Annotated in this window: 52 protein-coding genes (1 of these 52 running past the window's edge); 7 read left to right on the plus strand and 45 right to left on the minus strand. The window is 37.8% G+C overall.

Translation table 11 applies throughout. From position 1 onward, the window contains the following. The first annotated feature begins 456 nt into the window (after positions 1-456). Entirely contained in the window at positions 457-2,073 is a 1,617-nt protein-coding gene (locus BUB77_RS25080) for a CTP synthase (protein ID WP_073279925.1), read from the plus strand. Between the two features lie 83 nt (positions 2,074-2,156). Here the strand turns inward: BUB77_RS25080 and BUB77_RS25085 are convergent, their stop codons facing one another. The 37 genes from BUB77_RS25085 to BUB77_RS25275 all read right to left on the minus strand — a co-directional run bounded on the left by BUB77_RS25085 (position 2,157) and on the right by BUB77_RS25275 (position 41,494). Then, the gene (locus tag BUB77_RS25085) at positions 2,157-3,296 is read right to left on the minus strand and encodes a SpoIID/LytB domain-containing protein (RefSeq protein ID WP_073279926.1); all 1,140 of its coding nucleotides are present in this window, start codon (positions 3,294-3,296) and stop codon (positions 2,157-2,159) included. Between the two features lie 241 nt (positions 3,297-3,537). Then, positions 3,538-4,974: a hypothetical protein gene (locus tag BUB77_RS25090; RefSeq protein ID WP_073279927.1), complete on the minus strand. Its 1,437-nt coding sequence runs from the start codon at positions 4,972-4,974 to the stop codon at positions 3,538-3,540. A 1-nt stretch (position 4,975) separates the two neighbouring features. Continuing rightward, positions 4,976-5,473, minus strand: coding sequence for an RNA polymerase sigma factor (locus BUB77_RS25095; RefSeq protein ID WP_073279928.1), 498 nt, complete (start codon positions 5,471-5,473; stop codon positions 4,976-4,978). Between the two features lie 82 nt (positions 5,474-5,555). Further along, positions 5,556-6,272 (minus strand): LytR/AlgR family response regulator transcription factor, encoded by a 717-nt coding sequence (locus tag BUB77_RS25100; RefSeq protein ID WP_073279929.1) that lies wholly within the window; start codon positions 6,270-6,272, stop codon positions 5,556-5,558. Positions 6,273-7,329: 1,057 nt separating this feature from the next. Beyond that, positions 7,330-8,721 (minus strand): group II intron reverse transcriptase/maturase, encoded by a 1,392-nt coding sequence (gene ltrA, locus BUB77_RS25105; RefSeq protein ID WP_073279930.1) that lies wholly within the window; start codon positions 8,719-8,721, stop codon positions 7,330-7,332. 535 nt (positions 8,722-9,256) lie between these two features. Then, positions 9,257-9,700 carry a signal peptidase II gene (gene lspA, locus BUB77_RS25120; RefSeq protein WP_073279932.1) on the minus strand — a complete coding sequence of 148 codons (444 nt, stop codon included), beginning with the start codon at positions 9,698-9,700 and terminating at the stop codon, positions 9,257-9,259. A gap of 143 nt (positions 9,701-9,843) precedes the next feature. After that, a complete protein-coding gene (locus BUB77_RS25125) occupies positions 9,844-10,866 on the minus strand; it encodes a glycosyltransferase family 2 protein (protein ID WP_073279933.1) in 1,023 nt (340 codons plus the stop codon). Between the two features lie 685 nt (positions 10,867-11,551). Beyond that, positions 11,552-11,935 (minus strand): DUF8042 domain-containing protein, encoded by a 384-nt coding sequence (locus BUB77_RS25130; RefSeq protein WP_073279975.1) that lies wholly within the window; start codon positions 11,933-11,935, stop codon positions 11,552-11,554. 132 nt (positions 11,936-12,067) lie between these two features. Next, complete coding sequence (locus tag BUB77_RS25135) at positions 12,068-13,063, minus strand: glycosyltransferase family protein (protein ID WP_170866747.1); 996 nt, start codon at positions 13,061-13,063, stop codon at positions 12,068-12,070. 253 nt (positions 13,064-13,316) lie between these two features. Then, positions 13,317-14,426: a glycosyltransferase gene (locus BUB77_RS25140; protein WP_073279935.1), complete on the minus strand. Its 1,110-nt coding sequence runs from the start codon at positions 14,424-14,426 to the stop codon at positions 13,317-13,319. Between the two features lie 240 nt (positions 14,427-14,666). Continuing rightward, positions 14,667-15,431 carry an acylneuraminate cytidylyltransferase family protein gene (locus BUB77_RS25145; RefSeq protein ID WP_073279936.1) on the minus strand — a complete coding sequence of 255 codons (765 nt, stop codon included), beginning with the start codon at positions 15,429-15,431 and terminating at the stop codon, positions 14,667-14,669. Position 15,432: 1 nt separating this feature from the next. Next, complete coding sequence (locus BUB77_RS25150) at positions 15,433-16,431, minus strand: Gfo/Idh/MocA family protein (RefSeq protein WP_242962583.1); 999 nt, start codon at positions 16,429-16,431, stop codon at positions 15,433-15,435. Between the two features lie 32 nt (positions 16,432-16,463). After that, positions 16,464-17,060 carry an SDR family NAD(P)-dependent oxidoreductase gene (locus BUB77_RS25155; protein ID WP_084124717.1) on the minus strand — a complete coding sequence of 199 codons (597 nt, stop codon included), beginning with the start codon at positions 17,058-17,060 and terminating at the stop codon, positions 16,464-16,466. A gap of 141 nt (positions 17,061-17,201) precedes the next feature. Next, the gene (locus tag BUB77_RS25160; protein WP_073279938.1) at positions 17,202-18,179 is read right to left on the minus strand and encodes a Gfo/Idh/MocA family protein; all 978 of its coding nucleotides are present in this window, start codon (positions 18,177-18,179) and stop codon (positions 17,202-17,204) included. A 1-nt stretch (position 18,180) separates the two neighbouring features. Continuing rightward, positions 18,181-19,344, minus strand: coding sequence for a UDP-N-acetylglucosamine 2-epimerase (gene neuC, locus BUB77_RS25165; protein ID WP_073279939.1), 1,164 nt, complete (start codon positions 19,342-19,344; stop codon positions 18,181-18,183). After that, a complete protein-coding gene (neuB, locus tag BUB77_RS25170; protein WP_073279940.1) occupies positions 19,341-20,336 on the minus strand; it encodes an N-acetylneuraminate synthase in 996 nt (331 codons plus the stop codon). The genes neuC and neuB overlap by 4 nt, the downstream gene beginning before the upstream one ends. Beyond that, positions 20,333-20,977 (minus strand): acetyltransferase, encoded by a 645-nt coding sequence (locus tag BUB77_RS25175; protein ID WP_073279941.1) that lies wholly within the window; start codon positions 20,975-20,977, stop codon positions 20,333-20,335. The genes neuB and BUB77_RS25175 overlap by 4 nt, the downstream gene beginning before the upstream one ends. Next, a complete protein-coding gene (locus BUB77_RS25180; protein ID WP_330392691.1) occupies positions 20,970-22,022 on the minus strand; it encodes a sugar phosphate nucleotidyltransferase in 1,053 nt (350 codons plus the stop codon). Before BUB77_RS25180 ends, BUB77_RS25175 begins: the two co-directional genes overlap by 8 nt. 25 nt (positions 22,023-22,047) lie before the next feature. Continuing rightward, on the minus strand, positions 22,048-23,205 hold the full coding sequence (locus BUB77_RS25185) for a LegC family aminotransferase (RefSeq protein ID WP_073279942.1): 1,158 nt from the start codon (positions 23,203-23,205) through the stop codon (positions 22,048-22,050). A 17-nt stretch (positions 23,206-23,222) separates the two neighbouring features. Then, complete coding sequence (locus BUB77_RS25190; protein ID WP_073279943.1) at positions 23,223-23,882, minus strand: LbetaH domain-containing protein; 660 nt, start codon at positions 23,880-23,882, stop codon at positions 23,223-23,225. Between the two features lie 112 nt (positions 23,883-23,994). Continuing rightward, positions 23,995-24,975, minus strand: a complete 981-nt coding sequence (locus tag BUB77_RS25195) for an NAD-dependent 4,6-dehydratase LegB (RefSeq protein ID WP_073279944.1) — start codon at positions 24,973-24,975, stop codon at positions 23,995-23,997. A gap of 88 nt (positions 24,976-25,063) precedes the next feature. After that, positions 25,064-26,866: a motility associated factor glycosyltransferase family protein gene (locus tag BUB77_RS25200; RefSeq protein ID WP_073279945.1), complete on the minus strand. Its 1,803-nt coding sequence runs from the start codon at positions 26,864-26,866 to the stop codon at positions 25,064-25,066. A gap of 18 nt (positions 26,867-26,884) precedes the next feature. Next, positions 26,885-27,193, minus strand: a complete 309-nt coding sequence (locus BUB77_RS25205; RefSeq protein ID WP_073279946.1) for a hypothetical protein — start codon at positions 27,191-27,193, stop codon at positions 26,885-26,887. Positions 27,194-27,334: 141 nt separating this feature from the next. After that, positions 27,335-28,162 (minus strand): flagellin N-terminal helical domain-containing protein, encoded by an 828-nt coding sequence (locus tag BUB77_RS25210; protein ID WP_073279947.1) that lies wholly within the window; start codon positions 28,160-28,162, stop codon positions 27,335-27,337. Positions 28,163-28,349: 187 nt separating this feature from the next. Continuing rightward, entirely contained in the window at positions 28,350-28,829 is a 480-nt protein-coding gene (locus BUB77_RS25215) for a flagellar export chaperone FlgN (RefSeq protein ID WP_073279948.1), read from the minus strand. A 23-nt stretch (positions 28,830-28,852) separates the two neighbouring features. Next, a complete protein-coding gene (fliS, locus tag BUB77_RS25220) occupies positions 28,853-29,221 on the minus strand; it encodes a flagellar export chaperone FliS (RefSeq protein ID WP_073279949.1) in 369 nt (122 codons plus the stop codon). 62 nt (positions 29,222-29,283) lie between these two features. Continuing rightward, positions 29,284-31,545 (minus strand): flagellar filament capping protein FliD, encoded by a 2,262-nt coding sequence (fliD, locus tag BUB77_RS25225; protein ID WP_073279950.1) that lies wholly within the window; start codon positions 31,543-31,545, stop codon positions 29,284-29,286. Between the two features lie 60 nt (positions 31,546-31,605). After that, positions 31,606-32,007, minus strand: a complete 402-nt coding sequence (locus tag BUB77_RS25230) for a flagellar protein FlaG (RefSeq protein ID WP_073279951.1) — start codon at positions 32,005-32,007, stop codon at positions 31,606-31,608. A gap of 93 nt (positions 32,008-32,100) precedes the next feature. Next, on the minus strand, positions 32,101-32,322 hold the full coding sequence (gene csrA / locus BUB77_RS25235; RefSeq protein ID WP_073279952.1) for a carbon storage regulator CsrA: 222 nt from the start codon (positions 32,320-32,322) through the stop codon (positions 32,101-32,103). Next, positions 32,322-32,789, minus strand: a complete 468-nt coding sequence (gene fliW, locus BUB77_RS25240) for a flagellar assembly protein FliW (protein ID WP_073279953.1) — start codon at positions 32,787-32,789, stop codon at positions 32,322-32,324. The genes csrA and fliW overlap by 1 nt, the downstream gene beginning before the upstream one ends. A 144-nt stretch (positions 32,790-32,933) precedes the next feature. Next, complete coding sequence (flgL, locus tag BUB77_RS25245) at positions 32,934-34,430, minus strand: flagellar hook-associated protein FlgL (RefSeq protein WP_073279954.1); 1,497 nt, start codon at positions 34,428-34,430, stop codon at positions 32,934-32,936. A 75-nt stretch (positions 34,431-34,505) separates the two neighbouring features. Then, entirely contained in the window at positions 34,506-36,257 is a 1,752-nt protein-coding gene (gene flgK, locus BUB77_RS25250) for a flagellar hook-associated protein FlgK (RefSeq protein WP_073279955.1), read from the minus strand. Positions 36,258-36,273: 16 nt separating this feature from the next. Further along, positions 36,274-38,022 (minus strand): flagellar hook-associated protein FlgK, encoded by a 1,749-nt coding sequence (gene flgK / locus BUB77_RS25255; protein WP_073279956.1) that lies wholly within the window; start codon positions 38,020-38,022, stop codon positions 36,274-36,276. Positions 38,023-38,105: 83 nt separating this feature from the next. Further along, positions 38,106-38,621: a flagellar protein FlgN gene (locus BUB77_RS25260; RefSeq protein ID WP_084124722.1), complete on the minus strand. Its 516-nt coding sequence runs from the start codon at positions 38,619-38,621 to the stop codon at positions 38,106-38,108. A gap of 30 nt (positions 38,622-38,651) precedes the next feature. Continuing rightward, the gene (flgM, locus tag BUB77_RS25265) at positions 38,652-38,930 is read right to left on the minus strand and encodes a flagellar biosynthesis anti-sigma factor FlgM (protein WP_073279957.1); all 279 of its coding nucleotides are present in this window, start codon (positions 38,928-38,930) and stop codon (positions 38,652-38,654) included. Between the two features lie 445 nt (positions 38,931-39,375). After that, the gene (locus BUB77_RS25270) at positions 39,376-40,641 is read right to left on the minus strand and encodes a diaminopimelate decarboxylase (protein ID WP_073279979.1); all 1,266 of its coding nucleotides are present in this window, start codon (positions 40,639-40,641) and stop codon (positions 39,376-39,378) included. Positions 40,642-40,804: 163 nt separating this feature from the next. Beyond that, complete coding sequence (locus BUB77_RS25275) at positions 40,805-41,494, minus strand: PHP-associated domain-containing protein (RefSeq protein WP_084124724.1); 690 nt, start codon at positions 41,492-41,494, stop codon at positions 40,805-40,807. Between the two features lie 679 nt (positions 41,495-42,173). Between BUB77_RS25275 and BUB77_RS25280 the strand changes: the two genes are divergently transcribed. After that, a complete protein-coding gene (locus BUB77_RS25280) occupies positions 42,174-42,878 on the plus strand; it encodes a TrmB family transcriptional regulator (protein WP_073279958.1) in 705 nt (234 codons plus the stop codon). Positions 42,879-42,958: 80 nt separating this feature from the next. Here BUB77_RS25280 and BUB77_RS30155 read toward each other — a convergent pair whose 3' ends face one another. Next, entirely contained in the window at positions 42,959-43,105 is a 147-nt protein-coding gene (locus BUB77_RS30155; RefSeq protein ID WP_170866748.1) for a hypothetical protein, read from the minus strand. A gap of 273 nt (positions 43,106-43,378) precedes the next feature. Here BUB77_RS30155 and BUB77_RS31075 point away from each other — a divergent pair, with 273 nt between their 5' ends. From BUB77_RS31075 to BUB77_RS25300, 4 genes are all read left to right on the plus strand, one after another. Further along, the gene (locus tag BUB77_RS31075; RefSeq protein ID WP_408606439.1) at positions 43,379-43,861 is read left to right on the plus strand and encodes a VanZ family protein; all 483 of its coding nucleotides are present in this window, start codon (positions 43,379-43,381) and stop codon (positions 43,859-43,861) included. A gap of 460 nt (positions 43,862-44,321) precedes the next feature. Beyond that, positions 44,322-46,253 carry a DNA gyrase/topoisomerase IV subunit B gene (locus BUB77_RS25290; protein ID WP_073279960.1) on the plus strand — a complete coding sequence of 644 codons (1,932 nt, stop codon included), beginning with the start codon at positions 44,322-44,324 and terminating at the stop codon, positions 46,251-46,253. A 40-nt stretch (positions 46,254-46,293) separates the two neighbouring features. Next, complete coding sequence (locus BUB77_RS25295; RefSeq protein WP_170866749.1) at positions 46,294-46,563, plus strand: hypothetical protein; 270 nt, start codon at positions 46,294-46,296, stop codon at positions 46,561-46,563. A gap of 152 nt (positions 46,564-46,715) precedes the next feature. Next, positions 46,716-48,962, plus strand: coding sequence for a DNA gyrase/topoisomerase IV subunit A (locus BUB77_RS25300; protein WP_073279962.1), 2,247 nt, complete (start codon positions 46,716-46,718; stop codon positions 48,960-48,962). A gap of 126 nt (positions 48,963-49,088) precedes the next feature. Here BUB77_RS25300 and BUB77_RS25305 read toward each other — a convergent pair whose 3' ends face one another. From BUB77_RS25305 to deoC, 6 genes are all read right to left on the minus strand, one after another. Then, positions 49,089-50,042 (minus strand): ABC transporter permease, encoded by a 954-nt coding sequence (locus BUB77_RS25305; RefSeq protein WP_073279963.1) that lies wholly within the window; start codon positions 50,040-50,042, stop codon positions 49,089-49,091. Further along, on the minus strand, positions 50,042-51,145 hold the full coding sequence (locus BUB77_RS25310; RefSeq protein ID WP_073279964.1) for an ABC transporter permease: 1,104 nt from the start codon (positions 51,143-51,145) through the stop codon (positions 50,042-50,044). Before BUB77_RS25310 ends, BUB77_RS25305 begins: the two co-directional genes overlap by 1 nt. A 73-nt stretch (positions 51,146-51,218) precedes the next feature. Continuing rightward, on the minus strand, positions 51,219-52,745 hold the full coding sequence (locus tag BUB77_RS25315; RefSeq protein ID WP_073279965.1) for an ABC transporter ATP-binding protein: 1,527 nt from the start codon (positions 52,743-52,745) through the stop codon (positions 51,219-51,221). Between the two features lie 88 nt (positions 52,746-52,833). Continuing rightward, a complete protein-coding gene (locus BUB77_RS25320; RefSeq protein WP_073279981.1) occupies positions 52,834-54,024 on the minus strand; it encodes a BMP family lipoprotein in 1,191 nt (396 codons plus the stop codon). A gap of 256 nt (positions 54,025-54,280) precedes the next feature. Further along, the gene (deoD, locus tag BUB77_RS25325) at positions 54,281-54,985 is read right to left on the minus strand and encodes a purine-nucleoside phosphorylase (protein WP_073279966.1); all 705 of its coding nucleotides are present in this window, start codon (positions 54,983-54,985) and stop codon (positions 54,281-54,283) included. Positions 54,986-55,174: 189 nt separating this feature from the next. Further along, positions 55,175-55,840, minus strand: a complete 666-nt coding sequence (deoC, locus tag BUB77_RS25330) for a deoxyribose-phosphate aldolase (RefSeq protein ID WP_073279967.1) — start codon at positions 55,838-55,840, stop codon at positions 55,175-55,177. Between the two features lie 613 nt (positions 55,841-56,453). Here deoC and BUB77_RS25335 point away from each other — a divergent pair. Continuing rightward, positions 56,454-57,275, plus strand: a complete 822-nt coding sequence (locus BUB77_RS25335; protein ID WP_073279968.1) for a DeoR/GlpR family DNA-binding transcription regulator — start codon at positions 56,454-56,456, stop codon at positions 57,273-57,275. Positions 57,276-57,471: 196 nt separating this feature from the next. On the opposite strand, the gene BUB77_RS25340 is transcribed toward BUB77_RS25335, so the two are convergent. After that, positions 57,472-57,671, minus strand: the end of a protein-coding gene (locus BUB77_RS25340; RefSeq protein WP_073279969.1) for a hypothetical protein. 202 nt of this gene lie beyond the right edge of the window; only the last 200 of its 402 coding nucleotides appear in the window; its start codon lies off the right edge, out of view; its stop codon occupies positions 57,472-57,474.

Here is a 57,671-nt window from a genome sequence, read left to right on the forward strand (position 1 = left end):
TATGCAATGGGAGCAAGTGTGAAAGAAAAACGCTTTCACACTCCATTATTTATGGCAGTACCGCTGACCTGTCTGCGGTATGCAATGGGAGCAAGAATGAAAGATAAATCTTTTAATCTCCCTGATTTTGTATGCGTGCTAAAGCACACAGTAAGAAGCCAAATATGAAAAATGTCTTGAAAGCTACAATTCATTATAATGTGAGTTCCCGCATAAATCAATACGTATGTCATGAAATTTTTCTTCTATAAATTAAAAAACTATGAAGTTTTTTTACTTTTTTGAAATTTGTACTGGATTTCTTCAGGCAATGATAGTATAATAGCTGGTGATTGTTTAAAATTAGCACAATGCCTTAAAACGATGGATAACAGGTAACATCGACTCTTTAAGGCGTTTTTCATTATAGGCAGGGTGTATAATACATTATTCAAATATCAAAGGAGGAATCATGTAATGGGTGTCAAGTATGTTTTTGTTACCGGTGGTGTTGTTTCAGGTCTAGGCAAGGGTATAACCGCTGCTTCTTTAGGTAGGTTATTAAAGGAACGGGGCTATAAGGTTACCATGCAGAAGTTCGATCCTTATATAAATATCGACCCGGGCACCATGAACCCCATTCAGCATGGTGAAGTATTTGTAACAGATGATGGTGCCGAAACGGATTTGGACTTAGGGCATTATGAGCGTTTCATAGATGAAAGCCTTACCAAGAAATCCAATGTGACTACCGGTAAAATTTACTGGTCCGTGCTTTCCAAGGAACGCAGGGGAGATTTCGGCGGAGGAACCGTTCAGGTCATCCCTCATATCACAAACGAAATTAAAAACCGCTTCTATCACAATGATGGATGCAAGGACACTCAAATTGCCATTATTGAAGTCGGCGGTACTGTAGGTGACATCGAAAGCCAGCCTTTTTTAGAGGCAATCCGCCAATTCCAGCATGATGTCGGCCGTGAGAATTCCCTTCTAATCCATGTAACCTTAATCCCTTATTTAAGAGCTTCCGGTGAAATGAAAACCAAGCCCACTCAGGCCAGTGTAAAAGAACTTCAAGGTATGGGTATCCGCCCGGATATTATTGTATGCCGTACCGAGCTTCCCTTAGAACCCGGAATCAAGGAAAAAATAGCTTTATTCTGTAATGTTCCCAGTAATCATGTTATCCAGAATCTTGATGTTGAAACACTATACGAAGCTCCACTTGCCATGGAAAAGGAGCATCTTGCCAATATCGCCTGTGAATGTCTCGGTCTTGAATGTCCCACACCTGATTTAACTGCCTGGGAAAGCATGGTGGATGCCCTTAAACATCCCGAAAAGGAAGTTACCATCGCTTTAGTCGGAAAATATACCCAGCTTCACGATGCTTACATCAGCGTTGTAGAATCCTTAAAACACGGTGCCGTTCCTCACAGGGCTTCCGTCAACATAAAGTGGATTCCTTCCGAAACTTTAACGGATGAAAATGCAGCCGGAATTTTAGAAGGAGTAAGCGGCATTTTAGTTCCCGGCGGCTTCGGTGACAGGGGAATTGAAGGAAAAATCTCTGCAATACGTTATGCCCGTGAAAATAACATACCTTTCTTAGGACTTTGCCTTGGCATGCAGCTTGCCATTGTTGAAATATCCCGTAATGTCATCGGCTTTGCAGACGCTCATAGTGTAGAACTGGATCCGGCTACTACCCATCCGGTAATTCATCTGATGCCGGAGCAGGATGGTATCGAGGACATCGGCGGAACCTTAAGACTTGGCTCTTACCCCTGCGTTTTGGATGAATCCAGTAAGGCCTTTGGTCTTTATGGTGATAAGATCATTCACGAACGCCACAGACACCGCTATGAAGTAAATAATTATTACCGCGAAGACTTTATACGCGGCGGTATTAAATTATCCGGCTTATCACCTGACGGACGCATTGTGGAAATGATGGAATTGACGACCCATCCCTGGTTTATAGCCACCCAGGCCCATCCGGAATTTAAGTCCAGGCCTAACAGACCCCATCCCCTATTTAACGGATTTGTGGGGGCAGCAATTAAATACCAGGAAGAACAAATACACTAAAAATAAGATAAATAAGAGCAATAAAGGCAGCTGGTTTGGTTTACACCGCCAGCTGCCTTTTTTGCTATAAGAATTATATCTATTTATTTATGCTCTGTAATCTGAATCTTTCCGGTAGCTACTTCACTGTTATAATAACTGGTGCCGGATACCTTGTCATAATAGTTATGCAGAATATCCTTCCAGGTACTTCCATTCTTCGCCAGGTCTCTGCTGCCTTCCTGTGAAAGAATCCCTCCATTTTTGGAGGCATACTTACTTACATTGACATTTGCCACATGAAAACCAGGGAACAATTTGGTACCGCTGTCATACATAAAATAATTATAGATATCATCTACGGCAGTGTCACACTCCGTAAGCCTCGTTTTATCCGGATTATATACCTGGTCTGCCTGGGTATCATATACATCACAGCCCTCGCCAGGATGCTTCTGCTTATGGGTTCTTTGTATTCCGTAATTTTTTATAGCCATGGCACTTGCCTTAAGAGCATCACTTTTCCAGGTGGAATAACCGACCTCACAGCTGGTAACAACCTTGCAATAGGTCTTAAAATTAACTTTATCCACCTTGCCGCTGGACTTACGGAGTACAGAGATCGTTGAAGGATTGGATGTAACATCGCTTACGGGAGCATCATAAGAATAGGGAGTAATGACAATGTCCTCTTTATTCATTTCCTTATCCTGTATATATTCCGCAGCATCCTTCTGATTAGACTCTAATTGCTTTACTTCCTCATATGTAGGAACTGAAAATTCAAGTATCCTGGTCTGCCCGTTATCGATGCCTGTAACAAAGTAAAAGTAGTTAATACCATCCATGAAATATTCATCGGAAGAAGTTACCTTTAAATTGGCTTTGACAAAATAAAGGCTAAGGCCTGACGTTCCTTCATATGCGTTTAAGTTTACCGATGCACTGGAGGAGTCATTGCTGATGGCAACAGCATCATCAACCACGGCAGTATCAATATTAAATATTCCGACCTGATTTTCCTTATTTTCCCCATTGGAATAGAATGCTGCCGTATCCTCTGCATAGGCACTGCTGAGAATTCCCGGTATGAGCTCCTGTTCCTTATTATTGACCAGTTCAAAGTACTCCCTGATAACCTCCAGCCCTGTACTGTCCGCAATATTTTCAGTATCTGCGGATACGGCTGGTACGTGTATCAATAGCGAGCAAATAACAAGTCCTGTTACAAAAATCTTTTTCATAGTATTTTTACCCCTTTCCTCTCAATGTTAATACAGTATCAGTTTCCTTGTAACACAGATATATCCTGAATAAGGCTCCCCTCCCTTCTGCTGTTGCCATTCAATTAAAACTCCAGCGGATATATCCTGTTACCATACTATATCACCATTTTTTACCATAATGAAAGTGGTGTCATATTTACGTAGACTTTTGTCAAATTTACTTAGTTATTCTGTTCCTGTACTGATTTATTCTGTCTTTTTACTCTTTCAGCAGATATAAGCTGACAAAATATTTATTTTGTTTTACGTTGGCACCATCAATAGAAAATATCGTATTATCCCTCCAGCCTATACCATATTCCTCAATATCCGAATCTTCTCTTCTATCAAATAGGTAAAAGACGTTCTTATTTACATCAAGTATACCAATCTGCTTCATAAATCCATCTTCAAAATTGCTTACGATAATCTTATCCCCTGCATCATTAATAAGTGGTCCTGAGAGAAATTTATCCGTAATGCCTTCTATTTCACTTAACTGGCCATTAAGTTCATCTGAAAGGTATATCTTCCCGTCCTTCTTCACCAAATCATAGCGTCCGCCGGTAAAGCTTACGCTGTAATCAGCTTTAGAGCCCTCTGTCCATTTTGCAATTCCCTCATAAATAACCTTCTTCTCCCCTGTATCAAGGTCATAACTGATATAATTAAAACTGTCCGGATCACCTGTGAAAACAAATAGTTTATTTTCAAGTATTTTCGCACCCCAAACATCGGTAAGTCCTGTGACAGCCTTAATTTCTTTTATTGATTTTTCTTTAATATCAACAAGGTACAGCTCTTTTTCGCCTTCCCTGGCTCCTGCTGTTACGATTGCATAATTATCATCTACTAATATCCAGTTCATTAATACTGGTAAGTCCGAAATTTCTACGCCGTTTAAACGGATACCTTCAAGAAAATCTTCCGTTTCTCCGGTTTCCGGATTATATCTTACCGGATATGCCCAGCTTCCTACCTGAGGATTCACTGACACCTGAAGATAGACCCTGCCATTCTTTCCCTTGATTAATTCAAATGCAGCCTCTCTTCCATCACTTAGCACCGTATTATGGGCTTCGTTTTGGTACAGAATAACGGAAGAATCCTCTACATAATAGCTGTAATCAAGCCTGCCCTTTATTCCCTTGACCTCTACCGTACGGTCCAGCTTCTTTAAGTCCACTGGAATAAATTCTTCACCTGCGGCCTTATAGAATTTCCTTACACCGTTTATATCCTTATAATAAAATAATCCATCCCAATTGGTAATATAACTATCCGATTCGATATAATGCACTGTAAGTATATCATCCATATTCTTAACTGCCGTCAGCCTGATATCCCGGGGCTGGTCATTAATGACTTTCTCCCCAGTCATTTCCTGCTCTTTCCCTTTATCCATCACCGGAGCTTCATCCACCGTATTTATCTTCAGCAGATTAAAAACATAGTCCCTGAACTCTGCATTTACCGTACAAACTCCACCGAACAAAAACAATCCGATAACAGCAAATGTCAAAGCAGCCTTGACTGCCATTCTCCCTTTTCGGTAATAATTTTTCTTTTCCGGCATATCATAAGTCAGCTTAAACTCCGGTTCCGGCATTTTATCCGCCAACGTCTTTAATTGCTTTTCAATATCTTTATTTTTCATATCATCCAACCTCCTTCATACCATTTGCAAGCTTTCCTAATGCTCTCTCGTACCTTTTCTTTACAGTATTGGTATTAAGCTTTAATATCTGCGCTATTTCCCTGTGCTTAAGGCCAGTTATAATCCGCATGCATACAATTTCCCTGTCTGTTTCATCAAGGACCTGAATGATTGACAGGAACTCCAGCTTATCTTCCGGAAATACCGGCTGTTCTTCCAGCTCCTGTTCCTCTCTCACCACTTCATATTTGCGCTTTCTAAGCATATCAATTGCTATGTTTCTGGCAATTGCAGTAATCCAGGCCTTTTCACTTATTCCGAACCGGTACTTCCCGGCATTGTTCTGAATTCTTATAAAAGTTTCCTGCGCCGCGTCCTCTGCCAGATACGTATCTCTTAAAATTGTCAGGGCGATATGAAATACATAGGTCTTATGCTCATTATAAAGGTCTTCCAGGGCCCCCATATCCCCCTTGGCAATTTGATTGATTAAGCCCATCTTAATACTCCTTTCCTCATTCTATTTAAATAACGTTTGGTTCATAGAAAAGGTGACACTTGACGTTCCAAAATTTTCATTTTTAGTCTCCAAGCAGCCGGCTATAAATAATCTCAACGTCTTTTTGCCGTTCCTCACTGATCCGCAGTTCCTGCCCATTTAACATCACTAACTTTGTCTTGGAATAAGCCTTAACCTGATGATAATTGACCAGATATGACTTATGAATCCGCAAAAAAGGTATCTTTCCACACTCTAACTGGGTCGCTACCTGATCCAGCTTTGCATTGAATACTTCCACCTTTTTATCCAAAAGATGCATATGTATCTGTCTGCCCCTGCTCTCAAAATATAGGATTTCGCTGCTTAATACCTTATATTCAGCATTCTTGTAACGATAATGATAATAAATCTTCTCATTACATATTCTCTCATAAGCAGCCAGAAAGCTTATTATAAAATCCTCTTCCTTCATGGGCCTTTTTACAAAATCAAAAACATTGAACCGGAATAACTCTGCCAAATCCTTTTCATGTTCGGACACGCAAATAATCAGGGCATGTTCATCCATCCGCCTGATACGCTTTACTGTCCTGATTCCCCCTTTTTCTGTCATAGAAATATCAAGATATAACAGGTCATACCTTTCTCCCATCAACAGACCTTTCTCCAGAGCCTCCCCGCTATAGAACATATCTATCCCGATATTAATATTATATTTACTGCACTCACTTTCAATTATATTTTCAATCCGGGCATTACTGGCACTGTCACTACCGCAAATAGCAATACTTACCATTCAAGCTCCCCCCTTGCACTACTCTTTGTAACCTTGCCTCTCCTCTTATACTCTCATTTTTTCATATTCTCATGTTTTCATATTTTCATATCCTCATATTCTCATGATTTCATATCCTTATACTCACATGTTTTCATGCTCTCATATTCTCATGCTCCATGTTTTCATACTCTCATGCTCTTATATTCTCAAGTTCTTATACTTATATATTTTTATAGCATTATAACTTTATAATTTTATAAATATTTGGGTATAGATACCATATTATGATTATAGCAAATTATTACTTTAATTTACAAATGTTATATCATTATTCGCTATAAATTCTCATTATGATTTAATTTCTGTTTATTTTATATATTTATATATTTTGAAATGGGATTTTTATAGAAAAACTCTGAATTGGACCTGAATACAGCATTAGGGAGAGATTCAAAAAATCTCTCCCTAACTATTGGCAGACCTATATAAGATTAGCTACAAATACGATGATGAAACGATATTCTGAGGTTTCCTTCCAAACCATTGGCCCAGACTTTTATAAGAATAGCTACAGTTACATTAATGAAATGAAATTCTAAGGATTCCTTCCAAACCATTGGCCCAGACTTTTATAAGAATAGCTACAGTTACATTAATGAAATAGAATTCTAAGTATTCCTTCCAAACCATTGGTTAAGATCTTTATAAGAATAGCTACAAATACAATAATGAAACAGAATTCTAAATATTCCTTCAAACCATTGGCCCAGACCTTTATAAGAATAGCTACAGTTACATTAATGAAACAGAATTCTAAGTATTCCTTCAAACCATTGGCTTAGACCTTTATAAGAATAGTTATAACTTTGGCAGTAAGGAGGTATTCAAAAAAACCTTGATATTGAAATCAATGAATTTTCAAAATCAGTTATCTGCTCATAGAATTAGGAGAATTTGGGATACCCTCGACCATTAACACAGACCAAGATAAGAATAGCTCTACAATCGAGTAGGAGGGAGTGATTAGCTCCCGTCCTCTCACCGCACCGTGCATATCGTTCGGTACACGGCGCGTTCAATAGTTGACGTGCACAGACTGATAGGCTGTGGCTAAATCATAGAAGCCACTGTTTATCAGTCTTTCTTTTGTCATTGCCATGTTTATTGCAACCGTATGTGTCGTAAACCAATACCCTCTGCGACTGTTGCCTGCCTGCCACGCTAAATCCTCCGGTACTCCCATCCTTAACAGATTTCTTACCTTCGTCTTAGGCTTCTTCCATTGTTTCCATATGCACATGCGGATTCTGTGATATAGCCACTTGTTGAGGTCATCTATTCGATTCTTCATATCTGCAATCCCATAATAATTCAGCCATCCACGCATATACACCTTTATCTTCTCTAAGGAAAGACGTATGCTTTGAACAGACCTTCGGGAACTAAGCTCTTTCAGCTTTGACTTCATCTTCTTCCATGACTTTACATGAACACGGACATAAATGCCCTTTCCGTTCTTTCCCAATGTAAAGCCAAGGTATTTAAAATTTCGAATTGCAAATACACTGACCACACGGCTTTTCTCCTGGTTTACTTTTAGTTTAAGTTTTCCCTCTAGATATTTCGTGCTTGATTCCAGAAGTCGTTTTGCGGCTCTGTCACTCTTTGCAAGCAATACAATGTCGTCTGCATAGCGAACAAATGCCACTCCTCTTTCTTGGAATTCCTGGTCAAATTCATTCAGATAGATATTCGCTAATAGTGGTGAGATATTCCCGCCCTGCGGCGAACCCTCCTCTGTCTCCATGACTACACCATTTTCCATGACACCACTTTTAAGGTACCTTTTAACCCACTGAATCACTCGCTCATCCTTTACATTTCTACGCAAGATATTTAGAAGCATCTCGTGGTTTAGAGTATCGAAATACTTGGTCAAATCCAATGCTACTGCATGAGTGTATCCTTGTTCTGCATACTCTTTTACCTTTATAATGGCATCCTTTGCACTTCTTCCCGGACGATAACCACAACTACTGTCTGAGAACAACGGCTCATAGATTGGCATGAGCTGTTGCGTAATGGCCTGTTGGAATATACGGTCTTTGACTGTTGGAATACCTAGCTTTCGTATTCCACCATCTGGTTTAGGGATTTCTTTTCTCCTTACCGGGTCAGGTGTATATTTCCCCGAATAGATTCTCTCGATAATGGCTTTCTGATTCTCCCGAAGATAGGCACCTACTTCATCGACGGTAATCCCGTCAATTCCCGGTGCTCCCTTGTTTGCCTTTACTCTCTTGAAAGCTCTGTTAAGGTTATCCTTATACAGTATCTTCTCCAAAAGTTCCGACTGTGCACTGTCCCTTTCCTTCCATATCCGGTTGAAGGAGCGATGCGCTCTCACATATCCTTCCTGTTCCGCACTATTCTTTTGTAAGCAGCTTTCTGCGTTTTCTGCATCCATTTGTCCTTCCTCCTTTCCCAGTTGTACTAAAGACTCCTATTGATTTGGTCCTTCACCTCTCGGCTACTATGACCTCTGCTGACTTCTGCATGTTCAGCACCGCCTCGTTTCCTTGTACGGTGGTTACTCCTTTCAGAGCATTTCATACAGACCTCCCCGGGTACCACACGTTTCTTTCTCTCCATCCATCTGCCACATTTACCATACATGATTCCGTGTAGTTATCGGGCTTCGACTTGGTGTGCAGCCTTACCCTCATGCATAGCCTGATGTGATTTCTGTTCGTCAGACCAGAGATTTGCCCACTGGTTAGTATGTTCCCAGTATCCGGCTTCCTTCAGATTCCACCTCACGATGGACACCCTTGCCTTCGGCTATATCCTTCCCACTACCGGGCGGATTCCGGACTTGCACCGGTTAGAAACGTGCGCCGCCGGGCGCACACAGCAACGGGGTGGAATTCATAGAATCCCACCCCGACTTTATACACAGAGCCAACAAATATCCTGCAAATCATTCAATTGAATATCATGCATCATTTCTTAAAAAGTGACCGTATTGCTGCTAATGCTGATCCAAGAAAAATGCAGATATCTGAAATGTTAAAAACTATCTTCTTCAGAAACTTGAAGCTAAAATAATCAACTACATATCCTCTGGTAAAACGGTCATAAACATTGCTCAGAGCTCCCCCAAGTATAAAGGATAATGCCACTTTAAGAAGTTTGTCCCCTTTCTTTGGCAAAACAAGGACAAAAATCAGCAGTAAAACTCCCAATAAGGTCAGTGATATTGTTTTAACCGTCTTTACATCATTTTCAAGGAAATTCAGCATGGCACCCTTATTATGATAACGTTCTATCACAATATTGCCGTTCAGGATTTCCTCTTTTTTATGCATTTCTTTATTCTTCTCAATGTAATTTTTTATCTTCCATTCTGTCAGAAATATTACTGCGATTAAAATCAAATAAAACATAAGACTCCTCCTGTACCTGCAAACAAGTTAATTTCCTACTTCTCTTATCTTATTATAGTAAATTTTTACATGTACATCAAGAGATATGATTGGATTTAAGAAATATTCAGAAATAACCTGCTTTTTCGTAATAAATACACTGCCTACATTAAGCTTTCCCGAAGCGCAGCTGCCTGCTCTCTGTAGTTATTTGCCTCTTCTGTATTTCCGGCCTTTTCATAGCACAGGGCAATTTTTTCCAAGGGCAGCTCCTTATTGTAATGGATATTCAGCTCTGCATCTGTTTCAAATGCAGCATTCATATACCAAATAACTGCTTCCTTTATATTATCCTTATTATAAAAATACTCTCCAACCTCATAGCACACTTCAGCACTTGCTTTGCCGGTTGCTATATTTTTCAGGGCATATCTTAGTATTAGTTCAGAATCGTTTTTTATACGTCCGCAGCGAACCAGTATACATTGAATAAGTTTTATAACCTCCTCGGAAACCTCCTGCTCCAGAAGACCGGTAAAGAAAGACTCCGCTGTCAAAAAATCCTTATCTTCTCCTGCAATAAAAAGCTCTCTGGCATACATACTTATTAGTTTTTCCGAAAAAGCAGTTCCTTTCTGTATCAGCCGCTGAAAGATGTCAAAATCTCTAACAGCATGATTATTTTCCGGCATATGAAGGATTTCAATCTCACTATCGTATACAACAGGGTCCAGCATAACTGTTTCATGAATTGGATCTGTCCAGGTGAACTGACGAAGTCTTTTAAAGAGTTTAGGCCTGTATTCCTTATCAAAATTATAAGTAGTATTAAACTCCAGCTGATTCGCATACATCATCTGAATAATATCAATTTCCGGTATCAAATGTTGTTTCAGTGTAAGAAATTTTTCTCTGTTAACTTCATCAATAACTTCATCCGCATCCGCAACAAATATATAATCCATGGCTGCCTTTGAAAAAGAAAAATTTCTGGCGGCAGCGAAATCATCGATCCATTTGAAATCATAAATTTTGCAGTTATATTTCTTAGCGATTTCCTTTGTACCATCAGTGGAACCGGTGTCTACGAGTATAATTTCATCCACCAGACCTTTCAGGCTGTCAAGGCATCTAGCCAAGACTCTTTCTTCGTTTTTTACAATCATGCAAGCACTTACAGTTATCATAGCTGCCTCCATTATAGATGTCATTAAATACTTAGATTCGTCAAATATTCTAATAAAATTCCATTTATCTGTACATTTTATACAATGACATAGCCTATTTATAAATTTCTCTTTTTGTATATAATTGCAATCGACATTTTAATTTATTTTATACTATATTTCTGCAATGTGACATAAACACTTGGAAATACTGACAATTTTGATAAGGTTAAATCTGCCTTGTTGAAAATGCCTATAAAGCTTAAAATAAATTAGCAAAAACTTCTAGTGCTTTTGCCCTATTTTGCTTACCGAATGTAAATTAATGGTTATCATAATGCACAAGTATTTTGTAAATTATCGTCGGTTTACCAATATTGTACAGTTATAATTATCGTGTTATAATACATACATAGCAAGTAAAACTTGCTCCTATCTATCAACTGGAGCTATTAATATTACTTCTCTCTAAAAAAAATAGCACAGTTATCTATTTATCAGACCGTTCTGGTCAAATCTTTATTAGTAGGGGTTTTTAGGGTGGGGATGCCCTAAAAACCCCTTTTCCACTAGACGGTTTATGACAGACTCTCTTTATAATTAACTTTTATAAGTTAGCGTATAGCATCCATTCTTCTCTAGCAACAGAATCTTTAAGATGATACCTTCCTTCTTTTAATAATGTATAAAAATATTATAAATCTTTCTAATTTAATATTTGATTTGTTAAAACAGCAGCTCTAATACTTGAATCTACAATAAAAGGAAGCACCTCCTTAGTAAGTGCCTCTGCTATCATTTCATCATTTTTTCCTTTGATAGCTTCTCCTAAATCATGAATAACTAAATTTATTTTTTCCTTATCAATGATCACTTCTCCCACATTAACCAAATCCATTGTACGATTCAGCACTTCTATTATCCAGTTGATTCCATTTAAAATAGATTTCAGGTATTCGTCAGTATCCTCTTGTCCGTTTCCCCTCAGCTCACCACTGACCGTTTCTATTGCCGGAATGAGTTTTTGTGAATAATGATAAAGTTCCTCCAATGCCTCCAATTGCTTTATCTTTAATGATTCTTCCTGCATATTATTTACCATGTACTATATTTTCAAATATTTAATACATGATTTCCTCCTTTAGATTATAATATATCTTTTATATCGGATAAATTACCTACTGGAAATAGGGCAACTTCATATAATAATGTATACTTTATTCTAATTCAACAACTTGGCTAATTCTTCAGCTCTATGTTTCCATGTATGTGCGAATTTCGTTTTTATATACCCATTTTGTGCAATTTCGGCACTACCTTTCCTATCACATAGAATCTTTTCTATTTTATCTGGTAGTTCATTTATTCTGGATAAGGAATACTTTATATAATCCTGCCCTTCTACATATTTATTTTTTATAAACTCACTTTCATCGGTAACACAGACTGACTTGCTTAACATTGAATTAAAGATTCTGTCATGCCCACCATTTTTAAACCATGGCATAATATTTAGTGAGATTTTTGTATTCTTCATATTGCAAATGCACTCATAAGAATTTATGGATCCATGGCGAATAAGATTTTCAGGATGAATACATGGCAGCATATCCCAACCCTTTCCAAAGACATGGACAATATATCCGTTGTCTACCAAACTCTTAATAACCTGTCCCCGAAAATGAAATCGTACATATAAATCAATAAAAATCATAGCTGCCATCCCTTCTTTTAAGTCTTCCTCACTGGCATCAGGTATCTCAAGGCGTATGTATTTTTCCATAGCTTTATCCATAGGCATATCCGTATTGGTCATTAACTCATTGACTATGCGCCAATAAAAAGCTGCATATTCATCATCAATCCGATTAATATATTTTTCAAACGTAGTTGGCGGAGTGTAATTTCCGGTAAATATAATATCAAATTTCCTTTTATAAAAGGGTATATAGTCACTGTCTATTTCTGTTCCTGCCAAAGGCAGAAACTCAACCGACTTTACCTTTTTATAAAACCTCTTGACGTAATTCACATGATCATTGTCAATACAAAACATTTTATAATAATCCGGCAAATTCTCAAAATCCTTGTCATAATAAAAAGGGTGGTCCACCAGAATATTAAAGCAGAGAACTTCTCTCTGATTCCATAGAAGTTCTCCATCTTCCATTATAAAGTCCTCATCTTTACCAATACCAATAAAATTAAAAGTTATCATAGCAGTCTTTCCTTGCTCACAAAACCAGATTAGGTCAATTATTCCTTGTTGTAAAAAATCATAATCAAAAATATATACCTCATAACCCAGCTTCCTAAAGGTCTTTGCCATCTGTTCGGAAAAGTAACCAAGGGTTTCGATATTGTTTTTGAATAAGATAAGTTTATTTATTGTTTTATTTACAATCATTTTTTTCTTTATACCCTAATTCACTTTCCGATTTCATTCGAATCTTTACAAACCTTTTTTCACCTTAAATTTCACTTAAGCGTAGTATAGCAAGATCATAGTCCTTACATTTCATATAATTCCTTTTTGCTTCTTCCTTCTCCCCCAAACATTCATATATTACGCCAATATTATAATACGCCAGATAATCATTTACGCCTTCTATCTTACACTCAGGCTTTTCTGCCGCTTTCAAGAACTCTTGAATTGCTTCCTGAAATCTTCCGTTATTCATTAAGATTAACGCTATCAAAAAGATAAAATCGGCTGAATAGGCAAATATATCATAAATATTCAGCATCTGAAGAGCTTCTTCATATTGTCCTGAATTAATCATTGAATACCCATAGCTCTCTACCAAATCACGGACATACTCCAATCTTACATCCAAATCGGCATATAACGCCTGCCCAAGAAATTTATAGGAATTTTCATAATCTTCTTCCATATAATAGCTCTTTCCTAACTGATAAAGAAGATATGGATCATCCGGCTGCTGCTGTAAGGAAGCAGTTAGGAGAGTGATATTCCTTTCCGTCTTTTTCTTTCTGACGTTAAGAGCACCTTCATAACCGGAATGACGGATTGTCAGTGGAATATGATACGAGCTATCATAAATGGCAGTTCCTTGATTCAATTGAAGAACTTTCTTATCCTCTGTATCTGCCTCTTCCTTTTCTGAACCGCCTGGCATTACTTGTTCATGTATAATTCCTTCATAATGATAATATCTTTTAGAAAATAACCTGTTTATCCTTTCTCGAAATTTATGTGAAATTCCCTGGGTTGTAAATTCACTGATACGCAAAAGGCGTCCGATTTTATTCATATTTTTCGCGATGAGCTCCTTTATGCTATCCATATCGACGCTTTCTACAATCTCATCACTGTCAAGAATTAGTATATATTCATTCTCTGCCTTATGAATCGAATAGTTGCGTGCTGCTGCAAAATCGTTTTTCCAGACATAGTCATATACCTTATCCGTATACCTAAAAGAAATTTCCTTTGTCCTATCCTCAGACCCTGTATCTATTATAATTATTTCATCAACAAATGGAGCTATGCTAGAAAGACAAAGCTCTAGAGTGCTTTCTTCATTTTTAACAATCATGCATAGACTTATTTGATTCATTGCTTTCTCCTAATAAAATCTTACTTTTGTACAATTATCCTATAGATAGCAATCTTATTTTCCTACACTTTCATGAAGCTGTTCTGTTAATCTTCATATTTCTTATTAAAATCAAATTGTAGCAACTGCCATATTAATATATACTGAATAGATTCAAAATCATGTATTGCTGCAATAATTAGCTCTAAAATCTGTTGGTATTACATATGTAATTCGTTATTGCTAAATTATTTTATGCTACTATTTTAAAATGTTCATTATATTTTCTCTTACTTCTCCATATTCAACTTGCTTTCTATATAAAAATTCAGCAATTACCTGCATTAATTCTAAATCACTCTCATGATCCAAATCCAGGACAGCTGTATCCTGCATTACGATAGCTTCACATTTTCCATCAAATATTCCTTTTCTCTGCACAAGGAAATCGGGTGAATATGCATATAGTGATGCATTCATATCAAATACCTCAGGTGCTTCCTGTCTTGCGTTATAATCCGATGTGATAACACGCCCATAACCATGATCTGTTTTTTTTACCATATTAAAATATGGATTCCTTCTTGAAGCTGTCACAGAAAAAACAATATCAGTAGCACCATCATCTAATTTCATATTAATAAGATTACTGACATCTGATACAGTTCTTAATGGCGAAGTTATATCTAAATCTACAACTAGATCATAATCAATTAACTTCTTATTTTTCATTACCTCATAACAGTTCTTTATAACTTCAATTTTCGGTGTATTATCTAAACCAAGGTTTTCTTTTCTTTCAATAATATCAACTGAAAAATTTAATTTGTTTGTAAACAAATCCATAAGCTCTTTACTATCTGTATTGAGAACAACATCACAATACAGATCAGGGTTCTGCTTTTTATATAGTTCTATGACAGACACCGTATAAAAAGGTAACGGATATTCTAAAAAATCTATGATATTCTTATTTTTAATTCCTTTAGAACCCGCTCTCCCACATATTGTAAAAAGTATCTTCATTTTATTTATCTCCCATAACAATATTTAAAATTTTCAGACCATGATTTATATCATTGTCATTCATTTCTTTTCCATCAATAATATCAAAAAAGTGTTCTATTTCTTTAATCTGAAAACCATTTCTTTCTTCATTGAACTGAATTCTTTGTCCGCTTTTCAAAAAATGCACTTCACTATTAACCAAATCACCTACTATAGTATCATCTTCAGTAAATATCTGAATTTCTCGTGAATTTTTTCGTCCGAAATAATCCAAATGTACTTCTACTGCCATAGTGACATAATCTGCAATATAAATTGATAAATCATCACTATCAATTTCAAGGTTTGAAAACTTTCCTTTTATATTCATAACATTCCTAGGTTGTCCAAATAAATAGTAAATATAATCCCACTCATGAATCAGGTCTATTGAAACACCACCGCCTTGATCAATATGTGCACTGTAGGTATCACGATAATCTTGATCTTGCCTCCACTCAGGCAAGTAACTAGAGCAGATTACTCTAACACTAAATACATCTCCTAATTTTATATTTTGCTTTAAATATTGAATTACTTTAGTATATCGTAACGGACAAGCAACATAATAAATACTATTCTCTTTTAGATGTAATGTATCTAATGATACATTTATAGATTCAAACACTGGCTTCTCAATAAACATATGCTTAGTCTTGGAAACAAACTGTTTTATTGTCTCATAATGCATAAAGGTAGGATTTGTTATAAAAATAATATCATAGTTAGAAGGCGCATCTTCATAATTATAATATATGTTATCAATGAATTGCATTATATCTTTATTAATTGGATTACCTTTTCCACTTCTAATGATATCAATACAAAATGACCTGTTTTTTTTTTGCAAAAGCATTAATACATTTTTTAAATGCCTATTACCAATAGAACCCATTCCAATCATACCTATTTTATAAGTCATATTCATATTATTCCAATCCTTTATTTTGAAAGTTTTCTCAATACAATCTCTTTCCATTAACTGTTATTTCCATCTAAATTTTGCATAACTTATCTATTCCCACCAGTTATTGCTATATTTTGTCCAGTAATATAGCTTGCTTCATCTGATAATAAAAATTTTATCAAAGGTACTATATCCTGAACTTGTGCATTTCTTTTCAGTGGACTTAATGCAGCGTTTTTCTCAATCATAATATCCGGTATATTCTGCAAGAATTGTGTTTCGATCATAGAGGGAGATATGGCATTAATATTGATTTTTTTATGCACATATTCTGCAGCTAAAGCTTTCATAAATCCCAATAAAGCATATTTGTTTGTTACATAATCACTCCAGTATTTGGGTGGTTCATTTATTGTACATGAACTTAACATAAGGACAATCTTACCATATTTGTCCTTTTCCATATATGGTAGTAATTCTTTTAATATAATATAAATCGATCGAACTTGTATATTATAAGCTGTATTATAAGAATCCCAATTTGTATTTTTAAATTTAATATTCTCAACTCTTACAGAGGACAAATGAACGACATGTGATATCTCACCATATTTTTCTGTTATTCTCTTGATCATTTTTAAAGTGGATTCTTCATTTGTAAAATCAGCTTGCTCAAAAACCAATTTGTTACCGATATCAATTTTTAAATTATCTAACGGCTATTATTTTTATTATATTTTAGCATCAATTTAAAATATACTCCCTTATTAGACGGTGCTTTCTCACCTGTTGATGATTCTTTGAGAAGTTGAAAGCAGCCCATCCTGTCAACTGACATCATACTAAGCTTCAATTCTATCTATAATATTAAGTATTTCCTTATCCTTGTCAAAGTTATAAATAGGATGAGTTCTATTCTGAAGGGTATCAAAAAATGATATTATCTCGTTCAAATAAGCATTTTCTATTACAAATTTATTATAATTTTCCAATCTATCTATTTCATCATATAATTCAATGTTCGCATTCTCATTCGTAATAAAATTGTATTGAAATAAACCAGTAGGAGTCCCATCCCAGCTTAGATACTCGTGTTCGCCAAATACCTCCAAATTTCTTACTGCTTTACGGGATACAATATCAACCGCCAGCGTTCCTTTATGCCCTGAACTATGTTGTAGAATAACCATATAATTATCATTATAATTAATATCCAAACTGCTTATCTTACTCTTCGCTACATCAATAGTTACAATCTCACCAAATACTTCCAGTAACCATGGCAACTCTATTGCAAATATTTCACGGCAACCATTAGAGCGTATATTATCCACAAAAAAGTTTTTGTAATTCTCCCATGGATGCCAATCAGGCAAATACTGGCCGATATGATATGTATAATTCAAAAGGCAACCGGATTTTTCAACTATGGATTTTATTTTCTTTACCTCCTCACGATATAAAAACGTAGATGATAAAAACAATAATAAATTCTTCTCTTTGGCAAGGGCAATATTTTTATCATATCCATCGGATACTAAATTCAACTCCGAAAAAACATGAATACCGTTTTCTAAGCAGCTGGTTATAATTTTGTGATGTGAAAGCGGTGCAGTACATATAAATGCACAATCTATTTCTGTTACTCCAATTACTTCCTCTAAGCAGGAATAGGTCAAAATATTATATTCATCCTGACTAGCTTCCCTGCGGTCACTATTAGAGTCTATGCCTATCATAATTATTGTACTATCATATTTTCTGATAAGGCGGATTCTTCTCTTTCCCATGGAACCAAGTCCAATAATTACTACCTTCATATCAAATCACCTTGCAATCATAAAATTTTTTCTTTAGGTTAGCTGGTTTTGAAAAAAATGTCTTTAGCTCCCTTATAATCTTATCCGAAGTATTGCCATCCCCGTATGGATTTATTGTATTTACTACGATATGTTGAAATTCTTCGCTTAAGGCCATATCCATAGTTTCAGCGATTTCATTTTCCAGGGGACTGCAATTTATAATACTAGAAGCTTGTAGTCTGCCTTTTTGCCGGTCACCTATATTAATTGTTGGTATTCGAAAGCTTGGTGCTTCAAGTAAACCACTTGAGGAATTACCGATTACCATTGAACAATACTTTAAAGCACTTAAATATCTTGTCACTCCCATAGAAGAAAAGGCAATGGCATTCTCGTTTTGCACTATAAACTCATCAATCATCTGATTAATAATTCGTCCATTAGTATCGGCATTTGCCTTCGTAAAAATATACTTTAATTCACTATGCTTCCTGCAAGCCTGAAGTAATGCCTGAAACTGATCATGAGCACTGTTATTCTCCAATGTTACCGGATGAAAAGTAATCATAGCATAATTTCTTTCTAAGGAAAAATTAATTGCCTCTTGTAATTCAGCCTTTGTAAGTAATGTCTCATTGAGTATGTTCTCTATCCCAATTGCTCCTACGCAAAAAACCCGATCAGGCTGTTCCCCTAATTGAATTACTCTGTTACGATATTCCTCCGTACTTGTAAAATGCAGATAACTTAATTTCGTAATTGCATGCCGGATTGAATCATCTATTGCTCCTTCTGTTATCTCTCCACCATAAAGATGTGTGATAGGAATTCTCTCATTCATTGCCGCAATGCAGATTGCTAATGTTTCATAACGATCACCTAATACAATAACATTATTCGGCTTCATCCTCTCAAAATAGGAAGCAAAACCAATCATTGCCAAAGCCATTGATTTGGAAATTGCAGATGGCGTGTCTGTATCTAACAGGATTTCAATTTTTTCATCAATTGATATCCCGTCTTTTTCAATTTCCTGATAAGTAAATCCAAATTCTGATGACAAATGTGCTCCAGTTGCAACTACATGCACATCAAATTCCTGTACCAGCATCAATTTTTTGATAATCGGCTTAAGTAAACCATATTCTGCTCTAGTGGCTGTTACTACACATATCTTCTTCATAATTCTATCAACTCATCTTCTTTAAAATCTCTTATAGCCGCCTGTCCAAGTACCTGAAACCAATGCATGGGGCTTATTCCACTTCCAGGACGTTTTACAGTCAGATTATCTTCTGTAAAAAACTCACCTTTCACAATACTGCATTTTGCAGTAATGCTTTTCCTTGCAATCCCTATATTTTTAATTTCTGACTTTGCTAATACCTTTTCACCATTTCCTAAGGAACATTCGATATTTCTTATTGCGTTAACCATAGCTTTTAGTTCATCTGGATTTAAGCTCGCTTTATGATCCGGCCCCTCCATATTTTTATCAAGCGTAAAATGCTTTTCTATGACAGATGCACCTAATGCAACTGCTGCTATCGGTACCTCGATTCCTTTAGTGTGATCAGAATAACCTACCGGCAAGCAGAACTCTCTTTGAATGGTAAGCATAGCGTTAAGATTTACATCTTCATAGGGGGTCGGGTACTCTGTTGTACAATGAAGAATAGTAATATCCTTTGTCCCATTTTCCTCCAGAATGTTTATAGCAGCACGGATGTCCCTCATATCACTCATACCAGTAGATATAATAACTGATTTATTTAACTTTGCTATTTTTAATAAGAACGGAAGATTCGTAATATCACCTGAGGGTATTTTCCATTTGTTGATGCCAAGATTTTGTAGAAAATCAATACTTTCCAAGTCAAAAGCAGTAGATAAAAATTCAATATCTTTTAAATCACAATAATTTCTTAATTCAATAAAAGCTTCATAGGAAAATTCCAGCTTTTTTAACATATCAAATTGAGTTTCGTCAGCAGTAGTGTACAATTTCTGGTATTCTGCCTTTGTTGCTAATCTGGAAACAATATTTTCAGTCTTATATGTCTGGAATTTAATGCAATCCGCACCGGCTTCCTTTGCAGCATCCACCAACTGTTTGGCTATTTCCATACAACCGTTATGATTCACACCTGCTTCTGCTATAATATATGTTCTCAAATCAAGTCAACCTCCTTACATGGATTACCATATGCAGTTATTCCATTCCCTATATTCTTTAATACCACGCTCCCCATACCAATCATCGTGTCATTTCCGATATTTACCATTTGCTTGACTACACTTCTGGCACCAATATGTGTATTTTCTCCAACATAGACATTTCCACACAGAACTGCACCTGGAGCAACATGTACAAACTTGTCGATACAGCAATCATGTTCCAAAGTAGAAGAGGTGTTAATAATTGAACCCTTTTTAATGGAGGTTCCTACATTTATTACCGCATTTTTCCCAATATAAATACCATTTTCAAGGGTTACATTCCGACTAATGACTGCGGAAGGATCTATGATATTGGGAATACGAAAGCCAATCCTTTGCAATAGGTCAAACAGTTCAACCCGCTTTAAGGGATTACCGACACTACCCAGGCTGACAAATGCATAATGATATCCGTAATAATATAGCCTTTTCAGATCATCATCACTGCCTATAATCTTTACGCTTAAAATATCTTTACCTATATTTTCCTTTAGGTCAATGATGCCAATTTCAGAATATTGCTCCCGAATAAGCAAACTATCCAAAACTGATTTACAATGTCCACCGCCGCCAACTAATAATATTTTATCATTCATCCCGTTCCAACCTTTTTCGCATTTCTTCCATCTCTTCCGGTTGTCCCATATCCATCCATGCATACTCACTGATGGGATAAACTCCGATTTTTTCCCCATTGTTTTTATATTTTTCAATTAAATCAGGAAAACCAATCACTTTATCATCCTCAAGTTCTTCAATAACCTTAGGTTCTACAATATACATACCCGTATTAGTAAAGAACGAAAGCTCTGGCTTCTCTTTCATGCTTTCTATTTCACCATTCTTATTTATCTCAATAACTCCATATGGTATTTTTATATTTTTTAACGAACAAACCATAGTAATCAGGTTTTTCTCCTGTATGTGAAAATCATATATTTTTCCGTAATCTTCTTCAATAAGGATGTCGCAATTTGACAATACGAAAGTACTATTAATCTTCCCTCTCAGGAGACTTAATCCTCCTCCTGTACCGAGAGGTGTATTTTCATCAATGTATGTTAGGGCATAATCCTTTTCTATATCATTAAAATAAGCTTTAACCATATTTTTTTTATGATTAAGAACCATATAGAAATTATGACACCCCGCATCATTAAACCGATTAATGATGTGTTCCGCAATTGGCAGATCACCAATAGGTATTAACGGCTTTGGTAATATTTTTGTATACGGGTAGAGTCTGGTTCCCAAGCCGCCTGCCATAATGATGACAGGAACATCAATTTCTCTTCTGTTCCTTATCTCTTTCTCATTTAAAAAGAGTATTGTTACAATCTGTCTGTTTTTATCCACTACAGGCAGTGCCTCTATACCGCATTCGAGCATTTTTTCTTTTGCTTTTGCTTTTTCATTTTCAAATATATAAACAGGATGATAATTGGCAATGTCCTTAACCCTGGCGTCAAGATTTCCCTTTTTCAATATCCATCTTCTTATATCACCATCTGTTATTGTAGCAATTAACCCAGAAGAGCCAGCAACAAACAAAATTTTCATTGCCACTTTATCTAATAACCCCATTGCTTCCAGCATCGTACATTCTTCACCGATAAGAAATTCCTTTATATTCAGTGCCATTCACCTCTTTTCACATTGTTACCCATTATACTTTAAGGCATTCTACCACATATAACAAATCCTCTTCCGAAAGATTAGAACTGCACGGTATATTTACAATATGTTTCAGATAATGTTCCGCCTTCTCAATATAATAATTTTGACTATCTAAATAAGGCCCTTGAGTATGTATCAATCCCCATACCGGCCTGGCTTGTATTCCTTTTGATGACAAATACCGAATTACTTCATCTCGGTTCATTGGATATGTATCATCACAAAACATTGAATAAAACCAGCTATTCCATCTGGTATTACTTCTATAATCCATTAATGATAATCCCTGAATATCTCGAAAATTTTTCTGGTAAAGCTCATAATTTTTTTTCTTTGTTATAATAAAATCCTCTAACTGCTCCAATTGTGCTAAGCCCAGTGCTGCCTGTAAGTTAGTCATGCGGTAATTATACCCTATTTCATCATGAATAAAGTATAATTCGTCACTTTTCGCCTGAGTCGTTAGATGCTTGGCTCTCCTTAATAATTCTTTATTGGCGGAAACAATCATTCCACCGCCACCAGTAGTAATAATCTTATTACCATTGAAGGAATAAATACCCACAGTACCAATCGTACCGGCATATTTACCTTTATACCTACCTTCTTTATAATAAGTGCCAAGGGCTTCTGTAGCATCTTCAATCACAATCAAATTAAACTCGTCAGCAATTTTCATAATCACTTCCATATCCGCTAGATTGCCGAACACATGAACTACAATAATCGCCTTAATCTGCTTATTTGTCCTCTTGTTAATAAGTCTTCTATCTGTAAATATACACTCACGCTGCATAAAACCCATTAATTTATCTGGATCCATAGTCAGAGAATCATCGCAATCCATAAAAACTGTATCTGCATGGATATATTTTACTGGATTTACAGCAGCTATAAAGGTTAACGTAGGAACAATAACCTCATCCTCTCCTGTAACACCACATACCTGCAGTGCAACATGAATGCCTGAAGTTCCGTTTTGGCAAGAAACAGCTCCCTCCGAATGAACATACTGGGCTATCTTCTCTTCAAATTCATTTACATAAGGACCTCCGGTAGAAACCCATTCCGTTTCAACTGCTGTAGTGACATACTCTACTTCTCTTCCTTTTAAATTAGGAACCGATAGTGGTATAAATTTATCCATCCTGTACCTCATTCCAACTAGATAGACCAAAAATGTGAAATCATAAGGTCCAAATAGTTTTTATCCTTATTTTTAATTATTAAATTTGGTGATTGTCCAAATACAATGCAATTATCCGGAATTGTATCATCTTTTATAATTGTTCCTGTAGATACCAGAACATTGCTGCCTATTTTGGAATCTCCTAAGATAGTAGAATTTGCATACAATATAACATTTTCTCCAATTACCGGATATTTTCCTTTGTTTCCGCCAATGGTACACCCTTGATATAGAAAGAGTCCGTTACTATACTTTGCTTTTCCTAAAACACTACCTACAGGGTGCTCCACTCCCCAATATTCCGGAAGCCTTATTTCGTAATACCAATCTACGGAATGTAAAATTTTATTCAAATAATATACAATGGACGCCAACTTCTTATTGTTGCCAATCAAATGAATCGTGTTTGATAAATAATATAAAAAAATAGAATATTGCCCGGAATGATAAGGAGAAAAAAACAACTCCTGCTGATCATTGCGGTAATAGGAGCTCTTATTTACTTGAAAACATTTTTCGCATTTTTGCAAAGTCACATTAATATATGGCTCAACATCATCAGATGGGCCAAACATGTTGGTAAGTTGCCTATTTACGTGATTTATCAAGTCTGCTTTTCCAATTTCTACAATCATTATTTAACCTCATAATCCTTAGCATATATTTGCTCTACACAACTTAAGTTTACATACATTATATATGGTAACGCTTATATGCCCAAGTACTTTTGAATATATATTTAATGACTTATAAGTTATATATTTCTGGTTTATATTTATCTAAATTCTCTTTTAAAAATGCTATCGTTTCAGCCAATCCCTGTTCAAAAGTGTATTGTGGTCTCCAATCAGTCAGTTCTTTAATCTTCTTGTTTGAACCTAATAGTCTATTTACTTCGCTCTTCTCTGGCCTAAGTCTTTGTTCATCGCAAATAATTTTAGCAGTTGGATTTATTTGACTAATCAGTTCTTTTGCGAGCTGCTCAATGGATATTTCTTTCTGTGTTGCAATATTAATCTCTTCTCCAATGGTTTTATTCGATTTGGCAATCTCAATAAAACCATTTGCAGTATCTTTAACATAGCTAAAATCTCTCGTCGGAGTTATAGCTCCAAGCATAATCTCAGTTTTTCCAGAAAGCAATTGTGTAATAATAGTCGGGATTACAGCTCGTGCAGATTGTCTGGGCCCATAAGTATTAAAAGGGCGTACTATCGTTAAGGGTATATCAAAACTCCGATAGAATGACTCAGCCAATCTATCTGCACCTATTTTAGTAGCAGAATATGGGGATTGTCCCTGAAAAGGATGTTTTTCATCAATAGGAATATATTGGGCTGTTCCATACACTTCCGAAGTAGAGGTAATCAATATTCTAGAGGTATCTAAATCTTTTGCCGCTTGTAAAATATTTAATGTACCTTTGATATTAGTATCGACATAAGTATCTGGAGAATGATAGCTGAAAGGAATTGCAATGAGTGCCGCCAAATGATACACTGTATCAATACCTTTCAGTGCTTCTCTGACACCATTAGGATCTCTAATATCCCCTTGGAATATTTCTACATTTTTTATAATATTTTTAGGCAGAGTATCCAACCATCCCCAGGTATTAAAAGAATTATATAATGTAAAAGCTCTTACTTCCGCTCCTTGATTTATTAGCATTTCTGTTAGATGGCTACCAATAAATCCATCCGATCCAGTAACAAGTATTTTAGGCATAACAGTACCTCCACACTAATTATTCGTAATTAAATTAAATGAATGAATATTATAGTAATTATAAAACACAGTCTCCATAAGTACCTTTTTATATCGATCTTATGTCTTCTATCCTGGTCTTTAAGTCATTTCCCACTTCCAATATAATTTCATATAGTTTTGCGGCTTTCTCATAGGTTATCCTATTATTTTCTTTCAAGTCTTCCGAAAAATAATAAATCCCATCTAAATCAATAGAATTTTTAGTTGTAACCAAGTCATCCATCAAGGAAAAACTTTTCAATCCGTAAATAGTATCATTTAATTCCAGTAATTTTCTTCCCAATCTTTTCTCTTTATTCTTATCAATTTTACCTTTCAGCAATTGTCTACAATTTTTAAGTCCTTTCTCTGCATTTTCCAATATTTGATCAATTTCCAAAAGGGAATTTTGCATATATTTCTGCACCTTATTGTATTCTTCTGCCGTTATGCGGCTAATACTTTGGCAGAACTGTTCCATATTAAAGTTTCTATCCGGCAGATCATCAATAACATCTTTCAAGGGAATATATTTGGCTCTCTCGATTTTAGCACCCTCTAACTTAGTATCAATCACTTCCACCTCAGGAGTATTTCTAATTCTATCATTGAAATGCGCTAGATATTCTTTCCAATCATACCTTGAGCGCACCATCTTTCCGTTCACACCTTCAACATACACATCATCCTGCCCAATTTCCTCTGTAATTCCGCCCATGTGGCTTTTACCATCCTTATAGGCCAAGTCCTGCCCAACCAATATAATCTTCTTTATCCCTATTGCAAGACAGCATTCAAAGGCTGTTGTTGCAACGGAAGCGCCGGAAGTTACAAACGGAGGAATATGTCCTGTTATTCTGAATAATTCTCCGACATATTCATTATCGCAGTAAATAATTTTCATTCCTTTATGAGCATTCATAACCGCATGACTCGATTCCATACGGCAAACCATGGGAATATGGATGTTGCTACGCCTAGAAAAATATTCTAACTTTTTTATTCCGTCTAGAGTTACAAGCATGTCTGGTTTAATTCCGTTATCCAATAAAAAATCCAATACCCGATCCACTGCTACTATTACTGCTCTCCCTTTTATTTCCTTTAACTGCTCTATACTCTCTTCTACAGACGGTCCTGCTGCTACTATTACTGCTGGTATATCTACCGGAAGTACTTCTGCAAGTTCATACAAGGAAACACTATCTTTTAAATACGGCAAATTCAAAAGAATATTTTCAATATCTTTTTCCGCAAAACGTACCCGTGTGTTATTGTTTAATGACATATGTACATTCGCATCTCTAATCTCTTTATAAAAATCCCTGAATTCCATCGCAAAGATAATATCATATTTCGGATGCACAATGAATAGCTGTCCGGCAGCATTTTCAATTCCCAGAAATGCACCATAATAGTTGTGGAAATCTTTTTCGTTAATCCCCTTCACTATTAGAATAACATTTTCATCTTCTAATATATCTGATATATCATAATTATTCAATATATGTAAAAACACTTGGCAAGAAGGCTCATAAATAATTAAACAACTGCCTGTGTTCATTCTTCTACGTACTTCACGTGCCATATATCCATTAGCCAGACCAAACATGGCAATAATTGCATTTATATAATAAAAATCAAACTGTTCTGCCCATATCTTCGCTTCATTTTCCGGACTGTACATACTGTTCAATCGATATTTTCCACTATTATCGGCAAGAAAAAGTATCTTCGAACTGTCTTTTGCTTCTTCAGAAGATATCTCACAGGCTCCACATTCCACTTTTTCCTTTGAATCAAGTTTGCAAAACAAACTGTTTTTAATTTTTTCCATCGCTTTAGTATTTTTTTCATAAAAGTCCATCATTCCATGCCCCTATACATGCTAAATTTTCAATAGCTCCAAAAAAATACTCCGTATATCATAATATAAAATATCGGAATATAAAACAAAATCCCCAACCTTCAAAGCCTTCTCTGTCTCTACCAGGCATCTGTTCAGCTCCAACAGGTCATATTGAACCCTATTACCATCCCTGTTATATGAATTAACCGCATCTACAACTGTTATAATACCATCTATTGTTTTACATATCCCCGCATTCCCTTCTTCTAGTTTATTCTGATATAGCAAGGTGCAGGTATTCTCTATTCTATTAATTGCTTCTAATATACATTCCTTTATATCATCCATCTTCTACCTCTTTGCTCTTAAAATCCTTTTATTTCTTTCCGATCTAATTACTTACAACAACCGTACCCGTTTCATTATATTAAAATAGGGTTGACATATGTCAACCCTATTTGGAAATAGCAGGTTAAAAAACTACTGATATTACTTTAATAATGAAAGAACACCTTGAGTAGACTGATTTGCCTGTGCAAGCATAGACTGTGCTGCCTGCTGCAAAACGGAATCTTTGGAGTATTTAACCATTTCCTTGGCAATATCTGTATCACGGATACGTGACTCAGCAGCCTGCAGGTTTTCAGAAGTATTATCAGTATTAGCAATCGTATGTTCCAGACGGTTCTGAATAGCACCTAAGCTGGATCTCTGAGCTGATACATTAGCAATCGCTTTATCAATAGCAGAAAGAGCACTTGTAGCTTTAGCGAAATCTGTAACATCAGGAGAAACTTTACCACTGAGAATAGAAGTCATGCTCATATCTTTAATAACAGCGGAAATTGTCTGCCCACCATTTGCACCAACCTGAAGTTTAAGTGCTTTAGTTGCTGAAAAGCTACCATCTAATAGATTCATTCCATTAAACTGTGTCTGACTAGCAATACGGTTAACTTCAGCTTTCAGCTGAGTTACTTCATCATTTAATGCTGTTCTATCTTCTGATTGATTAGTACCATTTGCAGACTGAACTGCTAATTCTCTCATTCTTTGAAGAATAGAATGTGTTTCATTTAAAGCACCTTCTGCTGTCTGAATCAAAGAGATACCATCCTGTGCATTGGTAGAGCCCTGATCAAGACCTCTAATCTGGCTTCTCATTTTCTCAGAAATGGAAAGTCCAGCAGCATTATCACCAGCACGATTAATCTTATAACCAGAAGATAACTTCTCTGTTGTTTTTCCTAAATTAGTTGTTGTGGCACCTAACTGTCTGTTTGTATTAGCAGCGTTCATATTATGTTGAATTACCATAGTCTTTTTCCTCCTTGGAATGTAAGCAGCATCCATGCTACCTATTTAATTTTTTGGTATATCTATTCTTTATAACGTTTTGTTGTTTACAGCCGGCCGTACGCTCCTGCAATAAAACAACCAACTTGTTATATACAATAATTATATCGGCTTTCCTCTTATGATACTTTATAGTTTTTTTAAAATTTTATTTTTTTTTGTCTAAAAAACAAGATTCATAGGATTCGGAACCTGACATGTTCTTATAATACTTCATGGCCATACTATTGTTCTGCTTTATATCCCTTACTTCTTTCTTTTGTATCCGTAAAATAATCTCAAGGCTTCTCTTGTTAGATTGTTCAAACCCCTCCAGCCTTAGGCTCTTTTCCGTGATACACACAATTAATTCTTTCAGCCTTTTTATCTGATGCTCATACTTTGGCAGTGTAATCAATACATCACTTTTCAAATGAGAATATACTTTATCGAATCCATTATCCAATTGGTTTAATGTTTCAATTAGCTGTTCCTTGTCATCCATGTAAGAGTCAAATAAATCATAATGGAAGGGCGTTTCCTCCATACATGTCTTTTGCTTTTCCGTAAGAGCAGTCAATTCATCTAGAATATTGCTCTTTTTAGTAAGGGTATCAATTAAAATATTAAAACAGGTTATATCATCCATACAGTGCTCCCATACCAGGTTTCTTATTTGGTACTTTTTATGACTTCCTTCCAAGTGTCCCGCATACCACGTATTTCTTCCGTCATTTCTTCCAATAGTTCCTTGTCTTTATGTACATTAGCTAATACCAACTGGTCATAGATATACTGGTATATATTTTCAAAGTCTTTTGCCACCGGATATTTATACTCCAATGTACTTCGAAGATGATTCAGAATTTTTTCCGTTTTTAAAATATTGGTATTAACCCTCTCGTAATTTTCCTCATCCAGTGCCATAATAGCTATATTACAGAATTTAATCATTCCTTCATACAGCATCAGTGTCAACTCTGCTGGCGTTGCAGTATTTATCTTGTTATTCTGATAAGCTGTGGCAGCATTAAACTGCATTTTTATACCTCCTGCTGCAAATCCTTTTTTTCAATGCAATCTCTTGTCTTCTCATATTTATCTTATGAAGAAGTACCTAACAGACCTGATAATGCATTGGTTTGTGACTGAAGCTTCGCCATAGCAGTTTCCATTGCAGAAAATTGCTTATAGTATTTATTTTCCAAAGCTGTAAGCTTATCTTCATTTTCAGCTATTTTTTTCTTTAAACTTAACTGTTCCGTTGCCATCTCTTTATCATTATAAAAAGTATAGATACTCCGCACATTGGGGATGGAACTCATCTTATCAGTCATCGTTTTATACAGATTCTGTGCAATTCCTGCAAGTGCGTTAGCCGCAGCATCAGGATCTTCATTGAAAGCCTTTAAAAGTTTATCCGCTGAAGTAGAATACGCCGTGTCGTCTTTATCTCCGGCTATATGTAACAAACCCTTTTCTGTATAATCCTTTGAAGTTGTTATTCCAAAGGCTGCCAGCGAATATTGCTTTCCATTATATGTTACAGAAGATTGCAATGCCTGCTTCATGGCAGTTGTCAGAGATCCTAATGTATCATCTCTTCTTAAGATGGAATCCTTTATTTTAGTTTCCCACTTTTCAACCTGATCGTCTGACATACTTGCTTTCTCATCATCGCTTAGAGGAGCATAATCCCTGGTCGAACCAGCATAATATAAGGTATTCATTTCTTTTAGGATGTCATTATAAGATTTGACAAAATTTTTAACCATATCATAGTTAGCCTGGCTGTTATTTGCAACATTTATACTTATAAACTGGCCTGCTGTTGTCAGCCCTGTTGCAGTAATTGTCAAGCCATTTGCAACAATAGTATTACTTGTGCCGGTAAGCGTAGCTCCATCCAATGTTATGCTAGAGTTACTGGCTGCCACAACTACCATAGCATCTGAACCGGAAGGGGGTTGTGTAGTAGCAGTTCCATCAATTTCGCCTAGTCCCAAGGCCCCCAAAACACCTGCGCCTGCTGCACCTTTATCCAGCTCAGTTTTATAAGAACTGATATTATTATTTACTGCTGACTTAATATCCTGTATTTTTTGATCATTATAAAGGGAATCATATTTTTCCTGTTGCTTTTGCTGGATATTAGACGAAGCATATTCTATATCTACAAGCCTCTGAAATTTACTGTTAAGTTCTACCTGGCTGAGTCCTGCCACTTGCGCTTGTGCATATGAGGCTGCATCTTCTCCTTCACCCAACACAAGGGTTCCATTAGCAATTGCTGCCTCTGCTTCTTTTTCGATATTCTTCTGGACAGCATAATTCTGCTTATCCAGCTTCTTTGCTACAATCTCAGCATCAGCATCTGTTAGAGTGCTGTTAGTACTCTTAACATAAGAAATAAGATTCTGCATTTTATTAGCATCAGATTCTTGGTAACCACCAGTCAAGCTGTTTAATACATTTGTCTCCGCTTCCCCTTTAGCATAGTTCACAGCTGTTGTTTTGCTATCCGCCTGTGTTTTAGAAAGCGCATAGTTCTGTATAGTTTTTAGAGCACTAAGCTGCTTACTTTCCGCATCCGTCGTAGGCTTATAGGAAGAATCATTAGCATGCTCATATAAGGCTGTCAACTCTGCATCCGAGAGTTGCCTTAATGTGTTTACAGCACTATCAACGGCACTTTTACCTGCAGTGTCAAGACCGCTGTAGTTCGCCATGTCCTTTATATTTTGGAGGGCTATAGCTGCATTTTCATCAACTTCACTTGATGTTATTGAAAATTTATACTCTTCTCCGCTATTTATGGAGCCAATAAATAATTTCTTCTGGGAAGTATCAAAGTTTGCAGTCAATCCGGCGCTCTTACAGCTTTCCACAAAATCATTCAAAGTGGTATCTTTTGTTACAACCAACTTTTGTTCTTTGGTACCATTTTTGATTGTGATAACAGTATTCTTGCCATCTCCGGCGATAACTCCAAGGTCTTGCAGAGTTGTATTATTAGTTACTTCTTTTCCTTTTTTATCAACTGATATTTTAGCTCCAGTTACATTCTGGGCATTAGCCAACTGATTGACTGTAATTTTATGAGAACCTAATGGTGCCGTTGAATCACCGGTTACTTTCACCAGAGAATCATTTGATGAAGTAACTGCTTTACTCAAATAGTTGCCCGACAGCCTCATCTTGCTCAAATCAGTCGTATACAATTTAAATAATTTTGTATTCAGATCTTTCCACTTTTCCTGCTTCCAAGTTAATAGTGTCTGCTTATCATTTGTTTTCTTGTATTTTAATTTTTGAGCACTTACCAGTTGTTTTACAATCGTGTCTGTATCAAGTCCTGAAATCATCCCTGACATTCGTATTGGCATATTCTTTCCTCCTCTTAACGGGGGCAGGCTATTTTGTAATTAAAGTTTTTTGTCCACCATAATCCCTGCCGACTCCCAAAGCTTCTCAATCATTTTAATAACGTCTTCTGATGGAATCTCCTTAATCACTTCGTTTGTTACAGCATCTTTGACTTTAATGGATATTCTTCCTATGTCTTCATGATAGGAATATTCGCATACCCTTCTGCCATCGCCAGCTTGTTTATTGGCACCCTCTACTAAGCTCTTGATTCTTTTTGCATTTGCATCATTTGTCTGCTGCTCATCCTTTGCAGTTGTACCTATTCCCTTAAATTCAGTACCTTCCCTGGTACTTGTTGACGGTAAAACTTTGCTCTCTGCTAATGTTTTCGACACTACTATATCTGTCTTCATGTCGGAATAATTAGCTGCTGCATTGGTAATTGAATTTATTGCCAACGTAACCACCTCCATGTGTTTTAAAAACTATCCATAATAATTATACAATGTTTATTTATATATATATCGGCCAATGATGAAATTAGTTAACCTTTATTCCAGAAGCTTTTTCAGGGTATCCGCTGAGATTTGGCTGTCTGCCGCTTCTTTATTGGCATCCTGAATCTGCAAATAGATTTCCTTTCGATATACCGGTATGGATTTTGGGGCATTAATTCCAATTTTGACCTGGTCACCCTTGATTTCCAATATTGATATTTCAACATCATTTCCGATTATAATGGATTCATTTTGTTTTCGTGTAAGGGCCAGCATCAGCTCTCTCCCTTCTGCCGCTTTATTCTCTTAACATGTTCATATACGTTATATTTTATTTCATAATCAGGATTGTCTGCAATTATCTGGCAGCCTTTCCTGGTATCTGCATTAATAATAAAGGGAGCCTTCAAATTCACTGAAGTCTTTGTGACGTCTGAAGGGACGGTCATGGTAAGGAGTATTACCAGATTGTTTTCCTTTATTTCACCAAGGTCTTTTAACACTTCATCTTCCACTAAAGGATTATAGTCCTGCCTGATATAAAGGGGATTAACTACCGGAATAGCAAGGCTGGCTTCTTCCGTGCTCTGCAGCCATGAAATACTGAATTCTTCTGTTTCTTCAATATCGTAAAGAATCGTATAGCTGGTGTAATTCTCAAATCCCATGATTCCTCTTGGAAACACTATTATCTTCTCTTCCTCTATATCAACCTGCCCAAAATACTTTGTCTGTATCAGCATACTGAATCCGCCCTTTTATCCTCTCTGTTCAGTAGTATGTCATTTATACTACCGGTATATTCATATGATTGCGCTTATGATTTCCTCTCCTATATAAATAGAGTTTTAGTTTATGCCTTCATTCAACTTATATAAGAGCCAATCTTACAGAAAATCCAGCAAGCTTGTCTTTACCGCTTTTCCTGCCGCGTTCAGAGATGCCGTATATAAGGTCTGGGCTGAATTTAGTCTGATATAGGTTTCCGCAATATCTGCATCCTCATTATTTGACATTAGCTCTTCAAAATCCACCTGTTGGTTGGATAGCCTGTCTTCTGTCAGGTTTAGTCTGACAGAGCGTGCTCCCAGTTCAGCCGTTGCTGTACTCATTTTATCCTGGGCACTTTTGCTTCCAATTATTCCCTTATTGAACTTACTCTGCATGACATCCGTTTTAAGCTTCTGCTCTGTCTGAAGATTGGTCAGCCTTACGTTAAGCGCGTCAATTTGCGGCTGCGAAAGACTCTTGTCTTCCAGCTGCTTTTTAACCTCTGCAATGTTTTTTTCTGTGAGTTGTACGTCATTAACTGCTGCGATTATTTCATCAATATCTCTTCCGATATTATGATCAAATGCATCCTTGCCCTGTGTATTTATTGTAAGCTTCTGATTAAAATTTATTTCATACTGTATCTGCTGATCGGCTTGTGTATAGGTTATCGGCTTCGCAGCATCTGTTTTATCAACGCAGTTAAAATAATGTTCCGGCTGCAAATCACCTTCTATAAAATTGGATTTGCTGTAAGTTACTGTAATATGAGCGGCATTTTTCATATTATCATACAAATTCACCAACGGCGGTACTGTTGTTGTTTCGTCGGATATAACCATCTCGCCGGTTTCTTTGATTAAATTAATAGTTCCAGGCGCCGGTTTATAAGCCGCTGCATCATTTACCGAAATAACATTTACGGTAGCAGGACTGCCTGGTAAATCCACCGGTACCGGTTTTGTATCATCCGTGAATTTAATCTGTCCTACCATCCCATCTACATCCCCATATGCCAGCCGTAATCTATGGGTATTTAGAACCGAAGGAACTATTTCTCCCGGTAATGCAGACGGCAAAGCAGCATCCTTCGTATTGACCTTGGTCAGTGCTTCAATATCTTTACCGGTAAATTCCTGTGTTATTTCATAATTTTTTGTAACATTCTCTTCAAAACTCATGGTGCTGTTGGTTTTATAGCCCGTAAATATGTATCTTCCGGCATAATTGGAATTGCCTTCCTGGTACATCTGTTTTTTCATCTCATTCAACGTTTCCGCTATACTGTCTCTGTTTGAGGGATTATAGCTATCAGCGGCTCCCTGTACACAACTAGTATTTATCTTAGATAAGATTTCATTCATGTTCTTAAGAGCTTCTTCTGACATGTCCATCCATGATCTGGCATCGGGAATATTCTTTTCGTAGTACTGGTTCAATTCGGATAAATTGGTTCTTAACTTTAACGCTCTTACAGCTATGATAGGATCCTGGGAAGGGCGCTGTATCTTTTTCCCCGTAGAATACTGTTCATCCAATGTATTGAGCAGATTTTTATTATTATTAATGTTTGACAGCATATTATTGGTCATCATTTTATTGGTTATTCTCATCTGTATGCCCCTTTCCCGGATGCTTCCTCAAGTCTCCGGCTGGTATATATTCATGTCTCATTTCGCACCTAATATTTATACTGCCGTACCGTTAATCAGCTTGTCATAAATTTCATTCATAACAGAAATAACCTTAGCTGATAAGTTCCACGCATTCTGATACAATTGCAGATTCATTGCTTCTTCATCCGCATCCACTCCGGATACCGACAATCTTTGATTGCTGATCATTTTAAGGATGTCACTTTGATTTTTATCATTATTTGCGGCTTTTTTAGTATCAACACCTACTTCAGCTATCAGTGTCTGGAAAAATGAAGCCGGCGTTCCCTGTTTGAACATGGAGGTCTTATTTTTTAATGCTATTAATTCATCTACTATCGTCTTATCTTCTACGCCGTCGGTAATTATCTTTCCGGAGGCTGCTATCATAGACGGACTTTTAAAGATTTCCTGAGATACAGAGAAGTTAGCTGCCGTCATACTATAATACCCTGCCGTATCCAGGTCATAATCATCTCCGGAAGGCATAACACCCGTAAAGACATCCTTACCTTTGTTATTATTCAGGTCATATCCTTTCTTATGGACACTGTTGAAATTCTCAGAAAATGTCCTTACAAGCTCATTAAGCTGCCCCATATAATAGGGAATACCTTTGTAATCAATGCTTTTGCCAACGGCAGCCGAACTGCCTGCAACAGCATTTGTCTCATCCTCAAAATGAAAGGTGTATTCAAGCTTTCCGCCGACATCCTTTACTTCAACACTTTTATATTTGCACAGCTGGTTATCTATTGTAATATAACCCTCTGAAGGAATGTTCAGTTTTTCAACGGCATCAATACTGGTATTACTTAGCGTAACAGTCTTTTTATCCGCGCTGACTGACTTTACCGAGCCGCTTAATATCTCCTGGTTATTTCCGTCCCTAACCTGTAAAAGAGAGTTTAAATATCCTTTTGAGGCACTGTTCTGGAATGCAAAATCATTCCCATTGTCCCATTGTATATCATAAAGACCGTCCGCATCATTTTGATTCACCTTTGCATCCCGGGGAACCACCTTAAGGGTGTTATAATCTCCCCCCTCAACAAGAGTCTGCCCTTCAATTTTTATAGTATAGCTGGTAACACCTACATTCTGCCCCACTACATTTTCGCTGACAGATACATTCACAATGCCGGACAGCTCATCTACCAACAGATTTCTCTGGTCTCTCAAATCATTGGCAGAACCGCCGCTTGATTCCAAAGCATTTATTTGCTTTGTTACCTGGGCAATCTGCTGTCCCAGGGAATTAATCCTGTCAACCTGGTTTTTTACTTCAAAGTTGCATTCCTGTTGTATGCTTGAAAGGCTGGTAGCCATGCCGTTAAAATACTCTGTCAGATTCTTTGCAAAACTTACAATCTGAGTCCTTGTTGTGTTGCTGGAGGGGTTCTTTGATAATTCCTGAAGCTTGTCAAAGAACGCATTATAAGCGGTAGTAAAACCCTCCTTTGACACATCATTCAAATAGCTCTCTATTTCTGTCATGTAATATGTTTTTGCCTGATATTCACCGCTTACCGTATTGTTATTACGGTATTTCAAATCATAATAGACATCCCTTGCCTGTGATATTCCGGTAGCAGTTACCCCTGTTCCCACCATACCATAAGAACCATTCACCCTGATTGCATCAGAAGCCTGTTGATTTAAGATCTGTCTTGTATAGCCTTTCGTTTCAATATTGGATATATTATGGGCTGTTGTAGTGATTCCAGCCTGATATGTATATAATCCTGATGTTCCGATAGATAATCCAAAAAATGTTGACGGCATCCTTCCACCTCGTTTCTTATAGTTTGGTTACGATATGTTCCATCATCTGGTCAATTACAGTAATAAACCGCGAGGAAGCATTGTAAGCATGTTGATATTTTATCAGATTGGTAAGCTCTTCATCAGAGGATACCCCCATAATTCCCTGTCTTTTATCATCTATATATTTGACCATAGATGCCTGGTTCTGGCTGGTTGAATCCAGTTCTTTTCCTCTGGTCGCCAGCTCCCCCGTGAAATTTGTATAATAGTCTTTAAATTTAGAAACCGCAAGACTGTTTGGTGACAAGGCTAAAAAAGGCTGCTGCCACAGATCCAGTAATTTTTCTGCTGCCTTTTGATCAAAGCCCCCTGTTCCCGCTCCTGCATTCAAAGGAAGCTTGGAATAATTTTTGGATATTAAGGGATTGATTTCAATTTCTCCTACTGTAAATAAGGAGTATACATTATTCGGGTCTTCCTCTACGTATATTTTAGTTCCTGCAGGCAATAGGCTTTCAATAGGGTCAGAAGCATCCGGATCCCTGTATCTGGAAACAGATTTCCTGTTGAACAATGCCTCGCCCTGGGTATAATCCGGTATATCCATACCATAAGGAGCATTTTCCTTATCAAGGACCTTAAAAGTCTTTCCTCCCACCGTTACTTCTTTGTTGGGGCAAAATATATCATTAACCGATGTAACAATTCCATGAATCAGCTGGTCGAACTGTGCCTGTACTGTCATAACGACCGAAACATTAATATTTTTGTTATAATCGTCTACTTTATTTGTATAGTCAGCCATGGCAGCATCGTACTGGGCATCTGTCATAGTTGCCGTACGGACCGGTTTTACCGGTATATCCGTATAATTCGCCTTATCCGAGCCTCTTGATACCAGCAATCCCTTTAAGGATCCAATATCCGTATTATTCTCTGTTGAAATCGGCAGATCCAGACGGAATACATCCTGGTTAAAAGAAGACCATACAGGTTTTAGCAGGTCAGAAGAATCACTGACCTTCGCAACCTCCATCTTAAAGGTTTCATTTTCCGTTACCAGCGGCATACCTTCTGCCAATACTGTTACAACTCCATTTGAGTTTTCTTTGTAGGAAATGTTCAGAATGCCGCCAAGTTCATCCAGGAGATTGTTTCTTGCATCCCTTAAATCATTGGCATGCTCCAGTCCATTGCTTTCATAAGCGCTTATCTTCTGGTTAAGATCATGAATCTGACTTGCAATATTATTTACCTCACCTACTTTAGCCGTAATCCGCTTGTTTAAATTTACTTGATATTCCTGCAGCTGGTTGGATATTTTTTCTGCTCTTTCCAGAAAGCTGCTTGCATCTTGCAGAAAATTAGCACGAACCTCAATGGCTCCCGGCTGTTTTGAAAGTTCCTGCATGGAAGTCCAGAAATCGTTCAGGGATTTCTGGAATGCTACACCTTCCATTTCACCAAACATACTCTCCACTTCCGTTACTGTCTCATACTGAGTCTGGTAGAATCCCTGCCTTCCGACTTCTGTGCGGTAAGATTTATCAAAAAACATATTACGAACCTGTCTTACAGTTTCGATATCTACGCCAAGACCCTTCTGTAAGGTCGATATGTGATCCACGCCCCACTTCTGGTAACCAAAGTCAGCCATTACTACCTGTTGCCTGGTATAGCCCTTTGTATTGATATTAGTCAGATTATGGGCTGTTGTATTAAGTGCATTCTGACTTGCTGTAAGTCCAGAAACTCCTACATATAAACTGCTCGATAAGCTCATATTATTCACCTGCTTTTGTATTATTGTGCAGTGTCAAGCTGCTGCACTGGTATTTTAAATGCTCTGGTTGGGAAATTACTGTTTTACTGCTTTGCGTCGAACATCCCTGTCTGCTCAGCGAGCATTTCCACCTGGGCTGCTCCTTTGTTGTAGCTGTTGTTTCCCGGTAACATCCTTGCACTTTGTATAAAATTCATATTGAATTCTATCAGCTCCAGGGATTGTTGTATCAAAGATTTATTATGATTATTGATATCTGTCAGATTCTGAATGGTTCTTTTTAGAGTGTCATGTATTTCTATCAGTTTGTCTTTTTCAGCAGGCTGTTTTTCCATCATCTGTATAACAGCCCTGATATTAATGGTCTTTGGGTCTCTGCTCACTACTACGCCTATATTTTTTATGACCTCTTCTCTTTTTTTCTCCAATAGATTAATCTGGTCTGCTAAGGTCTGCTCTTTGTCGACTATTTCCTGAAGAGCTTTCAGGTCATTCTTCACAATTATCTGTGTTTTTTCTCTGGCCACAGGAAGAAGCTCTTTGTAAATCTCGCTTTCCCGGCCTAATGTTGTGATTAATTCTTCGATTAAACTAGCCACAGCCTAACCTCTTTCTAAATCTGCATTTGGTCATATGGTTTTTTCAAAATATTTGTCAACTATATGGGAAGCTACCTCTTCCATATTAATGTTATAAGTTCCTGATTGCATCTGAGCCTTGATTGCATTAATTTTATCCTCACGGACATCCGGTGTCTGGCTGAGTACCTGCTTGGCTGTCTGGTAGTCCTTTGCCGTGCTTGATATCTCTAATTTGTCTTTTCCCGACGCGCTGACACTTTTGGTAAGCTTTTGTATATTATTTGCCTGATAAACCTGTGAAATTTTATTGTATGCATCGATTCGCATTCTTTTCACCACCTAACTAATTTCTATTTGCTATGTAATATTTATCGGTCACTGGTCCTATTATGTTAAGAGTAGAATCAATATTTTTATCATTTTTCCATAAATTGTAATATCTTTTTCTTTATAATGGCTGAAAACTCTGTTAACATGAGCTTCATACTGTTACATATCCTTAATATCATCCTTACATTTTCAAAGAAATCCTTCTCACTTTGCATTCTATTTTGGATACTGCTGATTTAGCTTTGAATTCAACAGGCTGTATATTGGTTTTTTTCATACTACTAAAAGAGGTAAACTGTCCCTTATGAGCCAAAAACGGAAAAAGGAGCTGTGTTTGGCATGCTCTTTTTAACGCTTATGGCAAGGAGTACAGTTTACCTCTCTTAATACTATTTCCGGAACATACATTAATCAAAGCTGAGATTAATTTATGACAACCGAATCAATATTTCATATCCTTCAGCACATCACAAAAATCGAAGGTGCTAAAATAATCCTTGGGAGTTTCTTTTCTTCGTATAAGCTTTACCGAGCCGTCCTCCTGCAGCAAAAGCTCTGCGGATTTCAGTTTACCGTTATAATTGTATCCCATGGCATATCCATGGGCTCCGGTATCATGGATTACGAGAATATCTCCCTTCTCAATCCCCGGCAGCTTACGGTCTATGGCAAATTTATCGTTATTTTCACAAAGGGAGCCTGTTATGTCATATATATGGTCACAGGGCTCATTCTCCTTCCCCATTACCGTTATATGATGATAGGCCCCATACATGGCAGGCCTCATAAGGTCAACTGCGCAGGCATCCAAACCAATATATTCCTTATATATATGTTTCTCATGGATGGCTGTAGTTACCAGGTGTCCATAAGGAGCCAGCATAAAGCGTCCCAGTTCCGTATAAATTTCCACATCACCCATGCCGGCCGGAACCATCACTTCTTCAAAGGCTTTCCTTACCCCTTCACCGATAGCCAGTATATCATTAGGCTCCTGGTCCGGCTTGTAAGGAACACCTACGCCGCCGGATAAATTAATGAATTTGATATGGGCACCTGTCTTTTCCTTTAATTCTACTGCAAGTTCAAAGAGTATCTTTGCAAGTACAGGATAATATTCATTTGATACCGTATTGCTTGCAAGGAAGGAATGTATACCGAATTCTTCAGCTCCTAAAGCCTTCAGCTTCTTAAAGCCTTCAATTATCTGCTCCTTGGTAAACCCGTACTTAGCATCTCCCGGGTTGTCCATAATGCCATTGCTGATGGTAAATACTCCTCCCGGGTTATAACGGCAGCAAATCGTTTTCGGAATACCTGTCAATTCCTTTAACATATCTATATGGGTAAAATCATCCAGATTAATAATCGCATTCAGCTCTCTGGCCTTGACAAATTCTTCTGGAGGCGTAGTATTTGAAGAAAACATGATTTCACTTTCCTCAAAGCCAAGAGCCTCCGCCATCATCAATTCCGTCAGGGAGGAGCAATCTGTTCCGCAGCCCTCCTCTTTTAGTATCTGAAGTATAAATGGATTAGGAGTGGCCTTCACTGCAAAATATTCTTTAAATCCTTTATTCCAGGAAAAAGCCTGCTTTAACTTTCTTGCATTTTCTCTGATTCCTTCTTCATCGTACAGATGAAATGGAGTTGGATATTCTTCTATTATCTTATCAAGCTGTTCCTTTATTACAAAAGGTTTTTTCATTTCTACCGCTTCCTTTCTGTCTTTATCTGATTCCTTATGCTGCAATGAAATTTCTCCATTCAGTTAATTTGCGAATTAGAGTCTGAAAATATATTATTTCTTTTAAGGAACACTATATTATATCAAGCACCTCTTGTCAATATGATTACTTGGTTAATTTTTATCAAAAATCTAAGATTTCTGCAATATTACCTCCCATTACAGCTTCCTGGTAATCTTTTATTGTTTTAATAGGAGAATTTACAACAATTCCGATATGCCGGTCCTTTTTGTGATGGGCATCAGAACCTCCTGTTACAGGCTTACTCCAGATTCTGGCATATTCCTGCGCCAGCTTGTTATAAACAGGCTCCTTGTTTCCGCCATTTACTGCCTCTACCGCATCTTCATATTCAGGGGTAGGTTCTATGTCATCTAACAGCAGGCACTTACGAAAGGGGTGGGCATGTACAATGAAGCCTCCGTCTTTTTTTATTTTCCTGTAATGCTCGGAAAGACTCATTCCAAGTATATCCCTGTTATGAAGAAGCCACTCCTTATTAAGCCCATATATGAGAAAATCCATTCCCTGTATTGTCTCTTCCCATCCAAAGAAAACAGACAATCCGATCTTTTTGCCTTCCCTGTATGCTTCTTCGTAGCCCTTCATGAATCCTGCCACCCACTGTTCCCAGGGCAAGCTTCGGGAAACAGCCGTATTTCCATTGTAAAAATGATCTGTAATGATAATTCCCTCATACCCTAATTTCTTATATAATCTTGCCTGTTCACTGCCTCTTATATTGGCACAGGCACTTCCTTCTTTTGTGTGAACATGTGTATCATACTTATAGCTTTTCATATTAGTAATCATGCCCTTTCCGGTATCTGCAAGCTTTGTGAAGCAGACACAAAGCTGCGTGTAAAAATCTTCAAACTAATCTCAATGCATATCACAAGCCTGCTTGTGATATTGCTTAAATAGAAAGATTAAAAATGCAATGCATTTTTCAATCCAGCTCCTATAGCATGCTGCATCCGTTATGTCATTGCCATTTATTAGTTTTTTTTAAAAGTAAAATTCATAAAATAATCAGCTTTACTATAGCATACCTGAATGTCTCTTACAATATGTAGTCCTCTTTGATCACGGAAATCAATTTTACTCATAAATATACAATAATATCTTTTCAAATTCAAGGCAAACGCATGAAGGAATTTTATGGAAGCGTATGATGTCCAAGGGTTTATTGCCACTCCCCAGATGATTTTGGCTTACCTTTCGTAATTTTCTATTGAGGAGTTCCCTAATGACACTGAAAGGGCAGCAGCTATTCCTAGGTAAAATTATACCACTGTCTGAGCTCACAGCTCCACACCGAAACAACCTTCCAGCGAGTTTGGTATAATTTCACCTGCCAGGAACAGCTGCCGGCATTTTAGTTGAATTCGGAACCCCGAACGAGAAAATTACGAAAGGTATTTGCTCTATTTACTTTTTCTGATAATAAGTATAAACTTATACTTGATACCATTACAGGAAGGATAGCACCATGGAATTAATTGATCAGTTTATGTCCTTTGGACTAACCCGACAGGAATCGACCATTTATCTGACACTTCAGATTAACGGTGAGCTCACCGGCTATGAGGTTGCAAAGCTCACTGGTATTTCGCGCTCTAACACCTACAACGCATTAGCGGGACTGGTAGAAAAAGGGGCTGCTTATATAATGGAAGGTAATGTCACAAAATATACTGCTGTGGCTTTTGAAGAATTCAGCAATAATATCATATATAAATTAAAAGGCATCCAGGAGAAAATAATTTCAAACCTTCCGGAAAGAAAAAAGGAAGCAGACGGATATGTTACGATCAAGGGTGAGGAGCACATTATAAATAAGCTTCGCAACATGTTAAACGAGACCGAAAGCCGCATCTACATCAGCGTCTCCTCCGATATACTGGATATTATAAGAGAAGATGTACAAAAGCTGATTGAACAAAAGAAAAAAGTTGTAGTTCTGACCGACAGTCCCATGGGGCTTGAAGGTGCCACTATATACACGAAGGATCAGGTCGGACGGCAGGTAAGACTTATTGTTGATTCCTGCAAAGTATTAACCGGAGAGATAACGGATAGGGACTTTTCTACCTGCCTTTATTCGAAAAATCAGAATCTGGTGGATGTATTTAAGGAAATGCTGCAAAACGAAATTACCTTGCTGCAGTTAAAAGAAAAGGAACCGGATCGGTAAAGTTCTGCGGGTTAGGCTCCTTTTTATTATCCCTGTTCTCAGAAATTATAATAAACATCACTCAAACACCAATACAAATCTTATCCCTCTTCTGCATTTTTTGCTTCATCAGAATCCATATTCAAATTAGGATGATTAGTGGGAACTATTAAAAATGTTAACTTACCTGCAATGGCAGGATTTAGAATAATAATTTGAGCAATTCCCATGCTCTGATGCTTACCCATGGAATATCTGCTTACATATTTATGACTGTCTGGTTTATTTCATAATAGCATGCTATAATTTGGTGAACCCTTAATTCATTTGTAAATTATTGTTATGGCAAAGAAAGAGCTAGGAGATATTTTATGTACAAATATTTTGATTTATTTGATTTAATCAGTTTGATACTAATATATTTTATTTGCCTTTTTCCTAGGTGGAAAAGTAATAGAAGATATTTGTTCTTAAAATCAACTTTATATACTTATATTTGTTTTACTTTATATTTCACCTTGATGCCATTTGTAATACCAATTCCTTTTATTAATCTTAAAATGTCATCAGCAAATATAAATTTAATTCCATTCAATGATTTTCTGCTGGGGCATGGTGGAGCTACAAGGGAGCTCTTTCTGAATATTATTATGATGATTCCTTTCGGCATATTGGTTCCATTTATATATAAGAAGAATTTTTTTCCTACCATTGAATATACGTTCGGGTTCAGCTTCATAATTGAATCCTTTCAATTTTTTTCATATAGTGGTTTGAGAAGCTTTGATGTTACAGATTTGATCTCTAATACTCTAGGGGGCATCGTTGGATGTTTGCTTTATATGTTGTTTTGCCCATTAGCCACTTTTTTAATGGATAAAATGTTTAAAGGTAGTGGAAAAATAAATAAAATACCTCAGGGGATAACAAAAAGAGAAATAATTTTACTTGGAATTATAATAATACAATTACTTATAAGATCCATATTAGTAGTCTATATATAAAATTTCACACCTAGTTTTTACGGAACTGGACTTGAAAGTCTCCCTTCACACGTCTCTTATCATTTCATGACATTACAACATTCCTGCTTTGATATGATCATTGTGCTAACATAAAAGTTTTATAATTGATCTACTAATTTATCTGCAAATTAAGAGTCTTATTTTTAATACATAATATTTTACATTAATAAATTTCATTTAAGTAAATGTGTCTCACTAGATATATCGCAAGCAATTCATAAAAAGCAAAAAATGACCATTTTTATACATATTACTCTCTTAAATAACCAAACGTAATATGAACGAGAAGCCCTTATGCATAATATGTATGAACTTAATCTAGAAAAAAACAACAATACCCTTCCTGTGCCCAACACGGGCAGATAGTCAAATCACTGGATTTTCAGCTCCAAATATGTTAGAATAGCTCTAATTGATGATTACGAAAGGAAATAAATGTATGGAACAATATACCGGAAGTCAGATTGTAGTATTGGAGGGGTTGGAAGCTGTCAGAAAACGTCCCGGTATGTATATCGGAAGCACGGGCTCACGCGGTCTTCATCACCTGATATGGGAAATTCTTGACAACGGAATTGATGAACATCTGGCAGGCTTTTGCACCCAGATAAATGTAATGCTAAGAAAGGATGGAGGAATTACCATAAGGGATAATGGCAGAGGTGTCCCTGTCGATATCCACCCAACCAAAAAAATCCCCACTGCCAGAGTTGTTTATACCATTCTCCATGCGGGCGGTAAGTTTGGCGGCACTGCTTATAAGGTATCCGGCGGACTTCACGGTGTAGGTGCTTCCGTTGTAAATGCACTTTCCAGGCGTATGATTGTAGAGGTCCGTAAAGACGGCAAAATCTATCAGGATGAATACAGCAACGGCGGTCATCCTGTTACCTCACTTGTAGACGGCCTGCTGCCTGTTATCGGAAAATGCAACAAAAGTGATACCGGAACACAGGTCACCTTCTATCCTGATAATACCATCTTTGAAACCGTGGAATTTAAGGCTGATACGATAAAGAAAAAGCTAAAGGAAGTAGCTTACCTGAACAAAAACCTTGCCATTAACTTTCTCGATGAAGTTACCGGGGAAGAAACCATTTATCAGGAAGAATTCGGTATCAAAAGCTTCGTATCCTATCTAAACAGGGAAAGCACCGTAATTCATGAAGAGCCTATCTATATCTGCGGACAAAGCGGTGAAATTGAAGTGGAAGTAGCTTTTCAGTACACCGATTCCTATACTGAGCAGATTAATGCTTACTGCAACCGCATTAATGTAGTGGACGGAGGCACCCTGGTAACGGGCTTTAAAACAGCTCTCACAAGAGTAATCAATCAGTATGCCAGAGAACTTGGTACCTTAAAGGAAAAAGACGAGAATCTGGACGGTAAAGATATTCGGAACGGTCTGGTAGTCATTATCTCTATCAAGCATCCAGACCCACAATTTGAGGGACAAACCAAGACAAAGCTTGGTAACACTGACGCAAAGAGTGCAGTTGATGAAGTCTTTTCTTCCGAAGTCCAGCGCTACTTTGATAAAAACGTAGAAGTTCTAAAACGGATTATTGATAACTCCATGAAATCCTATAATGCCAGAAAGGCCGGAGACAAAGCAAGGCTTGCTGTGCTAAAGCAAATTTCCGATTCGGATGCCAAGATAAAATTGGCCTCCTGCTCCTCCAAAAAACCCGAGGAATGTGAAGTATACATTGTGGAGGGAGATTCCGCCGGCGGTACTGTAAAAACTGCCAGAGACCGCCGCACCCAGGCTGTACTTCCATTGCGCGGAAAGATATTAAATGTTGAGAAATCCTCTCTGGAAAAAATTCTGATTAACAATGAAATTAAGTCCATGATTGCCTCCTTTGGCTGCGGAATCGGTGATGACTTCGATATCAACAAGCTCCGCTACGGAAAGATTATTATTTTAACCGATGCGGATGTGGACGGCGCCCATATAAGTACTCTTCTTCTTACCTTCTTTTACCGCTTTATGCCGGAGCTTATTCTGGAAGGGAAGGTCTACAGAGGACTGCCGCCTTTATATAAAGTTGAATACGAAGCTGCCGGGAAGTCTAAGAAAAAGAAGCAGTCGGAATATTTATTTAATGACTTTGAACTGGAGAAATTCCGTACTATAAAAGAAAACAAAATAGTAAGCCTTCAGCGCTATAAAGGTCTCGGTGAAATGGATGCCTCCCAGCTTTGGGAAACCACACTGAATCCGGAAACCAGAGTCCTTGCCCAGGTAAGCATAAGCGATACGGTGGAAGCCGATGAAATCACTTCCATCCTGATGAGCAACAATGTTCCTCCCCGAAGAAGCTTTATTATAGAAGAGGCAAAATATGCAAAGCTTGACATATAGTATGAAAATTATTCCCTAAAATAGCATAATGCCAGCAAGTGTGAAAGAAAAGCGCTTTCACATTCCATTATTTATGGCAGTACCGCAGACCTGCCTGCGGTATGCAATGGGAGCAAGTGTGAAAGAAAAGCGCTTTCACATTCCATTATTTATGGCAGTACCGCAGACAGATCTGCGGTATGCAATGGGAGCAAGTGTAAAAGAAAAGCGCTTTCACTCCATTATTTATGGCAGTACCGCAGACCTGCCTGCGTTATGCAATGGGAGCAAGTGTGAAGAAAAAACGTCTTTATTCCAGCATTGTTTGTGATGCCAAAAAGTGGCATCATATCGGTAAGAGTGAAAGAAAAATCAGATAGGAAAGGAAGCCACATACAAATTCTTTCATTCTGTGAAACTTGTTTCACAATTTATATTGTGGCAGTATCCCAGGTAAGCCTGTGATATGTACTGAGTGTAATCATGAAACAAAATACAGAAAATATTATACAGTTGGATTATTCGGAGGAAATGAGAAATTCCTACAGAGATTACGCCACGAGCGTTATTGTTGCAAGAGCTCTTCCCGATGTAAGGGACGGGCTTAAACCGGTTCAGCGGCGAATCCTCTATGCCATGAGGGAGCTAGGCCTGGACCCTGCAAAGCCCCATCGTAAAAGTGCCCGTATTGTCGGTGACACCATGGGTAAATATCATCCTCACGGAGACAGTTCCATCTATGATGCGCTGGTACGTATGACAGAGGATTACTCCATGTCCATCCCTCTGGTAGACGGTCATGGTAATTTCGGTTCCATTGACGGCGACGGAAGTGCCGCCATGCGTTATACGGAAGCGAGGCTTTCAGAAGGTGCCATGACCATGCTCGACCACCTGGAAAAAGGCCTGGTACCCTTTATCCCCAACTTTGATGACAGCGAAAAGGAACCGGTAGTGCTTCCTGCCATGATTCCAAACCTTTTAATCAACGGCACTACCGGAATTGCCGTAGGTATGGCAACCAATATGCCTCCCCACAATCCTGCCGAAGTAATTGACGGTGCCATTGCATATCTTGATAATCCCGGCATCAGCCTGGAAAAGCTTATGAAATACATTCCCGGCCCTGATTTTCCTACCGGTGGCATTATTATCAATCAGGAGGATATTAGAAATATTTACGAAACCGGTGAAGGTAAGATACGCCTTCGCGCCGCAACAGAAATCGAGAACGGTGAAAATGGACGTAAGAATATCATTATTACAGAAATACCCTATACCGTAGCCGGCAATAAAACGAAGCTTGTAGAAAATCTTGTCAACCTTATGAAGGACAAGGTTTTTGATGAAATCTATGATGTACGGGATGAATCTTCAAAAGAAGGCATCCGTATCGTTATTGAAGTAAAAAAAGACAGGGATACTGAGAATCTGCTGAACGGGCTTTATAAAAAGACCCTAATGGAAGATACCTATGGTGTTAACATGCTGGCAGTAAAAGACCAGCAGCCTATCACCTTTTCTCTGAAAGCTTTGCTGAAGGAATTTGTTGTCTTCCAGGAGGAGCTTTATACCAAAGAATATGAACACCTTCTTGCAAAGGCGGAAAACAGGCTGGAAATTGTAGACGGTTTAATCCGGGCTACCGATGTAATTGATTTAATAATTGAAATATTAAGAGGAAGCTCTTCCATTGGACAAGCGAAAGCATGTCTTATCCAAGGTGATATTACGGATATTAAATTTAAATCAAAAGCTTCTGAAAAGCAGGCAAAAACCCTTGACTTTACAGAACGCCAGGCAGAAGCTATTCTTTCCATGCCCCTAAGCCGTTTAATCGGACTGGAAATCCTGAAACTACACGAAGAGAATGATGCCTTAAAGAAAAGCATCGACGAATACAAATTAATCCTCAGCGACTCCTCAGAGCTTTATAAAGTCATAAAAAATCACCTGAAGGATTACAAAAAGGCATTTAACATTCCCAGAAGGACGATGTTAACCTCTATTACAAACGTAGACTATGTAGAAGAGGTAAAGATAGAAGATATCTATATCCTTATCGACAGATTCGGGTATACCAAGTCCATTGATACAGTCTCCTATTCCCGATTATCAGAGGATACTCTAAATGAATATCCTCACATCATACTGTGTAAAAATACGGATAAGCTCTGCCTCTTCACAGCGGAAGGAAATATGTATCAGGTTAAGGCTGCCCAGATACCCAAATGCAAGATCAAAGATAAGGGAGCTCTTATACACACCCTTTGCAAGGTAGACAAAGAAAACATCCTCACCTATACCTCCTTCGAACAGCTCTTCGAATCACAGCTGGTATTCTCCACCAAAGCAGGCTATATTAAACTTGTATCCGGTATTGAATTCGAGACCAACCGAACTTCCATATCCTCCACCAAACTAGAGCCGGAGGATGAAATCGTAAATATAATTATGTTATCGGCCGGAGAAGCTCTGGCAAAAGATTCAAAGGTTATTATCCTCACAGAAAAAGGCCTGTCCCTTGGATTCTTATTAGCTGAAATACCTGAAATGAAAAAGACTGGGCGTGGTGTAAAATCGATTGAAATGGATAAAGCAGACTCCGTAGTGTTGACAGTCATCCCTAAAGCAACAGATGAGGTCTTCCTGTACAAAGAGAAAGAATTAAGCGTAAAAAAAGTCCGCTTAAGAAAAAGAGGACAAAAAGGACAGAAAGCGCAATTATAATATGTGAATCTTCCAATAACACAAGGTATGATTCATTAATACAGGAAGAAAGATTTAAATCTGAACTAAAAAGGCCGGTTAGGTAACCGGCCTTTTTCACGTCTAATATTTCCATTCCAAATATAGTTATCTGCTTCCCTTATCGTATGGAATACCTTCTGCTCTCGGTGCCTGAGAATTTTTTGAAGAAAAGGCGAGGATTACCAGCGTAGCAATGTAAGGAATCATCTTATATATTTCATTGGAGATCGGAAGATCCCTTATTACCGGAATTCCTGAATAAGCAGAAGCTAAGGTTTTCATGATACCAAAGAAAAATGCTGCTGCGATAATCTTATTGGTTCTCCACTGTCCGAAGATTAAAACGGCCAAGGCAAGGAAACCATAACCGGCAACAGTGGCATTAAAGTTGGTGGAAGTAGGTACGATAAATACAAGTCCTCCGATACCTGCCAATGCTCCTGATATCATAACTCCGGCATAACGGATTTTATATACGTTAATACCCACGGAATCCGCTGCCTGTGGATGCTCACCGCAGGCTCTAAGCCTTAGACCGAATCTTGTCTTGTTGATAACAATACCGGAAAGGATTGCAATTCCAAGTCCTACATAAGTTGTTACATAGGAGTTCTGGAACAGGAGGGGTCCAATTACCGGAATGCTTCCAAGAACCGGAACTTTATTAATATGAAAGGTATCCTTAAACTGAATCTGCTGTACACCCTGAACCATTCTCGCCACGAATACGACAAAGGCCGGAGCGAACATATTAAGAGCAGTACCGCTGATTGTCTGATCTGCCTTTAGGTTAATAGAAGCAAAGGCATGGAGCAGCGAAAACAATGCACCGCTGACGCCGGCGACTAAAAGTGCCAGCAGTAAAAGAGGCTGTCCGCTCATCCTGGATTCAAAGATGTGCATGAATCCGATTCCGAAGAATCCTCCCATAACCATGATACCTTCAAGAGCTATATTAACAACACCGCTTCGCTCAGAAAACATTCCTCCTAAAGCAACAATCAAAAGAGGAATCGCAAAAAACATAGTCTGCTGTACAATAAAATATAAAATATCCATTATTTTTCCTCCTTTACTGCGGCAGCCTCAGAAGGTCTTCTGCGGAATCTGTCAAACAAACTCTTGATTAACAGAGCAAATGCTCCAAAGTATATGATAGTGGAAATGATAATATCAACAATTTCCGGCACAAAATTGTAAAGCTGTATATTATTGCCGCCAACGGTAATGTGCCCTATAAACAGTCCGGCAAAGAGAATGCCGATTGGATTGGACATACCAAGAAGTGCAACGGAAATACCATTAAAGCCCTGAGGTGCTAAAACATCCAGAACCTGCAGGTACTTACCGGAGCCTGCCAGGTAAAGAAGTCCGCCGCCAAGACCGGAAAGTGCACCGGCTATTGTCATGGAGAGGATTATATTTCTCTTTGCATTAATACCTGCATAACGGCTTGCCTCGGGACTTAGTCCACAGGCCTTCAATTCATATCCGAAGGTTGTTTTGTTCAGCACAATGTAAATAATAATAACCGCCAATATGGCAATAAATATACTGATATTAATATTATTGGAATGAAATATCTTATCAAGGCCCAGTTTGGGTATAATAGCACTCTTGGCAACAGGTACTGACTGGCTCTTTATTGGATCATATACATATTTTACAATCAGTATATTTACCAGATACATTCCAATGTAGTTCATCATAATGGAAGTAATAACCTCATTAACATTTGCAACTGCTTTTAATATACCGGGCACCATTCCCCAGATCGCGCCTGCAATTAAGGCACCGATAAGTGCTACAATCCAGTGTACACCACCTGGCAGGAAGGTCCACTTAACACCGATGTAAACGGCTGCAAAGGCTCCGCAGGTGAACTGGCCGGAAGAACCTATGTTAAAAAGTCCGGTCTTAAAGGCAAATCCTACGGACAAGCCTGTTAAAATAATGGGAGTGGACAGATAAAACACCTGCGCTAAACCGGATAGTCCATCGGTAAAGCCGCCCTTTAGTATCATTCCGAAGGCCGGGAAAGCCTGTCTGGCATTACTAAAAAGCAATATTATCAGTCCGAAAAGAAGTCCGGCGGCAATCGCTACGATGGATGCTAAAAAATCCTTACCGCCTTTGCTTAACTCAAATTTCTGCTTCTTCATATATATCCTCTTTCCTGCTCATAGGCAAACTCTTTGTGACAGCTTCCGTGGACAAAGAGCCAATCTCCCGGCATTAATTCGCAATTTTTCTCTTGGAACCGGACATATAGAGTCCTAATTCCTGTACGGTTACCGACTTCGGATCTAAATCCGCCACAATTTCGCCCTCATAAATGACCAGAATACGGTCACTTACATCCATAACTTCGTCTAATTCCAAAGATATCAAAAGTACTGCTTTTCCGTTATCCCTTTGCTTAATCAGCTGCCTATGAATATACTCCGTAGCTCCGACATCAAGTCCCCTGGTGGGCTGAACAGCCAGTACTATGTCAGGGTCCCTGTCAAGCTCTCTTGCAATGATAACCTTCTGCTGGTTACCGCCTGACATTCCTCTGGTTATGGAATTTTCATCCTGTGAGCTTCTGATATCATACTGTTTGATTAATTTCCTGGCATACTCTCTTACCGCATCAAAGCGTATAAATCCATGTCTTTGAAATCTTGGCTCAAAATATGTCTGAAGTACTGCATTTTGCTGAAGGTTATAATCCAGCACCAAGCCATGCTTATGCCTGTCCTCCGGTATATGGGCCATTCCTGCAAGACTCCTCTTTCGGATGGAATCCTTCGTAATATCCTTTCCATTTACCTCTATCCTTCCGGATTGAAGAGGCATCAGACCAGTGATACCGTATACCAGCTCTGACTGTCCATTGCCATCAATTCCCGCAATGCATACAATCTCACCCCTTTTAACCTCAAAGGATACATCATTGACTACTTTTTTATGGGAGCCCTTGGCCATAATTGAGAGGCCTTCAACCTTTAATGTGACATCGCCTAATTTTTCTTCCGCCTTTTCAAGATTGAAGTTTACCTTTCGTCCTACCATCATCTCAGACATGGTTTCTCTGGTCGCTGTCTCAACATCAATGGTACCGATATATTTGCCCTTTCTCAGTACCGTACAGCGGTTTGCAACCGCCTTAATTTCATTCAATTTATGTGAAATGAATATAATAGATTTGCCTTCTTCTACTAGATTCTTCATTATCTTCATCAACTCATCGATTTCCTGAGGCGTCAATACCGCCGTCGGTTCATCAAATATTAAAATCTCATTGTCGCAGTAAAGCATTTTTAATATTTCAACTCTTTGCTGCATTCCTACCGTAATATCTGAAATATATGAATCCGGATCTATCTTTAATTTGTAATGCTCGCTTAATTCTACAACTTTTTTTCTGGCCTCGTCCATTTTAAGGAAGCCCCCATTTACGGTTTCCCGGCCTAAAACGATGCTTTCAAGGACTGTGAAATTATGCACCAGTTTAAAATGCTGGTGTACCATGCCGATATTCAAATTATTAGCATCATTGGGGTTATTGATCTTAACAGGATTTCCGTTTATCTTTATCTCCCCCTGCTCCGCCTGGTATAATCCGAATAAAACGCTCATCAGTGTGGATTTTCCTGCTCCGTTTTCACCTAAAAGAGCATGGACTTCCCCTTTTTTTACACACAGCGTTACATCATCAAGAGCTTTGAAATTGCCAAACTCTTTTGTAATATGATTCATTTCAATGACATATTCCATACAGTCCTCCTAAGCATTCTTTAAAAATGAGGGTACTTATCAATATAGGCACCCTCATTGCTTTACACAGTCTTTAAACCAAAACTAATTATTTCACCATCTGAACCTTAACATTTTCAAGAGGAAGTCCGCTGGCATCTGCTATTACTTTACCATCCTTATCCAATGCGGTTGTATCATTTAAGATAGTAACTTCTTTCTTAACAATCTTATCATAGATTGCTGTGTAATCATCCTTTGTGAACTTGGCGAATTTGGAAGTATCCATAGGAAGTTCAACACCTTCAGTCGTAGCATCCAGTGTTACGGATTTTCCGCCGGGGAATGCATTGGTATAGAAGGTTCCTAAAGCGTCAGAAACAGATTTCTTTAAGTTCTTCATAGAAGAAGTAATAACGGTATCGGATTCAGTTGCCTGATCAACGTCAACACCAATTACTTTCTTTCCGGCAGCTTCTGCAGCCTTCATTACAGAGTTACCAACAGCACCGCCGCAAGCGAAGATTACTTCTGTTCCTTCGTTATACCAGGAAGCTGCTTTTGCCTGATTATCAGGAGTAGCATCAAAGTTACCAACATAAGTGTATTTTAAATCAACACTGCCGGCAGCAAGTCCTAATTCTTTTGCTGCATATTCAGCACCCTGTGCAAATCCGTAACCGTAACGGATAACGGCAGGAACTGCAATACCGCCCATGAAACCTAACTTCGTATAACCTTCTTTAACGATTGCATAGCCTGCAAGGAAACCTGCTTCCTGCTCAGCGTAGAAGATGGAGTAAGAGTTAGCTGCAACATCAGCTGTTGTAGAGCCCTCTTCGTGAGGAACACCATCTAAGATAACGAATTTAACATCCGGATACTTAGCCTGCTCTGTATGAACAGGAACTTCAAACATATATCCCGGGCAAACAATGATTTTAGCACCGCCCTTAATAGCAAGTTCAATACTTGTTACATAAGCTTCATCGGATTTTTCAGTGGGTTTGTAGTATTTATAAGTCTTGTTGTTCTCTTTTGCGTAAGCTTCAACGCCTTCCCAGGCACCCTGGTTAAAGGATTTGTCATCAATTGTACCGATATCGGTAATTAATGCGATTTCATACTGATCGGAACCGGATGCTTCTGTTGTTGCGGTTGCTTCCGGTGTAGCAGTAGCTTCTGTGCCATTTCCGGTATTGTCCTTGGTACCGTTATTGCTCTTGGTACCGCATGCAGCTAATGAAAATACTAATGTCAAGGTTAAAGCAAGGCTTAATGCCTTTTTGAATAACTTCATTTTTTCATTCCTCCCTAAATAATTTTCTTTTTTCATAAACCTTTTGCCCTTATTGAGCAATCCCATTTCGCAGCTTCTCCTCTGATACGGCGATGCTGTCCTTTTGATTCTTATTCCCATTGCATGCCACAGACAAGTCTGCGGTACTGCCATAGATAATGGAGTGTGAAAGTGCTTTTCTTTCACACCTATTCCCAGTCTGAGAGTGATGCATTCTTTGAGCTAATCCAGCTCCTGATTTATACTGTTTCAGGAACTATGCTATTTCCAGTGCAATCTTCATCATGTCGTGGAAGCTCTCCTGACGTTCCTCTGCCGTGGTAGCCTCTCCTGTTACCAGTGAATCGGAAATGGTGCAGATAGCAAGTGCATTCTTGCCGGTTCTTGCAGCATTCATATAGAGAGCTGCTGCCTCCATCTCCACGCAGAGAACTCCCATTTTAGCCCATTTCATCGTACCCTGGGAATCATCATAAAAGGTATCTGAGGATAAGAAATTACCCGCCATATAGTGAATTCCCATTCCCTCTGTCACCTGTATTGCTTTGTGCAAAAGTTCATAGGAAGCGATGGGCGCAAATGTTCCAGGCAGTTCAAACTGGCTGGCATATGCTGAGTTGGTGCAGGCTCCCATGGCAAAGGCTATATCTCTGATCTTCAAGTCCTTATGCATGGAACCGGCAGTTCCGATGCGGATAATGTTGTCCACATCATAATAACGATACAGTTCATAGGAATAAATGCCGATGGAAGGCATGCCCATTCCGCTGGCCATTACGGAAACCTTCTTACCCTTATAGGTTCCGGTATATCCATTGACTCCCCTTACAGGGTTAACTAATACCGCATTTTCAAGATAATTGTCTGCTACAAACTTTGCTCTTAAGGGATCTCCAGGCATTAATACAGTTTTTGCAAAATCGCCTTTCCCTGCCGCTATATGCGGTGTAGGTGTACTCATAGTATTCCTCCTCATTGCATATTTTAAATCATTGTATAAAATCTGTCTATCGCAAACATACTATCGAAGCGATACAGAGTTAAGTAACAAAAACAAGCTGCTTTTCTTAATAATCGTAATTCCTTTGATGAAATACTTTCAATTATTAATCAGTTGTCCGAAAAGCTCTTAATAATGTCTTTTTCCGGCTTAATAGGCTTCTGCTTTCAGCCCTTTCACCAGATTTACGGCAGAGCTGGTACCGATTCTGCTGCAGCCAGCTTCAATAAACGCTTTTAAATCCTCCAGGGAGCGAACTCCGCCGGCAGCCTTTATCTTGACCTGAGGACCAATATGCTCTTTAAATAAAGAAATATCCTCTAACGTAGCACCATTTGTTCCAAATCCGGTAGAGGTCTTGATAAAATCAGCATTTGCATTGGTTACTGCATGGCACATTGCTATCTTTTCTTCCTTAGTAAGATAACAGGTTTCTATAATAACCTTGAGAATTTTATCTCCTGTTATCTGTTTTAACAGAGCGATTTCTTCCTCTGCTTTTTTATAATCGCCGTTTTTGACATCGGTAATGTTGATTACCATATCAATCTCCGCTGCTCCATCTTCCAGTGCCTGCCTGCATTCAAAGGCTTTTGTCTCCTTTGTACTGTATCCTAAAGGAAACCCAATTACGGTACAAATAGTAAGCCTGTCCCCATACTCTTTATGAATACGGCTTACATAGCAGGGAGGAACACATACGGATGCAGTTTGAAATTCCAGGGCTTCATCACATAATTGCTTAATATCTTCCCACGGAGCTACAGGTTTTAACAGCGTATGATCTACATAGTGCAGCATTTCAACTTCTTTCATATCGGCCTCTTTCCCAAACATTCCAATTGTTCGAACATCCAAATCCACTTGCCTGAAAAATTACTATTCCCACATAATAATATTCCAGTTTACTACCCTGTTTTATGCATAAATATTAAACCAAATACTCAAATAATTTCATTACGGTAAATGGTTTTTGTAAAACGAAAGTAAAATAAAACAGATGTCAGATAAGGCAATGGCCCTATTCGTGTATATCATTCTTCCGGAAGACGAATGAACTGTCATTCATAATTCACAATATAGCATGGCAGCCCTGCAACAAGTTTACTATATTTACTCATTACATTGAATACGATTAGAGCACTTTACACAATCAAAAGGAACATCTGTATTAAAAATGTAGTATGCTTTTTATTTCTTAGTTCTATACTACCACTTTTATAGATGCCGGTCAATAAAATTTTGTGCCACTTTTCACATTTTTTACAGCATGATTGTTCTAGTTAAAGCAAATTTTATGATATTCAGAAATTAGTTGAATATATATCCACAAAATGTTATAATACTAACATAAAATATTATGGTTTATTACTAACTTTTGAAAGCACCGATTATATGTCCTTACTATATTGTTAATGAGGAGTTAAGAATGAGCAAGAAGACGGACCGGATTAACCGGCTTATCGACATTATCAAAACTAAAAACGGAGCCTCCGTCAAAGAGCTCGCAGCTATGTTAGGAGTATCCGAGATGACAATACGCCGGGACCTGGATGTTTTGGAGCAGCATAGTATTGTTAATAACGTATACGGCGCTGCTATCTATAACCCTGCTACCGACAATCCTACCTTTAAAGGCAGGGAGGGTACAGACTATGATCTAAGCATCCCTTATGACTTGTCAAATGCAAAAAGTGCCAGAGATATTGAAAAGAAAAGTATCGGTGCCTTTGCTGCTTCTTTGATTAATCCCGGCGATATTATCGTGATTGACACCGGTTCAACTACGGAAATGCTTGCCGAGCACATTCCTGATGATACAAACGCCACCGTTCTCTGCTATAATGCGAATATTCTTAATTCCCTTCGTTTAAAAGAAGATTTGACCCTTATCTTTTCCGGCGGTAAATACCATCCCCAAACACAGATGGTGGAAAGCTTACAGGGCGTTGAACTGATAAAAAGTATGAGGTTCACAAAAGCCTTTATCTCAGCGGCAGGGGTTCATCCAAGTCTTGGAATAACCTGTGTATACGATTATGAAGTGCCTACCAAGCTGGCAATTATGCAGTCCTCCGTCGAGAAAATACTTCTGTTTGACTCCAGTAAATTCAATCAGGTAAAGCCGGCTTTCTTCGGAAGCCTGACGGATTTTGATACTATTATAACGGACGATAACATTTCAGATTACTGGAAGGAAATGATTCAGTCTAAAAATATCAAATTATATACCGTACTGGGCAGTAAATAATGGCTGCTTTACTGTTATATACCCATGGGCTGCTTTAAATCTTAACCTCAAATTTTATAAGGTTTTGGGGTTATTATAAAACGGAATAAATAAACGCTGTGAAAACTAAGCTAAAGGCTTAACTCCACAGCGTTTCTTATATTAAGAAGGTTAACACTTTGCCATTACAATCGTTATCAACTGCTGCAAGCAAATCTTACTGCTCTTTTCTTGGTCTCTTCTTCATGAGAGGGAATTCACCACTCTCTCTTAGATTTTTAAGTTTTTGAACTTTAAAAGCCTTAAATCTCTCCGCATCCGATTTATCCAATACCTGAAACTCTACCATCTTATCCAACAGCTTAGCTTCATCATTCATTTCTGCTTCCAACAATGCATAGATTTCTTCCTTCTGCT

The organism is Anaerocolumna jejuensis DSM 15929 (assembly GCF_900142215.1).
Classification (GTDB): domain Bacteria; phylum Bacillota; class Clostridia; order Lachnospirales; family Lachnospiraceae; genus Anaerocolumna; species Anaerocolumna jejuensis.

Coding starts and splice junctions, on each gene's coding strand:
- lspA (WP_073279932.1), bottom strand. CDS start 9,700: ATGTTTTATTTGATTTTAATCGCAGTAATATTTCTGACAGAATGGAAG.
- BUB77_RS25290 (WP_073279960.1), top strand. CDS start 44,322: ATGGAACAATATACCGGAAGTCAGATTGTAGTATTGGAGGGGTTGGAA.
- BUB77_RS30155 (WP_170866748.1), bottom strand. CDS start 43,105: ATGGGTAAGCATCAGAGCATGGGAATTGCTCAAATTATTATTCTAAAT.
- BUB77_RS31075 (WP_408606439.1), top strand. CDS start 43,379: ATGCCATTTGTAATACCAATTCCTTTTATTAATCTTAAAATGTCATCA.
- BUB77_RS25180 (WP_330392691.1), bottom strand. CDS start 22,022: ATGGCACTGAATATAAAGGAATTTCTTATCGGTGAAGAATGTACGATG.
- BUB77_RS25335 (WP_073279968.1), top strand. CDS start 56,454: ATGAGCAAGAAGACGGACCGGATTAACCGGCTTATCGACATTATCAAA.
- BUB77_RS25100 (WP_073279929.1), bottom strand. CDS start 6,272: ATGGTAAGTATTGCTATTTGCGGTAGTGACAGTGCCAGTAATGCCCGG.
- BUB77_RS25300 (WP_073279962.1), top strand. CDS start 46,716: ATGAAACAAAATACAGAAAATATTATACAGTTGGATTATTCGGAGGAA.
- BUB77_RS25160 (WP_073279938.1), bottom strand. CDS start 18,179: ATGAAGGTAGTAATTATTGGACTTGGTTCCATGGGAAAGAGAAGAATC.
- BUB77_RS25145 (WP_073279936.1), bottom strand. CDS start 15,431: ATGAAGATACTTTTTACAATATGTGGGAGAGCGGGTTCTAAAGGAATT.
- fliW (WP_073279953.1), bottom strand. CDS start 32,789: ATGCTGATACAGACAAAGTATTTTGGGCAGGTTGATATAGAGGAAGAG.
- BUB77_RS25175 (WP_073279941.1), bottom strand. CDS start 20,977: ATGAATGATAAAATATTATTAGTTGGCGGCGGTGGACATTGTAAATCA.
- BUB77_RS25210 (WP_073279947.1), bottom strand. CDS start 28,162: ATGGTAATTCAACATAATATGAACGCTGCTAATACAAACAGACAGTTA.
- neuC (WP_073279939.1), bottom strand. CDS start 19,344: ATGAAGAAGATATGTGTAGTAACAGCCACTAGAGCAGAATATGGTTTA.
- BUB77_RS25275 (WP_084124724.1), bottom strand. CDS start 41,494: ATGATTACTAATATGAAAAGCTATAAGTATGATACACATGTTCACACA.
- BUB77_RS25090 (WP_073279927.1), bottom strand. CDS start 4,974: ATGAAAAATAAAGATATTGAAAAGCAATTAAAGACGTTGGCGGATAAA.
- BUB77_RS25280 (WP_073279958.1), top strand. CDS start 42,174: ATGGAATTAATTGATCAGTTTATGTCCTTTGGACTAACCCGACAGGAA.
- BUB77_RS25080 (WP_073279925.1), top strand. CDS start 457: ATGGGTGTCAAGTATGTTTTTGTTACCGGTGGTGTTGTTTCAGGTCTA.
- BUB77_RS25315 (WP_073279965.1), bottom strand. CDS start 52,745: ATGGAATATGTCATTGAAATGAATCATATTACAAAAGAGTTTGGCAAT.
- BUB77_RS25150 (WP_242962583.1), bottom strand. CDS start 16,431: ATGGAAAGAGATTGTATTGAGAAAACTTTCAAAATAAAGGATTGGAAT.
- BUB77_RS25270 (WP_073279979.1), bottom strand. CDS start 40,641: ATGAAAAAACCTTTTGTAATAAAGGAACAGCTTGATAAGATAATAGAA.
- BUB77_RS25320 (WP_073279981.1), bottom strand. CDS start 54,024: ATGAAGTTATTCAAAAAGGCATTAAGCCTTGCTTTAACCTTGACATTA.
- BUB77_RS25190 (WP_073279943.1), bottom strand. CDS start 23,882: ATGATTGTAGAAATTGGAAAAGCAGACTTGATAAATCACGTAAATAGG.
- deoD (WP_073279966.1), bottom strand. CDS start 54,985: ATGAGTACACCTACACCGCATATAGCGGCAGGGAAAGGCGATTTTGCA.
- BUB77_RS25135 (WP_170866747.1), bottom strand. CDS start 13,063: ATGATAACTTTTAATTTTATTGGTATTGGTAAAGATGAGGACTTTATA.
- flgK (WP_073279955.1), bottom strand. CDS start 36,257: ATGCCGTCAACATTTTTTGGATTATCTATCGGAACATCAGGATTATAT.
- BUB77_RS25125 (WP_073279933.1), bottom strand. CDS start 10,866: ATGATAACTGTAAGTGCTTGCATGATTGTAAAAAACGAAGAAAGAGTC.
- csrA (WP_073279952.1), bottom strand. CDS start 32,322: ATGCTGGCCCTTACACGAAAACAAAATGAATCCATTATAATCGGAAAT.
- flgL (WP_073279954.1), bottom strand. CDS start 34,430: ATGAGAATAACCAATAAAATGATGACCAATAATATGCTGTCAAACATT.
- BUB77_RS25310 (WP_073279964.1), bottom strand. CDS start 51,145: ATGAAGAAGCAGAAATTTGAGTTAAGCAAAGGCGGTAAGGATTTTTTA.
- flgK (WP_073279956.1), bottom strand. CDS start 38,022: ATGAGCTTATCGAGCAGTTTATATGTAGGAGTTTCTGGACTTACAGCA.
- BUB77_RS25130 (WP_073279975.1), bottom strand. CDS start 11,935: ATGCAGGAAGAATCATTAAAGATAAAGCAATTGGAGGCATTGGAGGAA.
- fliS (WP_073279949.1), bottom strand. CDS start 29,221: ATGCAGTTTAATGCTGCCACAGCTTATCAGAATAACAAGATAAATACT.
- BUB77_RS25205 (WP_073279946.1), bottom strand. CDS start 27,193: ATGGATGATATAAAGGAATGTATATTAGAAGCAATTAATAGAATAGAG.
- BUB77_RS25140 (WP_073279935.1), bottom strand. CDS start 14,426: ATGAATCAAATAAGTCTATGCATGATTGTTAAAAATGAAGAAAGCACT.
- deoC (WP_073279967.1), bottom strand. CDS start 55,840: ATGAAAGAAGTTGAAATGCTGCACTATGTAGATCATACGCTGTTAAAA.
- flgM (WP_073279957.1), bottom strand. CDS start 38,930: ATGCGAATCGATGCATACAATAAAATTTCACAGGTTTATCAGGCAAAT.
- BUB77_RS25095 (WP_073279928.1), bottom strand. CDS start 5,473: ATGGGCTTAATCAATCAAATTGCCAAGGGGGATATGGGGGCCCTGGAA.
- BUB77_RS25185 (WP_073279942.1), bottom strand. CDS start 23,205: ATGGATAAATTTATACCACTATCGGTTCCTAATTTAAAAGGAAGAGAA.
- BUB77_RS25085 (WP_073279926.1), bottom strand. CDS start 3,296: ATGAAAAAGATTTTTGTAACAGGACTTGTTATTTGCTCGCTATTGATA.
- BUB77_RS25200 (WP_073279945.1), bottom strand. CDS start 26,866: ATGATGGACTTTTATGAAAAAAATACTAAAGCGATGGAAAAAATTAAA.
- BUB77_RS25195 (WP_073279944.1), bottom strand. CDS start 24,975: ATGCCTAAAATACTTGTTACTGGATCGGATGGATTTATTGGTAGCCAT.
- BUB77_RS25305 (WP_073279963.1), bottom strand. CDS start 50,042: ATGGATATTTTATATTTTATTGTACAGCAGACTATGTTTTTTGCGATT.
- BUB77_RS25215 (WP_073279948.1), bottom strand. CDS start 28,829: ATGGATGATATAACCTGTTTTAATATTTTAATTGATACCCTTACTAAA.
- fliD (WP_073279950.1), bottom strand. CDS start 31,545: ATGATTTCAGGACTTGATACAGACACGATTGTAAAACAACTGGTAAGT.
- ltrA (WP_073279930.1), bottom strand. CDS start 8,721: ATGGATGCAGAAAACGCAGAAAGCTGCTTACAAAAGAATAGTGCGGAA.